At 71.3% G+C, this 55,617-nt stretch carries 50 protein-coding genes (2 of these 50 cut by a window edge); 24 read left to right on the top strand and 26 right to left on the bottom strand.

Translation table 11 applies throughout. The features are described 5' to 3' along the window. The 4 genes from AB0C28_RS16580 to AB0C28_RS16565 all read left to right on the top strand — a co-directional run. Positions 1-604, top strand: partial view of an SDR family oxidoreductase gene (locus AB0C28_RS16580; RefSeq protein WP_358075183.1) — the 3' portion only. Its footprint begins 143 nt before the window's first position; the window shows 604 of its 747 coding nt (coding positions 144-747); its start codon lies off the left edge, out of view; the stop codon is at positions 602-604. Between the two features lie 185 nt (positions 605-789). After that, a complete protein-coding gene (locus AB0C28_RS16575; RefSeq protein WP_358075180.1) occupies positions 790-1,788 on the top strand; it encodes a polysaccharide deacetylase family protein in 999 nt (332 codons plus the stop codon). A 132-nt stretch (positions 1,789-1,920) separates the two neighbouring features. Then, positions 1,921-2,577 (top strand): hypothetical protein, encoded by a 657-nt coding sequence (locus tag AB0C28_RS16570; RefSeq protein WP_357836590.1) that lies wholly within the window; start codon positions 1,921-1,923, stop codon positions 2,575-2,577. Between the two features lie 324 nt (positions 2,578-2,901). Then, a complete protein-coding gene (locus AB0C28_RS16565; protein WP_358075177.1) occupies positions 2,902-4,368 on the top strand; it encodes a PepSY domain-containing protein in 1,467 nt (488 codons plus the stop codon). A 92-nt stretch (positions 4,369-4,460) separates the two neighbouring features. On the opposite strand, the gene AB0C28_RS16560 is transcribed toward AB0C28_RS16565, so the two are convergent. Genes AB0C28_RS16560 through AB0C28_RS16540 form a run of 5 tightly spaced genes read right to left on the bottom strand, consistent with a single transcriptional unit; the run spans position 4,461 to position 11,550 of the window. Then, positions 4,461-7,238 (bottom strand): DUF5682 family protein, encoded by a 2,778-nt coding sequence (locus tag AB0C28_RS16560; protein WP_357836595.1) that lies wholly within the window; start codon positions 7,236-7,238, stop codon positions 4,461-4,463. Then, positions 7,235-8,350 (bottom strand): AAA family ATPase, encoded by a 1,116-nt coding sequence (locus AB0C28_RS16555; RefSeq protein ID WP_357836598.1) that lies wholly within the window; start codon positions 8,348-8,350, stop codon positions 7,235-7,237. Before AB0C28_RS16555 ends, AB0C28_RS16560 begins: the two co-directional genes overlap by 4 nt. A 10-nt stretch (positions 8,351-8,360) precedes the next feature. After that, the gene (locus AB0C28_RS16550; RefSeq protein WP_357836601.1) at positions 8,361-9,677 is read right to left on the bottom strand and encodes a VWA domain-containing protein; all 1,317 of its coding nucleotides are present in this window, start codon (positions 9,675-9,677) and stop codon (positions 8,361-8,363) included. Continuing rightward, on the bottom strand, positions 9,674-11,059 hold the full coding sequence (locus AB0C28_RS16545) for a hypothetical protein (protein ID WP_357836604.1): 1,386 nt from the start codon (positions 11,057-11,059) through the stop codon (positions 9,674-9,676). The genes AB0C28_RS16550 and AB0C28_RS16545 overlap by 4 nt, the downstream gene beginning before the upstream one ends. Then, the gene (locus AB0C28_RS16540) at positions 11,059-11,550 is read right to left on the bottom strand and encodes a hypothetical protein (protein ID WP_346103759.1); all 492 of its coding nucleotides are present in this window, start codon (positions 11,548-11,550) and stop codon (positions 11,059-11,061) included. Before AB0C28_RS16540 ends, AB0C28_RS16545 begins: the two co-directional genes overlap by 1 nt. Before the next feature lie 278 nt (positions 11,551-11,828). Here AB0C28_RS16540 and AB0C28_RS16535 point away from each other — a divergent pair, with 278 nt between their 5' ends. Next, positions 11,829-12,470, top strand: a complete 642-nt coding sequence (locus AB0C28_RS16535) for a GntR family transcriptional regulator (RefSeq protein ID WP_357836607.1) — start codon at positions 11,829-11,831, stop codon at positions 12,468-12,470. Positions 12,471-12,559: 89 nt separating this feature from the next. On the opposite strand, the gene AB0C28_RS16530 is transcribed toward AB0C28_RS16535, so the two are convergent. Next, on the bottom strand, positions 12,560-13,363 hold the full coding sequence (locus AB0C28_RS16530; protein WP_358075174.1) for a DUF1932 domain-containing protein: 804 nt from the start codon (positions 13,361-13,363) through the stop codon (positions 12,560-12,562). A 144-nt stretch (positions 13,364-13,507) separates the two neighbouring features. Between AB0C28_RS16530 and AB0C28_RS16525 the strand changes: the two genes are divergently transcribed. Genes AB0C28_RS16525 through AB0C28_RS16515 form a run of 3 tightly spaced genes read left to right on the top strand, consistent with a single transcriptional unit; the run spans position 13,508 to position 16,019 of the window. Then, on the top strand, positions 13,508-14,251 hold the full coding sequence (locus tag AB0C28_RS16525; protein ID WP_357836613.1) for a PIG-L deacetylase family protein: 744 nt from the start codon (positions 13,508-13,510) through the stop codon (positions 14,249-14,251). Then, positions 14,248-14,946, top strand: a complete 699-nt coding sequence (locus AB0C28_RS16520; protein ID WP_358075171.1) for a 4-carboxy-4-hydroxy-2-oxoadipate aldolase/oxaloacetate decarboxylase — start codon at positions 14,248-14,250, stop codon at positions 14,944-14,946. The genes AB0C28_RS16525 and AB0C28_RS16520 overlap by 4 nt, the downstream gene beginning before the upstream one ends. After that, complete coding sequence (locus AB0C28_RS16515; RefSeq protein ID WP_358075168.1) at positions 14,946-16,019, top strand: 4-oxalomesaconate tautomerase; 1,074 nt, start codon at positions 14,946-14,948, stop codon at positions 16,017-16,019. The genes AB0C28_RS16520 and AB0C28_RS16515 overlap by 1 nt, the downstream gene beginning before the upstream one ends. A 24-nt stretch (positions 16,020-16,043) precedes the next feature. Here the strand turns inward: AB0C28_RS16515 and AB0C28_RS16510 are convergent, their stop codons facing one another. The 5 genes from AB0C28_RS16510 to AB0C28_RS16490 all read right to left on the bottom strand — a co-directional run bounded on the left by AB0C28_RS16510 (position 16,044) and on the right by AB0C28_RS16490 (position 19,380). Then, positions 16,044-16,460 (bottom strand): cupin domain-containing protein, encoded by a 417-nt coding sequence (locus tag AB0C28_RS16510; RefSeq protein WP_357836623.1) that lies wholly within the window; start codon positions 16,458-16,460, stop codon positions 16,044-16,046. A gap of 60 nt (positions 16,461-16,520) precedes the next feature. Further along, positions 16,521-17,027: a phosphoenolpyruvate hydrolase family protein gene (locus AB0C28_RS16505; RefSeq protein WP_358075165.1), complete on the bottom strand. Its 507-nt coding sequence runs from the start codon at positions 17,025-17,027 to the stop codon at positions 16,521-16,523. Positions 17,028-17,174: 147 nt separating this feature from the next. Beyond that, positions 17,175-18,290, bottom strand: coding sequence for an RNA-guided endonuclease TnpB family protein (locus AB0C28_RS16500; RefSeq protein WP_358075162.1), 1,116 nt, complete (start codon positions 18,288-18,290; stop codon positions 17,175-17,177). A 1-nt stretch (position 18,291) separates the two neighbouring features. After that, positions 18,292-18,567 carry a hypothetical protein gene (locus AB0C28_RS16495; RefSeq protein WP_358075159.1) on the bottom strand — a complete coding sequence of 92 codons (276 nt, stop codon included), beginning with the start codon at positions 18,565-18,567 and terminating at the stop codon, positions 18,292-18,294. A 162-nt stretch (positions 18,568-18,729) separates the two neighbouring features. After that, positions 18,730-19,380 (bottom strand): XRE family transcriptional regulator, encoded by a 651-nt coding sequence (locus AB0C28_RS16490; protein WP_357836635.1) that lies wholly within the window; start codon positions 19,378-19,380, stop codon positions 18,730-18,732. A 124-nt stretch (positions 19,381-19,504) separates the two neighbouring features. Here AB0C28_RS16490 and AB0C28_RS16485 point away from each other — a divergent pair, with 124 nt between their 5' ends. From AB0C28_RS16485 to AB0C28_RS16475, 3 genes are all read left to right on the top strand, one after another. Beyond that, positions 19,505-20,968: an NCS1 family nucleobase:cation symporter-1 gene (locus tag AB0C28_RS16485; protein ID WP_357836638.1), complete on the top strand. Its 1,464-nt coding sequence runs from the start codon at positions 19,505-19,507 to the stop codon at positions 20,966-20,968. Next, a complete protein-coding gene (locus AB0C28_RS16480) occupies positions 20,965-21,693 on the top strand; it encodes an aspartate/glutamate racemase family protein (RefSeq protein WP_358075156.1) in 729 nt (242 codons plus the stop codon). The genes AB0C28_RS16485 and AB0C28_RS16480 overlap by 4 nt, the downstream gene beginning before the upstream one ends. 106 nt (positions 21,694-21,799) lie before the next feature. Further along, positions 21,800-23,755 carry a glycosyl hydrolase family 18 protein gene (locus tag AB0C28_RS16475; protein ID WP_358075153.1) on the top strand — a complete coding sequence of 652 codons (1,956 nt, stop codon included), beginning with the start codon at positions 21,800-21,802 and terminating at the stop codon, positions 23,753-23,755. Positions 23,756-23,982: 227 nt separating this feature from the next. On the opposite strand, the gene AB0C28_RS16470 is transcribed toward AB0C28_RS16475, so the two are convergent. Continuing rightward, positions 23,983-24,828, bottom strand: coding sequence for an aldo/keto reductase (locus AB0C28_RS16470; RefSeq protein WP_357836647.1), 846 nt, complete (start codon positions 24,826-24,828; stop codon positions 23,983-23,985). Between the two features lie 145 nt (positions 24,829-24,973). Here AB0C28_RS16470 and AB0C28_RS16465 point away from each other — a divergent pair, with 145 nt between their 5' ends. Next, a complete protein-coding gene (locus AB0C28_RS16465) occupies positions 24,974-26,545 on the top strand; it encodes a M28 family metallopeptidase (protein ID WP_358075149.1) in 1,572 nt (523 codons plus the stop codon). Between the two features lie 65 nt (positions 26,546-26,610). On the opposite strand, the gene AB0C28_RS16460 is transcribed toward AB0C28_RS16465, so the two are convergent. Genes AB0C28_RS16460 through AB0C28_RS16440 form a run of 5 tightly spaced genes read right to left on the bottom strand, consistent with a single transcriptional unit; the run spans position 26,611 to position 31,988 of the window. Beyond that, positions 26,611-27,981: a sulfatase-like hydrolase/transferase gene (locus AB0C28_RS16460; RefSeq protein ID WP_358075146.1), complete on the bottom strand. Its 1,371-nt coding sequence runs from the start codon at positions 27,979-27,981 to the stop codon at positions 26,611-26,613. A 22-nt stretch (positions 27,982-28,003) separates the two neighbouring features. Then, a complete protein-coding gene (locus tag AB0C28_RS16455; protein WP_357836655.1) occupies positions 28,004-28,810 on the bottom strand; it encodes a carbohydrate ABC transporter permease in 807 nt (268 codons plus the stop codon). Further along, on the bottom strand, positions 28,810-29,709 hold the full coding sequence (locus tag AB0C28_RS16450; protein WP_358075143.1) for a sugar ABC transporter permease: 900 nt from the start codon (positions 29,707-29,709) through the stop codon (positions 28,810-28,812). The genes AB0C28_RS16455 and AB0C28_RS16450 overlap by 1 nt, the downstream gene beginning before the upstream one ends. Then, positions 29,706-30,971: an extracellular solute-binding protein gene (locus AB0C28_RS16445; RefSeq protein ID WP_357836661.1), complete on the bottom strand. Its 1,266-nt coding sequence runs from the start codon at positions 30,969-30,971 to the stop codon at positions 29,706-29,708. The genes AB0C28_RS16450 and AB0C28_RS16445 overlap by 4 nt, the downstream gene beginning before the upstream one ends. Before the next feature lie 15 nt (positions 30,972-30,986). Continuing rightward, complete coding sequence (locus AB0C28_RS16440) at positions 30,987-31,988, bottom strand: LacI family DNA-binding transcriptional regulator (RefSeq protein WP_358075140.1); 1,002 nt, start codon at positions 31,986-31,988, stop codon at positions 30,987-30,989. 335 nt (positions 31,989-32,323) lie between these two features. Here AB0C28_RS16440 and AB0C28_RS16435 point away from each other — a divergent pair, with 335 nt between their 5' ends. The 4 genes from AB0C28_RS16435 (at position 32,324) to AB0C28_RS16420 (ending at position 37,372) form a co-directional block, all read left to right on the top strand. Further along, the gene (locus AB0C28_RS16435) at positions 32,324-34,069 is read left to right on the top strand and encodes a multicopper oxidase family protein (RefSeq protein ID WP_358075137.1); all 1,746 of its coding nucleotides are present in this window, start codon (positions 32,324-32,326) and stop codon (positions 34,067-34,069) included. 132 nt (positions 34,070-34,201) lie between these two features. Beyond that, positions 34,202-35,140, top strand: coding sequence for a hypothetical protein (locus AB0C28_RS16430; RefSeq protein WP_358075134.1), 939 nt, complete (start codon positions 34,202-34,204; stop codon positions 35,138-35,140). 151 nt (positions 35,141-35,291) lie between these two features. Then, a complete protein-coding gene (locus AB0C28_RS16425) occupies positions 35,292-35,894 on the top strand; it encodes a hypothetical protein (protein ID WP_358075131.1) in 603 nt (200 codons plus the stop codon). A 146-nt stretch (positions 35,895-36,040) separates the two neighbouring features. Then, entirely contained in the window at positions 36,041-37,372 is a 1,332-nt protein-coding gene (locus AB0C28_RS16420; RefSeq protein ID WP_358075128.1) for a glycoside hydrolase, read from the top strand. A 30-nt stretch (positions 37,373-37,402) separates the two neighbouring features. Here AB0C28_RS16420 and AB0C28_RS16415 read toward each other — a convergent pair whose 3' ends face one another. The 4 genes from AB0C28_RS16415 to AB0C28_RS16400 all read right to left on the bottom strand — a co-directional run bounded on the left by AB0C28_RS16415 (position 37,403) and on the right by AB0C28_RS16400 (position 41,627). Further along, entirely contained in the window at positions 37,403-38,218 is an 816-nt protein-coding gene (locus AB0C28_RS16415; RefSeq protein WP_357836679.1) for a carbohydrate ABC transporter permease, read from the bottom strand. After that, complete coding sequence (locus tag AB0C28_RS16410) at positions 38,211-39,170, bottom strand: sugar ABC transporter permease (protein WP_358075125.1); 960 nt, start codon at positions 39,168-39,170, stop codon at positions 38,211-38,213. The genes AB0C28_RS16415 and AB0C28_RS16410 overlap by 8 nt, the downstream gene beginning before the upstream one ends. Position 39,171: 1 nt before the next feature. Next, a complete protein-coding gene (locus tag AB0C28_RS16405) occupies positions 39,172-40,428 on the bottom strand; it encodes a sugar ABC transporter substrate-binding protein (RefSeq protein ID WP_358075122.1) in 1,257 nt (418 codons plus the stop codon). 71 nt (positions 40,429-40,499) lie between these two features. After that, positions 40,500-41,627, bottom strand: coding sequence for an ROK family protein (locus tag AB0C28_RS16400; RefSeq protein WP_357836688.1), 1,128 nt, complete (start codon positions 41,625-41,627; stop codon positions 40,500-40,502). Positions 41,628-41,703: 76 nt separating this feature from the next. On the opposite strand from AB0C28_RS16400, the gene AB0C28_RS16395 reads away from it, so the two are divergent. Further along, a complete protein-coding gene (locus AB0C28_RS16395) occupies positions 41,704-42,951 on the top strand; it encodes a Gfo/Idh/MocA family oxidoreductase (RefSeq protein ID WP_357836691.1) in 1,248 nt (415 codons plus the stop codon). On the opposite strand, the gene AB0C28_RS16390 is transcribed toward AB0C28_RS16395, so the two are convergent. Genes AB0C28_RS16390 through AB0C28_RS16380 form a run of 3 tightly spaced genes read right to left on the bottom strand, consistent with a single transcriptional unit; the run spans position 42,948 to position 46,388 of the window. Then, complete coding sequence (locus AB0C28_RS16390; RefSeq protein WP_358075119.1) at positions 42,948-44,057, bottom strand: 5-methyltetrahydropteroyltriglutamate--homocysteine S-methyltransferase; 1,110 nt, start codon at positions 44,055-44,057, stop codon at positions 42,948-42,950. The genes AB0C28_RS16395 and AB0C28_RS16390 overlap by 4 nt on opposite strands. Before the next feature lie 6 nt (positions 44,058-44,063). Next, positions 44,064-45,545, bottom strand: a complete 1,482-nt coding sequence (locus AB0C28_RS16385; protein WP_357836697.1) for a long-chain fatty acid--CoA ligase — start codon at positions 45,543-45,545, stop codon at positions 44,064-44,066. 51 nt (positions 45,546-45,596) lie between these two features. Beyond that, positions 45,597-46,388 carry a PaaX family transcriptional regulator C-terminal domain-containing protein gene (locus AB0C28_RS16380; RefSeq protein WP_357836700.1) on the bottom strand — a complete coding sequence of 264 codons (792 nt, stop codon included), beginning with the start codon at positions 46,386-46,388 and terminating at the stop codon, positions 45,597-45,599. 107 nt (positions 46,389-46,495) lie between these two features. On the opposite strand from AB0C28_RS16380, the gene AB0C28_RS16375 reads away from it, so the two are divergent. Genes AB0C28_RS16375 through AB0C28_RS16355 form a run of 5 tightly spaced genes read left to right on the top strand, consistent with a single transcriptional unit; the run spans position 46,496 to position 50,941 of the window. Further along, the gene (locus AB0C28_RS16375) at positions 46,496-47,689 is read left to right on the top strand and encodes an ABC transporter substrate-binding protein (protein ID WP_357836703.1); all 1,194 of its coding nucleotides are present in this window, start codon (positions 46,496-46,498) and stop codon (positions 47,687-47,689) included. Positions 47,690-47,692: 3 nt separating this feature from the next. Continuing rightward, a complete protein-coding gene (locus tag AB0C28_RS16370) occupies positions 47,693-48,463 on the top strand; it encodes an ABC transporter ATP-binding protein (protein WP_357836706.1) in 771 nt (256 codons plus the stop codon). Then, positions 48,460-49,119 (top strand): ABC transporter ATP-binding protein, encoded by a 660-nt coding sequence (locus tag AB0C28_RS16365; protein WP_357836708.1) that lies wholly within the window; start codon positions 48,460-48,462, stop codon positions 49,117-49,119. Before AB0C28_RS16370 ends, AB0C28_RS16365 begins: the two co-directional genes overlap by 4 nt. Continuing rightward, on the top strand, positions 49,116-49,976 hold the full coding sequence (locus tag AB0C28_RS16360; protein ID WP_357836710.1) for a branched-chain amino acid ABC transporter permease: 861 nt from the start codon (positions 49,116-49,118) through the stop codon (positions 49,974-49,976). Before AB0C28_RS16365 ends, AB0C28_RS16360 begins: the two co-directional genes overlap by 4 nt. Next, positions 49,973-50,941: a branched-chain amino acid ABC transporter permease gene (locus AB0C28_RS16355; protein WP_358075116.1), complete on the top strand. Its 969-nt coding sequence runs from the start codon at positions 49,973-49,975 to the stop codon at positions 50,939-50,941. The genes AB0C28_RS16360 and AB0C28_RS16355 overlap by 4 nt, the downstream gene beginning before the upstream one ends. On the opposite strand, the gene AB0C28_RS16350 is transcribed toward AB0C28_RS16355, so the two are convergent. Then, positions 50,880-51,641: a class I SAM-dependent methyltransferase gene (locus AB0C28_RS16350; protein WP_358075114.1), complete on the bottom strand. Its 762-nt coding sequence runs from the start codon at positions 51,639-51,641 to the stop codon at positions 50,880-50,882. The genes AB0C28_RS16355 and AB0C28_RS16350 overlap by 62 nt on opposite strands. 178 nt (positions 51,642-51,819) lie before the next feature. On the opposite strand from AB0C28_RS16350, the gene AB0C28_RS16345 reads away from it, so the two are divergent. After that, complete coding sequence (locus AB0C28_RS16345; RefSeq protein ID WP_358075111.1) at positions 51,820-53,172, top strand: hypothetical protein; 1,353 nt, start codon at positions 51,820-51,822, stop codon at positions 53,170-53,172. A 26-nt stretch (positions 53,173-53,198) separates the two neighbouring features. Here the strand turns inward: AB0C28_RS16345 and AB0C28_RS16340 are convergent, their stop codons facing one another. Beyond that, positions 53,199-53,648, bottom strand: coding sequence for an Lrp/AsnC family transcriptional regulator (locus AB0C28_RS16340; RefSeq protein ID WP_106236084.1), 450 nt, complete (start codon positions 53,646-53,648; stop codon positions 53,199-53,201). 172 nt (positions 53,649-53,820) lie between these two features. Between AB0C28_RS16340 and AB0C28_RS16335 the strand changes: the two genes are divergently transcribed. Continuing rightward, on the top strand, positions 53,821-55,617 hold the 5' portion of the coding sequence (locus tag AB0C28_RS16335) for an indolepyruvate ferredoxin oxidoreductase family protein (RefSeq protein WP_358075108.1). 1,554 nt of this gene lie beyond the right edge of the window; only the first 1,797 of its 3,351 coding nucleotides appear in the window; its start codon is at positions 53,821-53,823; its stop codon lies off the right edge, out of view.

The raw sequence follows: 55,617 nt of genomic DNA, 5'->3' as shown, positions 1-55,617 counted from the left end.
CGCCGAGTTGGAGGCGAAGGGCGTGCGCGCGGCGGCCTTCCAGGCGGACCAGTCGGACGCGGCCCAGGCGGCCGGCCTGGTCCACAGCGTGGTCAAGCAGTTCGGCAGGCTGGACATTCTGGTCAACAACGCGGGCGTCACCGTGGGCGTCCCGATCGACAGCGAACTCGCCGACGAGTCCGCCTTCGACCGCCAGCTCGCCGTCAACTACACCAGTGTGGTGGCGGCGATCCGGGCGGCGTTCCCGCTGCTGCCCGACGGCGGGCGGATCATCAGCATCAGCTCGGGCGTGGGAACGCGGGTGGGCTTTTCCGGGATGACCGACTACGCCGGCACCAAGTCGGCCCTTGAGGGCTACAGCCGGGGCGCGGCGCGCGACCTGGCCCACCGGGGCATCACGGTCAACGTCATCCAGTCCGGGTTCGTCGACACCGCGATGAACCCCGCCGACGGCCCGGCCGCGCCCGTCTTCCTGCCGACGACGGCGATGGGGCGGTACGGCAGGCCGGAGGAGATCGCCGCGGGCGTCGTCTTCCTCGCCAGCCCGCAGGCCAGCTACATCACCGGGGCGGTGCTGCGGATCGACGGCGGTTACGGCGCCTAGCCCGGCCGCGACGCCGACGGCTTCCCTGGTCGAGATGTCGTCCCCTCCCCGACCGCTTCATCCGGAAAGCGGCCTTCCGCGAACCAGGTGCGAACGGCGACAGTCCAACACCTTGGAACGATCCTGGCGCTCGCCGGGGTCGTCGCTCAGGGGGCGCACCGGGGGCGGTGCGCGAGGGGGCAAAAATGAACATCGGCACAAACCCGCGCCCGCCCGCAGGGGCCGGGGCGCGACGGGGGACGGCGGGGTTGTTCGCCACGACCGCCTTGCTGACGGCGGCCTGTGGTTACCTGACCGCCACTCCGGACCCGGCACAGGCCACGTCCGGAACGGCACAGGCAGGGCGGCGCGTGGTGGGCGCGACACCGGATTCCGCCCAGCCCGAGACCCGGGAGGCCGGAACCGAGGCCAAAGCTGGGACCTGGACTGAGGCCAAAGCGGGGGCCGGGGTGTCGCCTGCGGCCTTATCGGTGGCTGTGCGGGAGGCGTGGGCGAAGGCGGCGGGGGCGGTGGAGGTCGCGGGGGCGGCCTCGCTGGCGCCGGTGCTGGCCGCGATCAACGGCGCCACCGCCGAGCAGGCCAGGCCGGTCGACTGCCGCCGGGCCAAGTGCGTGGCGCTCACGTTCGACGACGGGCCGGGCAAGTACACGGACGCGCTGCTGCGCCACCTGGCCGCCTACCGGGCGCGGGCCACGTTCTTCGTCGTCGGCCAGAACGTCGCCGCTAGCCCGGGCGTCGTGCGCAGGACATACGCGGCGGGGCACGAGATCGGCAGCCACACCTGGTCGCACCCGGACCTGACGAAGCTGTCCGCCGTCCGGGTGCGGTCGCAGCTCGCCCGTACCGACCAGGCGATCAAGGCGGCCATCGGGGTCCGGCCGAAGCTCGTCCGGCCGCCGTACGGCGCGTTCAACGCGACCGTCCGCCACCAGACCAGGCGGCCCATGGTGATGTGGAGCCTGGACACTCTGGACTGGCGGTCGCGCGACAGCGCCAAGGTGGCCCGCAAGGCGCTGCGGTCGGTGCGGCCGGGCAGCGTCATCCTGTTCCACGACATCCACCCGTCGACGGTCCGCGCGATGCCACGGGTGCTGCGTGGCCTGTCCAAGCGCGGCTACCGCTTCGTCACCGTCAGTCAGCTTTACGGAGGTCACCCGCCCAGGTTGGTGTACGGCGCCCAGTGAGCATACGGGCTCCCACCTGCGGCTTCGATCCACCGGCCGCGCCGTGGGCGGGCGTTGACCCGAAAGTTCGTCGCGTTCGGTGAACCGCACCCGCGAACCCGCCGTATCTGTCGGTGTGAGCGGTGAACGCGCATGAGCCCCGACCAGAAAGGACGCGGCACCGGCAGCAGGGACACCGCGCAGGCTGGCCGGCCCGGTCTGCGCGGGCTGCGGGCGGCGGTGTTCGCGGCCGTCTGTGTGCTCGCGGCCCTGGGCATGCATGTGCTGGCCGGCGGCCCGATCGCCGGTCTCGGAACCGTGCTGGCGGCCACGGCGGTGACGGCGGCGGGCGCGTACGTGCTGGCCCGTCGCAGACGCTCCCCCGGCACGCTGCTCACCGCCTCCTTCGCCGCCCAGTACGGGATGCACCAGCTGTTCACGGCGGGCGAAGCCTCCCTTTCCTCCGTGCTCTCCTCCGGCGGCGCCGAGCACGACTCGCACCTGTTCACCGGCCATCATGAGGACGGCTTGTTCGCCTGGGCGGGCATGCTGCTGGCTCACGCCCTGGTAGCGGCGGTGTCGGCGTGGTGGCTCGATCGCGGTGAGACGGCGCTGGCCGCGCTGCTGCTGTTGCTCGGCTGCTCGTTGCGCGAGCTGCTGTGGGCGCTGCTGATCGCCCGCGACGCCGCGCCCCCGGCGTACTCCCGCATCGCCCGCCCGATCACGGCGGACCGCGCGAACGTCCGCGATTCCCAGGTGCTGGCCTGGGCTCTGTGCCGCAGGGGACCGCCCTGCCCGGGACTGGACTGACCCGACCTCTCATCGGTGCCCGGCCGCACATTCTCGCCGGGTACGTCCGTCGGCGGCGCAGGCACGGGCCTGTACGCGCGCCGCACGGTTCCCCTGCCTGGATTCGGCGCATATGCCGGCTCCGCGCGACTCCCTGTCGCCCGGTTCTGGCGTGCCCGCCAGTTCTGCGCGACCCCTTGTCGCCCGGTTCCGGCGCGCACGCCGGTTCCGTGCGGCCCCTTGTCGCCCGGTTCCCGGGCATACGCCCCTTCCACGCGGTCCCCCCTTGCCCGATCTCGGCGCGCCCTCGTTCAGCTACGCGCGCCGGACGGAACGGAGCCCTTCATGACCTCGGTCGAAACCCGTACGGAAGCCACCGCCCCCATCCCCTCACCCCCGCCCACGTCGTCCGCCTCCCAGCGCTACCGGGTCGTCTGGCGCTGGCACTTCTACGCTGGCATCTTCGTCGCCCCCGTCCTGCTCGTGCTGGCGATCACCGGCTCGATCTACCTGTTCAAGGAGCCCTTCGAGGAGTGGCGCTACCAGGACGTACGCACGCTGGCCGAACCCGCCGCCACCGCGCGTCCCCTGTCGGAGCAGATCGCCGCCGCCCAGCAGGTACGTCCGGGCACGCCCGTCATGTCCGTCATCCCGCCCACCTCCCCCGACCGCACCACCCGCGTCATCCTCCAGGGCTCCGACACCGGCCCGTTCGCGCAGGGCGTCTCGGTGTACGTGAATCCGGGCACGGCGCAGGTGGTCGGGGAGATCGACGACGCGGCCACGTTCATGCGCGTCGTACGCACGATCCACGGCGAGCTGATGTCAGGGACGATCGGTGACCGGGTGGTGGAGATCGCCGCCTGCTGGGCCCTGATCCTGGCCGCGACCGGCACGTACCTGTGGTGGGGCGGCCGGCGCAAGCGGGTCAAGGCGGCGCCGGTCAGGAAGGTGCGGACCGGTCGGGCGAAGCTGCGCCGGCTGCACGTCACGGCCGGGATCGGCGGGGGCGCGGTGGTCGTGTTCCTCGTGCTCTCCGGCCTGCCGTGGTCGGGCGTGTGGGGCGACGGGCTCCAGCGCATCCAGGACAGCACCGGCTCGACGACCCCGAGCGCCGACGACTACCCCCACACCTCCACGCCCCTGTCCGGCGACCTGTCGGCCAACCCCGACGCCAAGGTGCCGTGGGCGGCCGAACGGCTGCCCGTGCCCCCCTCCGATGACGCGCACGCCGGGCACGGCGCGACGCACGGCGGGCTGCAGCCGGGAGCGCTGCCCGTCGAGAACGCCCTGGCCGCCGCCAGGCCGGCGATCCGGAGGTGCCCGCCGAGCGAATGTGACGTCAAGGTCCTGCTGCCGGACGGTCCCAAGGGCGTCTACACGATCGTGACCGACCCGCGCCGCGACCCCGCCGACGCGCAGACCCTCCACGTCGACCAGTACAGCGGGAAGGTGCTGACCTCGTACGGCTGGAACGAGTACGGCGTGCTGGCCAAGGCCGTCGAGCAGGGCGTCGCGCTGCACGAGGGCCGCCGGTACGGCGTGGTGAACCTGCTGGTGATGCTGGGAGCCTGCCTGACGATCATCACGCTCGTGGTCACCGGGACGTGGATGTGGTGGAAGCGCCGCCCGCGCGGCCGCGCCGGCGCCCCCGCCCGCGCCACGGACCGGCGCACGGCCTACGGGGTGATGGTCATCATGGCGGTGCTGGGACTGCTGTTCCCGCTGGCCGGGATGACGATGATCGTGGTGCTGCTGGTGGACTGGCTCCTGGTACGCCGGATCCCCAGGCTGTCCCGCGTCTTCGGCTGACGCCCCTCCTGAGCGCGTACCGGCTCATGACAGTGCTGGGCGCGACCCCGTTCTGAACGGGATCGCGCCCAGCGCTCGTGCGCTACGGCAGGTCAGGACAGCAGACCGGCCACCGCCAGCGCCGCCTCCGGATGCCCGGTCAGCAACGCGCCCACCTCGGGATTCCCGACCGGGCCGCCGTCGGCGCCGGGTGCAGACCACTCACCCGCACACCCGAGCACCCCGGCCACCGCGTCGCACGCGGCCGGATGCGCCAGGAGCAGCTCCGCCACCGGCCCCGACGCCACCGGAGCGGCGCCGGCAGTGGCGGCGGGCTTGGGACGGGCCTCCCAGGGCGGCGTCCAGGTGTCGGCGGCGGTCAGCGAGCCGGGGAACGTGCGCCCGGCCTCGCGGACCAGCACCGGCACCAGCTCCGCCGCCCCGTCGCGCAGCGTGGTGATCAGCTTGGGCAGCCAGGGCAGCAGCACGCCGTCGGGCAGCCGTCCGAACGCCTTGGAGATCACCTCCACCACGAACCCCGACAACTGCGGCACCGGCTCCATGGCCTGCACGAACCCGATGATGTACTGCGGGAACGACGGGATGACCAGCGGGTTGGCCAGCAGGTCGTCCGCGCGGGAGCGCAGCTCGGCCAGCGGCAGCAGCCCGAGCTGGTGCCGGGCCGCCCACAGCAGCGCCACCTTGGCCGGCGCCTCCGGGTGCGACTGCTGCACGGCCAGCTCCAGCTGGGCCCGGTCGCAGCCGAGCGCCAGCGCGAGGCTCTCCATCGAGAACAGGAACCCGAGCATGGCCGACACCTGCCGCACCCCGGTGTCGTCGTCCACGAAGGCCGTCGGCAGCAGCGTGCAGTAATGTGCGTATCCGCTGGTCGCGAACGCCTCGCACCAGGCGGGCAGCTCCGGCTCGGCCGTCCGGTAGTAGGCCATCAGCCGCCGGATCCGGCGCAGCACCTCCGGCGCGTCGTCCACCGTGCGCTCGGCCGCGAGCAGCTCCACCGCCCGCGCGCCGAGCTCGTCGGCGAAACGCCGGCTGCCGAGGAACAGGATCGCGTCCTCGACCGCCGCCAGCGCGACGGCCGCGGTGGCCTTCTGGTCCCACACCGAGCGCCGCAGCCGCTGCTCCAGCACCTGCTCGATGGTGACGCCCTCGTAGCCGAGCTCGATGATCGAGCGCTGGTGCTTGCCGAACGACAGGTCCCAGCTCTCCTGGATCGAGCGTTCGCCCAGCTTGCGCTCGCCCATGATGGGCCGTACGGCGTCGTCGGGCAGCAGGTGACGCAGCATCCACAGCAGGTCGGAGCAGGGCACCAGGTCGGGCTCGGCCTGCAGGTTGAGCAGCGCCCGCTGGATCGTGCGCTTCTCCAGGTCGAGCCCGAGCGGCGCGAGCCGGTCGTAGACGTTCCTGGCTAGCGGCGGCAGCGCGTCGTAGCCGACCTCGCCGACGCGGTCGCCGCCGAGCAGGATCTCGCACAGCCGCCGCACGTCGCGCCGACCCGGCACGGAGTCCTTCTCGATGCAGGTGACGGCGGCGTCCTGGAAGTCGTACGGGGTCGGCCTGGCCCGGTTGCGCATGCCCGCCAGCAGGATCGAGGTCTCGTAGACCGCGATGGCGTCGGCGGTGCTGGCCAGGTAGCCGTTGCGCCGGGCCAGCCGGACGATGTCCACCGACCAGCCGAGCAGCTCGGCCTCGTCGAGCGCGTCGAGCGCCGGCGGGCTGGACAGGAACCCGGTCAGCTTGTCGGCCACGTCACCCTGCGGGACGGGCGCGGGCAGCTTGGCCGGGCGCTTGCGCGCGCTCTTCTGGCCCTGGAGCTGGAACGGGGTCAGCTTGCCCCGGGTGAGCGCCTTGGCCCAGGTCGCCGCCGCGATCGACACCGAGCCGGGGGCCAGCCCGAACTGCGCCTCGATGGCCGAGTGGCTGGACGGGATGAGGCCGTACAGCCATTTGGTCTCGGTGCGCGGGCTGATCTCGAACGGCGCCTCGGACCTGACGCCGAACTGCTCGACGTGGCTGGCGGCGTGGAAGGCGCCGCACACGTACAGGCAGTCGGCGGGGTCGGCGCCCGAGGCGGACAGGTGCTCGCGCATCCTGGTCCACATGTAGCGCTCGCGGTCCTCGTCCACGGCCAGCCGGTCGCCGCCGGGGCCGAGCCGGCGGAACAGGCTGCCGATCAGCACCATGACCTGGCGGTAGGTGTCGTAGTCCGCCCCGGACAGGGGCTGCTCGACGTACTGGTCCCACCACTCCGACCAGTGGCGCACCTTGCCGTGGTGCAGCAGGTGCTCCTCCAGCTCGGCGAAGCGGGGGCGCAGGTCGCCGATCTCGACGCCGACCGCGTCGCCGTGCAGGCCCGCCTCCTCCTCCTTCTTGCCGGCGGCCTGCGGCTCCTCCCCGGGAGCCCACTGGAAGACGTGGTCGGTCGAGCGGTCCACCAGCACCAGCTCGACGCCCGGGGTCTCCAGCGCGTACGAGATGGCCTGGTATTCGGCGGACGCCTCCGTGATGGGCGCCACCACGCTGAGCGGCGCCCACGACTTCGGGAAGCCGTCGATGTCGGTCGCGAACGCCTGCAGCGCCACCGGCAGCCGGCAGTTGCGCAGCTCGGTCAGCAGCGGCTGCAGGTCCTCGCAGAGCTCCAGATAGATGACCTTCGGCTGCTTCTCCCTGAGCCTGCGCACCATCGCCAGCGCCGAGGCCGGCGAATGGTGGCAGACCGGGAAGATCTCCAGCTCCTCGCGCAGCGCCCGGTCCACGTCGTCCACCAGGCCCGACAGGATGCCGGGCACGGCGACGGGACCCTCGGCGAACTGCTCGGCCGCGCCGAGCAGCTGCTCGCGGAGCGAGCCGAAGGGGCTCGGCTGGCCGATCATGAGAGCGTGGCGATGGCCTCGCGGCCGCCCTCGAGGAACTCCGGCCACTCGCCGCCGTCCTTCTTGCTGCGCGGCTCGACCACCCCGTGCCAGTACTTGTTGAGGATCGCCAGGTCCTCGGGGCTGCGCCGGGCCAGCGAGCCGACCAGCGACCCGGCCAGCGTCTGCGCGCGCAGCACGCGGTCGCCGAAGAAGTGGCTGTGCAGGATGGCGTCCTCCAGCACGCCGATCTGCTCGGCCGTGGACAGCGCCGACTCCAGCTTGTCGTCGTCGCTGGTGGCCGAGGACGCCGCCGAGCGCAGGTCGGCGAAGCTCTGCAGCAGGATGTCCAGCAGCGTGGGCGGCAGGTCCAGCTCGATCCGGTGCCTGCGCAGCAGCTCCTCGGTACGGAAGCGGACGATCTCCGCCTCGCTCTTCTTGTTCGTCACGACCGGGATGCGGACGAAGTTGAAGCGGCGCTTGAGCGCGGAGGACAGGTCGTTGACACCCCGGTCGCGGCTGTTGGCGGTGGCGATGATGGAGAAGCCGGGCTGGGCGAAGACGATGTTGTCGTCGTCGAGCTCGGGGATGGAGACGTACTTCTCCGACAGGATCGAGATGAGCGCGTCCTGGACGTCGCTGGTGGAGCGGGTCAGCTCCTCGAAGCGGCCGATCACGCCGCCCTCCATCGCCGTCATGATCGGCGAGGGGATCATCGACTCGCGCGACTGCCCCTTGGCGATGACCATGGAGACGTTCCACGAGTATTTGATGTGGTCTTCGGTGGTGCCGGCGGTGCCCTGGACGACGAGCGTGGAGTTGCGGCAGATGGCCGCGGACAGCAGCTCGGCCAGCCAGCTCTTGCCGGTGCCCGGATCGCCGATCAGCAGCAGGCCCCGGTCGGAGGCCAGGGTCACGATGCTGCGCTCGACGAAGCTGCGGTCACCGAACCACTTCTGCGGGATCTCCCTGTCGATCCCGTCGGCGCGCTCGGAGCCGAGGACGAACATCCGGATCATGCGGGGGCTGAGCCGCCACGTGAACGGCTTGGGGCCGTCGTCGATCGACTCCAGGTAGTCGAGCTCCTCGGCGTACTTCACCTCTGCGGGGGCACGCAGCATATCGTCACTCATTCGCGGTCTCCTAGGCGAGGAAGTTCTTGAGCTCGAACACGAGCTTGCGGACATGGCCGGAGAGCACAGGCGTGCCCATGGCCTTGAGTTTCTGGCGGTACCACGGGTCGACGCTCTGACTGCCTGAGCTGTTGACCGAGCCGACGGGGATGAACTTGACCCCCGACCGGTGGATCGCCTCGAAGTCGGTGATCAGTGAGCGGTTGTCGTAGAAGTCGGAGATCCACACCATCGCGGTGTTGCGCGGATCGGCGATCTTCGGTCTGGCCAGCGCCATCGCGACCGTGCCGTTGGTGCCGCCGCCCAGCGTGGTGCGCAGCAGCACCTCGAACGGGTCGCTCACCCACGGGGTCAGGTCGAGTGCCCTGGTGTCGTAGGCGATCAGGTGCACGTCGACCTTCGGCAGGCCGGCGAAGATCGAGGCCAGGATCGTGCAGTTGACCATGGCGTCCACCATCGAGCCCGACTGGTCGACGACCACGATCACGCGGGCCGGGGTGGTGCGGCGGGCGGTCTGCTTGTAGAAGAGCCGGTCCACGTAGAGCCGCTGGTCGTCGGGGCTCCAGTTGGTGAGGTTCTTCCAGATCGTCCGTTCGATGTCGAGGTTGCGGTAGACCCGCTTCGGCGGCACCGACCGGTCGATGACGCCCGCGCTGGCCTTCTCCACCTGGGTGCGCAGCACCTCGGCGACCTCGTCCACGAACCTGCGGATCAGCGCCTTGGCGTTGGCCAGCGCGACGCCCGACAGGTTGGACTTGTCGTGCAGGAGCTGCTCGATGAGCGACATGCTCGGCGTCAGCTGCTTGGCCAGGGCCGGATCGGCCAGCACCTCGCGCAGGCGCATGCGCTTGACCAGGTCGCCCTCCAGGCCGGCGAGGACCTTGGCCAGCTCTTCGTCGCCGACGCGATGGCGCAGCCCGCCAGGCTCGCAGCCCATGCCGCGCTCGAACCAGCCCGCGTCCTGCTTCCAGCTCTGCAACTGGCTCGCGCTGACGTTGCCCGAGCCGGTCGCGAACACGTTGAGCAGCAGCTTGGAGACCAGGGCCGCGCGGCGGACCTCGTCGCCCTCCTCGTGCTCCCGCTCGGTCATCAGGCCGTCGAACTGAGCGGCCAGCTCGGGGAAGCGCTGCACCAGGTTGTCCACCGACACCCCTGGGTCGAGCAGCGCGGGCGGCAGGCCCAGCTCGCCGACGATGCCGACGCTGGCGTTCTCCAGCGAGGGCTGCTCGTCGGGGCTGAACAGCCGCGACAGCAGCCGCCAGTAGAGCACCTGACGCTTGGTCTGGTCGGCGCTCTGCGTGACGGGGGTTGCGGGGGTCTCGGTCATTTGCGCAACAGCCGTCCCGCTCGTTCCCGCAGTACGGCGACCACGTCACCGTTCTTGGTCTCGGCCTTGGCCGCCTTCGGGTCGGTCGGGCCCTTGGCCCAGTCGCCGTTGTGCGCCGCGACCGGCTCCTTCTTGACCACCGACTGCACCGCGAGCGGCTGGAGCGACCACTGCCCGCCGTCCCAGCGCAGCAGGCCCACGCAGGCCGTCGAGGCCTTGAGCAGCGCGGGGGTGAGCGGGCCGCAGGACGGCAGCCGGTCGAGGTCGAACGCGAGCTTGCCGCCGCCCAGGGTCAGCGTGCGCCCGTCGGTCTTGTAGCCCTCGACGAAGACGGGCTCGGCGATGCGCACCGGATGGCGGTCGAGCGGCGTCACCGGCGCCGCCGTGGCCCCGCCGAGCTGGAGCCGGGCCGTGGCGAACGGGTCGGCCTCCGCGCCGGGACGGGCACGGTCGTCGTGCCACACCAGGTCGCCGCCGGGCAGCAGCGGCATGTCGGTGATCTCCACGCTGCGGTGCTCGGCCAGCGCGGCCAGCAGCGCGGGGTGGCCGCCGAGCAGCCGCCACACGGTTGGGCCGACGATCGTGTCGACCTTGGCGGCGGCCACGCTCGTACGGACGAGCCTGGCGGGCGCGCCTCCTGACGGCTCCAGCACGGCGTGCACCTGGACGCGGACGACGGTCGCGTGCTCGTGCACGTCGGCGCCCAGGATCAGCAGCCGGCCCGACACCTGCTCGGCGCCGCCCGGCCACGGGCCCTGCTGCGACAGCAGCATGGCGCGCGTCCACAGGTCGGCCCAGCGGCGGGCGGGCAGCCGCTCCATCGTGGCGATCGGGCTGGAGGCCCGCAGCTCTGTCGCCAGGCCGTCGAGCAGCACCGCCAGTCCGCGCAGCCCCGGCACGGCCAGCAGCGCCTCGATGGTCTGGTCGGCGGAGGCGACCAGGTCGTGATCGACGCCGCGCCAGCCCACGATGGCCAGCTCGCGCAGCCAGATGCGGCATCCGGCGAGCAGGTTGGCCGGCGCCTCGCTCTCGCCCGCGACCGGCTCCCAGGCGGCGCGGGTGCGGCCCAGCGCCGTGTCCAGGCGGGCGAGCAGCGCGTCGTGCACCGCGCCGAACAGCGCGGCCCGGGCGCCGGCCAGCGCCGCCAGATGCTCGTCCGCGACGGAGCCCGCGCTCACCTTCTCCACGGCCTCGCTCACGCGCCCGGCCAGCGGGGTGCCCGCCAGCGCGCCCGCCAGGGCGGCCAGCGCCGCCGCCGGCTCCTCGCCGATCCTGGCGAACCCGTGGGTGAGCGCCGCGTCGAACCCGGCCACCACGTCCAGCGCCGCGCCGGCCCCTGCGGGACCGTCCGCGATCAGCTCACTCAGCTGTACGTCGAGCATCAGCGCACCGCCCCCGTCGCCGGGAACCAGTGCAGCTCGGTCAGCGGGTCGGTGCTGTCGGGCACCTCCAGGTAGGCCAGGTGGCGCAGGAACCGGCTGAACACGACGGCCGCCGGCGTGCGCTCGACATGACCGTTGATGTGCTCCATCAGCCGCTCCCCCTCAGGGACCTCGACCCGCAGGTAACGGGCCACCCGGTCGAGCCCGTACTGCACGACCGCCTCGTCGGCCAGCGACCTGATGTGCTTGCACGCGTAGCCGTGCAGCGCGCCGCACGGCCGGTTGTTGTTGGTGCTGCAGCTCAGCGCGTGATCACCGGCGCTGATCGACGAGACGTAGACCCGCTCGATGTCGGATCCGCTCGACACGACGCCCTGCAGCCGGCCGTCGGCCAGCTCGACGAAGGGCACTTTCGCGAGCTTGCGCGGCTCCACGGGTGGCACCACCCGGAGCACACTGCGCTCTTCCCACGCGGCATTGTCCGCGTCCACGGCCTCAGAACCTCCCGCCCCTGCCGGCTCGCGGGACGGGCGGACATGCCCGTGCTCTCCGCGACCGGCTGATCGAATGATCCGGGAACTTACTAGAGGGCACCGACAGATCGGGGCCAAACGATCAAAGCGCCAGGCCCGCGCGGCCGGGGGCTGTCGCGCCGCGTCCGGAGCCGGCGATCGCGCGATCCGGCGGCCGTCCTGGCCAGCACGACCACGGGTGGATTGTTCATAATATTGTCGAACCAGATCTGTCCGTACGGCACCGGGAGAACGTCGTGACCGCAGGGTCCCCGCAGGAGGAGACACTGACCGACCGGGTCAGGTCGGCCATACTCGAGGGGGACTTCGTGCCCAACCAGCGGCTGGTCGAGGCCGACGTGTGCGAGCAGTTCGGCGCCGCGCGGGCGGCGGTGCGCGAGACGTTCAAGGAGCTCGCGGGGGAAGGTCTCGTCGAGATCCTGCGCAACAAGGGAGCCCGCGTCCGGGCGATCTCGCGCGAGGAGGCCGTCGAGATCACCGAGGTGCGGATGGTGCTGGAGGGCCTGTCCGCGGCCAAGGCCGCCGAACGGGTCACGCCCGAGCAGGCCGCGCGGCTGCGCGAGATCGTGGGCGACATGCGAGAGGCCGTGACGGTCAACGACCTCGACCGCTATTCGGAGCTGAACGCCGCCCTGCACGCCGAGATCCGCGCCATCGCCGGGCACCGCACCTCGGCGGCGATCATCGAACGGCTGGGGGCGCAGGTGGTGCGGCACAAGTTCCGCCTGGCCAGACAGCCGGGGCGGGCGGCGATCTCGCTGCCGCAGCACGAGCTGATCGTGGCGGCCATCGTGGCCCGCGACCCCGAGGCCGCGCAGACGGCCATGCAGCAGCACCTGCGCAGCGTCACCAAGGCTTTGGAAGCCGGGCCCACCTGACTACGGCCCCGCAGCCACTCCCGCTGAGCGCCCCTTCGGGGAAGGCGCACCACCTCGGAGACGCCGCCCGGCGGGGCCGCCGGCAGCCGTTACGGCGTTTTGTCCGGGGTGGGTGGGACGCCGGTGCGGGTTGCGTGGTCGAGGGTGGCGGTGGTGGCCTCGGTCATGGTGGCGGACACCCCGAGCTCCGTCAGCATCCGCGTGGCCGCCTCCATCTCGTGCACCCGCCGCACCCCGTGCTGCCCCGCGCCCTGAAGCAGCCGGACCACGAAGGCCTCGTCGGCGTTCTCGACGGTCTCCAGCAGATGCCCCCAGAACCACTCCCCCAGCCCGGCCGCCTCCGCCGCCCGCCGGGACTCGATGAGCAGGGCGCTGAGCCCTTTCACCAGCACGCTGCGCAGCAGTTTGCGGGCCGCGGCGTCGCCGGGCACGCCGCCGATCGGCGTCACGACCATGCCGTACGCGCCGGCGAACGCGGCGAACCGCTCCGCCTGCTCCCCGCTGGCCAGGACCGGCGTGGCCAGGCCGCGCAGCGGGATGGGCGCCATGATCGCCCCGTCCACGACGGCCGCGCCGCCCGGCTCCAGCACCTCGGCCAGGCGGCGCTTGTCGCCGGGCGCACCGGTGGACAGGTCGGCGTACAGGGCGCCGGGCTTGAGGTGGGGCAGCGACTCGGTGCCCGCCGTGAGACTGTCGGCCCCGGTGGTGACCGCGATGACGACGTCGGCCCCGCGTACGGCGGCGGCATTGGACGCGACCAGTTCACCGGACGCCGGTCCGCCGGGCGGGCAGGCCGGGTCGTACACGCGCAGCCGGACACGTCCGGCGAGTCCGCCGGCCAGGATGCGGCCGACCTCACCGTAGCCGAGCAGCGCGACCTGAGGGTCCTGCATGGACGTCCTTCCTGATCCGACACTCCTTGTTGTTGACAATATTGTCCATATTCAGCCAAGGCTAGCGGGCGGAGTCGGCGACCGTGCGTGGATTGCGAGCGAAAGTGTTGACAATCTTGCCGATCGGCTTTTAGCGTCGGCTGGGTGACCTCGGCAAAGACCTCATCCCGCACCCTTCTGGTGATCAGTGCCCACGCGGGCGACTTCGTCTGGCGCGCGGGCGGCGCGATAGCCCTCGCCACCAGCCGTGGCGAGCGCGCCAAGGTGGTCTGCCTCAGCTTCGGCGAACGCGGCGAGTCCGCGAAGGCGTGGCGGGCCGGCCGTACGCTCGACGAGATCAAGGCGATCCGCCGCGAGGAGGCGCAGAACGCCGCCGCGGCGCTGGGCGCGGAGATCGAGTTCTTCGACGCCGGCGACTACCCGCTGATCGAGAGCACCGAACTCGTCGACCGGCTCGTCCGCGTCTACCGGGAGCTCGAACCCGACGTGGTGCTGACCCATCCGCTGGCGGACCCGTACAACGGCGACCATCCGGCGGCGGCCCGCATGGCGCTGCAGGCGCGCGTGCTGGCGCAGGCGGCCGGCTACGACGCGCCCGGCGCGCCCCTCGGCGCGCCACCGGTGTTCTTCTTCGAGCCGCACCAGCCCGAGCAGTGCGACTTCAAGCCGGACCTGCTGCTCGACATCACCCCGGCCTTCGACAGGAAGCGCAAGGCCATGGAGTGCCTGCCGGCCCAGCAGCACATGTGGGACTACTACACCGACCTGGCCAAGCGGCGCGGCGTGCAGCTCAAGCGCAACGCGGGGCCCAACCTGGGGCTGGCGCACGACACCATGGGCGAGGCGTACATGCGGCTCTACCCGCAGGTCACGGACGTGCTCGCATGAGGAACGTGGTCGTCACCGGCATCTCGCGGGCGCCCGTCGACCGCATCGCCACCCTGGCCGCGTACGGCGTCGCGACCGTGCACGAAGCCCTCGGCCGCACCGGCTACCTCGGCCCCGGGCTGCGTCCCGCCTGGCCGGGCGCGCGGACCGGCGGCAACGCGGTCACCGTGGTGTGCTGGCCGGGCGACAACCTGATGATCCACGTCGCGGTCGAGCAGTGCCAGGAGGGCGATCTCCTGGTCGTCACCACGACGTCGCCGTGCACGGACGGCATGTTCGGCGAGCTGTTCGCGACCGCGCTGCGTCACCGCGGCGTGCGCGGCGTGGTGATCGACGCGGGCGTACGCGACGTGGCGGAGCTGCGGGCGATGGGCTTTCCCGCGTGGAGCTCGGCGGTCAGCGCGCAGGGCACGGTGAAGGCGACGCCGGGCGCGGTCAACGTGCCGGTCACGATCGGCGGGCAGGTCGTCCGGCCCGGCGACGCGATCATCGCCGACGACGACGGGGTGCTCGTGTGTCCCCGGCAGGACCTGGAGCGGGGCATCGAAGCCTCCGCCGCGCGGGCCGCAAAGGAGGCGGCGACGCGGGAGGCGTTCGAGAAGGGCGAACTCGGCCTCGACCGCTACGGGTTGCGCGAACGCCTGCCCGGACTCGGCATCACGTACGTGAGCGCGAAGGAGTACGACGGTGACTGATGACGGCGGTCAATGAGGGTGTGCCCTGCATGTTGATGCGGGGCGGCACCTCGAAGGGCGCCTACTTCCTGGCCTCCGACCTGCCCGCCGACCCGGCCGAGCGCGACGACCTGCTGCTGCGTGCCCTGGGCAGCCCCGACCCGCGCCAGATCGACGGCATCGGCGGCGCGCACCCGCTGACCAGCAAGGTCGCCGTGGTGTCACCGAGCGCCGACCCGTCGGCCGACCTCGACTACCTCTTCCTTCAGGTGGCCGTGGACGAGCCGGTGGTCTCGGCGGCGCAGAACTGCGGCAACCTGCTGGCCGGCGTCGGCCCGTTCGCCGTCGAGCGCGGGCTGGTCACGCCGGGCCGCGAGCACACCGAGGTGCGCATCCGCCTGCTGAACTCCGGCGGCGCGGCCACCGCGAGCTTCCCCACGCCCGGCGGGCGCGTCGACTACCGGGGCGGCACCGCCATCTCCGGCGTGCCGGGGACGGCCGCCGCCGTCGTGCTCGGGTTCGAGGACACGGCCGGCTCGGCCACCGGCGGCCTGCTGCCGACCGGCCGCGAGGTGGACGTGATCGACGGCGTCGAGGTGACGTGCGTCGACAACGGCATGCCGGTCGTGGTCGCGGCGGCTTCGGACCTGGGCATCACCGGGTATGAGCCGCACGAGGAACTGGCCGCCGACGAGGGGCTGCGCGAGCGGGTGCAGTCGCTGCGCCTGCAGGCCGGGAAACTCATGGGGCTCGGTGACGTGACGCGCCGGCCGGTGCCGAAGACCACGCTGGTGGCGCCGCCCAGGGACGGTGGGGCGCTGTGCACCCGTACGTTCATCCCGCTCAGGCCGCACGCGGCGATCGGGGTGCTGGGCGCCATCAGCGTCGTGACGGCGGCGCTGCTTGAGCACGGGGTGGCGCGCCGCCACGCCCGGCTGCCGGCGGGCAGCCGGGTGGACGTCGAGCATCCCACCGGCCATCTGCAGGTGGAGGTGGAGCTCGACCTGTCCACGAGCCCGCCCACGGCGGTGCGGGCCGCGAACGTCCGCACCGCGCGCAAGCTCTTCGACGGCACTCTCTTCCCCCGTTCCTGACCCGGCTCCCGCGCGCGCCGGGGCTTACTTCGCCGGGCCGACCGTCCAGGTGGGGTGCTCGCCGGGGGCCAGTTCGACGAAGTCGGGCAGGTCGCGCAGCGCCTCCTCCTCACCGCCCGGCGTGTACGTGGCGATGATCCGCAGCGGCCGCCAGCCGGTGTTGAACGTCGAGTGCAGCGTCCCCATGGGGATCCAGACGGCGTCACCGGCCTTGACCGGGAACTCCGGGTCGTCTCCGACCGTCTGGCACCCCTCCCCTTCGATGATGTAGAGGATCTCGTCGGAGTGGGGGTGCAGGTGGCGGTCGTGCCCCTTGTTCGGGTTGATCACCACCTCACCCAGCGTGGACGAGGCGCCGGGCACGCTGCCGGGCGTCACGTGCCATTTGATGGAGCCCCAGTCGAAGAGCATCGTGGGGACGGAGTCCGGTTCGCGGTGCATGTGACCCTTTCCTAGGCGGGCAGGCCCTTGAAGGCCCTGAGCTGGTCGGCGATGGCCCGTTCAGCGGGCAGGCGTTTCCATCGAGGAGGCGCCGAAGAAGCCGGCGACGCCGGAGGTGCGCTCCTGGATGTAGCGGACGTCGTCGGGCTCGGCGATGGGGCCGCCGTGGCACAGGACGATGACGTCGGGGTTCACCGCGACGGCGGCGTCACGCATCTCCTGGACGCGGACGGCCGACTCGTCGAGGGTCAGCGCGGTCTTGGCGCCGATGCTGCCCTTGGTGGTCAGGCCCATGTGCGGCACCAGGATGTCGGCGCCCGCCCGTGCCATGGCCTCCGCCTGCTCGGCGGTGAACACGTACGGGGCGGTGAGCAGGCCGCGCTCGGCGGCCAGCCGGATCATCTCGATCTCCAGGCCGAACCCCATGCCGGTCTCCTCCAGGTTCGCCCGGAAGACGCCGTCGATGAGGCCGACTGTGGGGAAGTTCTGCACGCCGGCGAAGCCCATGGCGGCCAGCTGGTCGAGGAACTGCGGCATCAGCCCCGCCAGCGAACCGCGCCCGGCCATCCTGAACCGGCCGGAGTTGTAGATGTTGACACCTCCCCCTCTGAAGGAAGGGGATTCCCACGGTCGCCCATGGGCCTTCCTGCTTCACGGCCAGTCGCCCGCCCGAGAGGGGTCTCGTTGAGGTCTTACACCGGCTCCACAGGCGTTTCAGCTCTCCGCCAGCCCGGCGGCGAGCACGTTCCTGGCCGCGTTCACATCCCGGTCATGGGCCGTGCCGCAGGCGCACTGCCACAGCCGGACGTTCAGCGGCATCGTCTCTTGCACGGTGCCGCAGGCCGGGCACAGCTTGCTGGAGGGGAACCAGCGGTCCACCACCACCAGCGTGCGCCCGTACCAAGCGGCCTTGTACTCCAGCATCGACCGCATCTCGCGCCAGCTCGCGTCCGAGACGGCGCGGGCCAGCGACTGATTGCGAAGCATGTTCCGAACAGCCAGGTCTTCCACGGCGATCACTTGATTCTCGCGAACGAGCCGTGTCGTGACCTTGTGCAGATGATCCCTTCTCCGGTCGGTGATCCGCGCGTGAGCGCGGGCCACCTTCAGGCGAGCCTTGGCCCGGTTGGCGCTGCCTTTCTCCTTGCGGGACAGCGCCCGCTGGGCTTTGGCGAGCTTGCGCCGGTCGCGGCGCTCGTGCCGGGGGTTGACGATCTTCTCGCCGGTGGAGAGTGTGGCCAGGGCGGTGATGCCCGCATCCACACCGACGTTCCGCGCGGTAGGAGGCAACGGACTGACGTTCTCCTCCACCAGGATGGACACGAACCAGCGCCCCGCAGCGTCCCGGCTCACGGTCACCGTGGACGGCTCGGCGCCCTCCGGCAGCGGACGCGACCACACGATCGCCAGCGGAGCGTCCATCTTCGCCAGCGTCAATTCGCCCTCGCGCCAGCGGAACGCCGAGCGGGTGTACTCCGCCGACGCCCGCGACTTCTTGCGGGACTTGAACGTCGGGTACTTGGCGCGTTTGGCGAAGAAGTTCGCGAACCCCGCCTGCAGATGCCGCAACGCCTGCTGAAGAGGGACCGACGACACCTCGCACAGAAAGGCGAACTCGCCACTGCGCTTCCACTCGGTGAGCATCGCCGACGACTCGGCGTAGGAGACCCGCTTGCCTTCCAGGTTGTAGGCGCGGGTGCGCTCTTCGAGGGCTTTGTTGTAGACGAGACGGACGCAGCCGAACGTCCGGGCAAGCTGCGAGGCCTGCTCGGAGGTCGGGTAGAAGCGGTATTTGTAGGCCCGCTTCACGATCTGCGCCACGCCCTGCATCCTACCAAACGATCAAGGACAATTCGCGCGCTTGTTCGATACGACGGTTCGGCTGGTGGCGAATCATCTGTTCCTGCGCTGCTCCGCAGGGATCCGGTTTCTCCTCCGCCTGAAGGCGGGGGTTTCCTCGGAGGTTTCTGATGATCAGGTCCACGCCGCCGGCCTCGGCCGCCTTGGCCGACAGGCCGGTGGTCTGTCCGGCCGCCATGATCAGGTCACGGACGTGGGCATACTCGGCGCCCTGGGTGTCGAAGGTCCCCAGCAGCAGCACGGCCATGTCCGGCCTCCTCGCGGTCTCGGGTTCTCCGCCCCCTGTGGCCTCCCCCGGCCACACGCGCGGTCACGCCTCCAAAGACGCGCGCGCCCGTGCGCGCGCTCCCCGGCCGCGCCCGTGCGCGGCTCTCGTCCGCCGCACCCACGGGCCGGCCGTCCCGAGCGGTCAGCGGGCGTGGACGATGAGCCAGGTCGCGACCGCCGTGACGGTGGCGGAGCGGTTGCCGATGCTGTGCGGCCGGTCGCACGGGAACGTGATCGAGTCGCCCACCCCCAGGGTGACCACCTCCGACTCGAACTCGATCGTCAGCTCCCCCGCCGTGACCGTCCCGACCTCGTAGCCCTCGTGCCGCAGGAAGCTCCCGTGGGCGGTGGAGACCGCGTGCGGCGGGTACGTGGACTCGAAGAACTCGACATCCGGCGTCGCCCCGGGCGACAGCCGGCGGAACGTCACCCCGCCGCCGAGCACGATCGGCGCCACCTCCCCGGCCCGCCGCACGGCCAGACCGGGCACGGACCCGGACCCCGAAACAGCGGCACCCGAAAAAGCGGACCCCGATACAGCGGCACCCGAGCCAGCGGACCCCAAGGCGGGCTCGTGCTCGTCGAAGACAGCCGACAGCGGCACGCCGATGGCGGCCGTGTAGGCGATCAGCCGGCTGACGGACGGCCGCATCGTCCCGCGCTCGATCTGCGACACCGCGCTGGCCGAGATGCCCAGCTCACGGGCCACCGCCCGCAGCGACTTGCCCGACCCGGCGCGCAGCTCGCGCAGCCGCCGGCCGAGATGTTCGCCGCCGAGCGCTTCCAGGTCCATGGGCCCCCATCGCCAACTGTTAACACGGACGCAATCAGCGCCCGGGTGTCCGGGCATACATTCGACCTAAGTGTTAAGCCATCACTTAACACTCCGGCGAACCCACCCCCCAAGGATGCCGCAGATGACACAACCCGCCACCACCACGTCCCCGCCGTCCTACGACCCCCGGCTCACCAACGAGGACCTGGCCCCGCTGAAGAAGCAGAGCTGGTCGTCGTACAACATCTTCGCCTTCTGGATGTCCGACGTGCACAGTGTCGGCGGCTACGTGACCGCGGGCAGCCTGTTCGCGCTCGGCCTGGCCAGCTGGCAGGTGCTGTTCGCGCTGCTCGCGGGCATCGTCATCGTCAACGTCTTCTGCAACCTGGTGGCCAAGCCGAGCCAGGTGACCGGGGTGCCGTACCCGGTGATCAACCGCGCCGTCTTCGGCGTGCTGGGCGCGAACATCCCGGCCATCGTGCGCGGCGCCATCGCGATCGCCTGGTACGGCGTGCAGACGTACCTGGCCTCGCAGTCGCTCATCATCATCTTCCTGAAGTTCTGGCCCGCCACCGCGGCGCTGAACGAGCCGACCTTCCTCGGCCTGTCCGTGCTCGGCTACATCTGCTACGCCATCCTGTGGGTGGCGCAGGCGGCGGTGTTCTGGCGCGGCATGGACGCGATCAGGCGCTTCGTGGACTGGGCCGGACCCGCCGTGTACGTGGTCATGCTCGTGCTGGCCGGCTACCTGGTCAGCCAGGCGGGCTGGGAGAACATCAGCCTGGACCTGTCGCAGGGCGACAGCCTCGGCTTCGCCGAGTCGATCCCCGTGATGCTGAGCGCCATCGCCCTGGTGGTGTCGTACTTCTCGGGGCCGATGCTCAACTTCGGCGACTTCTCCCGGTACGGGCGCAGCTTCGAGGCCGTCAAGCGGGGCAACTTCCTCGGCCTGCCGATCAACTTCCTGTTCTTCTCCCTGCTCACGGTGATCACGGCGTCGGCCACGGTGCCGGTCTTCGGTGAGCTGATCACCGACCCGATCCACACCGTGCAGCGCATCGACACGCCGTTCGCGATCCTGCTCGGCGGCCTGACGTTCGTCGTCGCGACCGTGGGCATCAACATCGTGGCGAACTTCATCTCACCGGCCTTCGACTTCTCCAACGTCAGCCCGCAGCGGATCAGCTGGCGTACCGGCGGGATGATCGCGGCGGTCGGCTCGGTGCTGCTCACGCCGTGGAACTGGTACGGCAACCCCGACGCCATCCACTACACGCTCGGCCTGCTGGGCGCGCTGATCGGGCCGCTGTTCGGCATCCTGATCGCCGGCTACTACGTCTGCGCCCGGCAGCGGGTGTCGGTGGACGAGCTGTTCACGATGGACCCGGGCGGGCGCTACTGGTTCAGCCGCGGCTACAACCCCAACGCGATCTGGGCCACGGTCGCGAGCGGCGGGCCCGCCATCGCGTCGGTGCTGGTGCCGAAGCTGATCACGGCGGTGGACGTGACCTGGATCGCCGACTACAGCTGGTTCATCGGCTGCGGGCTGGGCTTCGCGGCCATGATCGTCCTGGAGCGCCGCAACCCCAGGATCACCGCCGCATGACGCACCTCAAAGTGATCAACCCGAACACCGCCCTGGCCATGACCGACGCGATCGGTCGTTGCGCCAGGGCGGTGGCGTCCCCGGGGACCACCGTGACGGCCGTCAGTCCCTCCATGGGCCCGGAGTCGATCGAGAGTCACTACGACGAGGCGCTGGCGGTGCCGGGAGTGCTGGCGGAGGTGGCGGCGGGCGAGCGGGAGGGCGTGGACGCGTACGTCATCGCCTGCTTCGGCGACCCCGGCCTCGACGCCGCCAGGGAGCTGGCCACCGGGCCTGTGCTCGGGATCGCCGAGGCCGCCATGCACGCCGCCACCATGCTCGGCCGCGGCTTCAGCGTGGTGACGACCCTGTCCAGGACCGTGGGCCGGGCCTGGGACCTGGCCCACCACTATGGCTTCGCCACCGCCTGCAAGGGCGTGCACGCCTGCGACATCCCGGTCCTCGACCTGGAGCATCCCGACGCCCGCGCGGCGGTGATCCGGCTCTGCGCCGAGGCGGTCGAGCGGGACGGCAGCGATGCGGTGGTGCTGGGGTGCGCGGGCATGGCCGACTTCTGCGCCGAGGTGTCGCGGGCGACGTCGGTGCCGGTGATCGACGGCGTGAGCGCGGCCACCCGGTTCGCCGAGTCGCTGGTGGCGCTCGGCCTGCGGACCAGCACGCGCGGCGAGTACGCGCCCCCGCCTCCGAAGCGATACTCCGGCTTACTACGCGACTTCACATATTGACGGCATCCCAGACAGGAACTACGGTCGGTCTCATAACTTAAAGGAAACTTTCCTAATAGTTGGCATCCTTCACCCCTCACACCCCCCAACCGGATGTCGGAGCGTCATGAGACACAAGATCCTGAGCAAGCTCCTCGCGGTGCTGGCGGCGCTGGCACTTCCCCTCACGGCCCTGGCCGCCGCGCCGCCGCAGGCGCTGGCCTCCGCCCAGGCCGTCTTCGCCGACTGGGCGGCGTGGACGGCCTACTCGGCGGGCACGCGCGTCACGTACAACGGCGTCGAGTACGAGTGCGTCCAGAGCCACACCTCCCAGCCCGGCTGGGAGCCCCCGAACGTCCCGGCCCTGTGGCGGCCCACAGGCGGCGGAGGCGGCGACACCACGGCGCCGTCCGTGCCCGGCAACCTGCGCTCGACGGGCGTCACCAACAACAGCGTGGCCCTGGCCTGGAACGCCTCCACCGACAACGTCGCCGTCACCGGCTACGAGGTCTACCGAGGCGGCACCCTCGTCACCACCGTCACCGGCACCACCTACACCAACACCGGCCTGAACGCCGGCACCGCCTACACCTTCACCGTCCGCGCCCGCGACGCCGCCGGCAACCGCTCCGGCGAAAGCAACAGCGTCAACGCCACCACCACAGGCGGCGGAGGCGGCGACACCACCGCGCCCTCCGTGCCCGGCAACCTGCGCTCGACCGGCGTCACCAACAACAGCGTCGCCCTCGCCTGGAACGCCTCCACCGACAACGTCGCCGTCACCGGCTACGAGGTCTACCGAGGCGGCACCCTCGTCACCACCGTCACCGGCACCACCTACACCAACACCGGCCTGAACGCCGGCACCGCCTACACCTTCACCGTCCGCGCCCGCGACGCCGCCGGCAACCGCTCCGGCGAAAGCAACAGCGTCAGCGCCACCACCACGGGCGGCGGAGGCGGCGGGGGCAACAAGGTCCTCGGCTACTTCGTGCAGTGGGGCGTCTACCAGCGCGGCTACCACGTCAAGAACATCGACACCAGCGGCTCGGCGGCCAAGCTCACCCACATCAACTACGCCTTCGGCAACGTGCAGAACGGCCAGTGCACGATCGGCGACAGCTACGCCGACTACGACCGCTTCTACCAGGCGAACGAGAGCGTGGACGGCGTCGCCGACACCTGGGACGCGGGCGCGCTGCGCGGCAGCTTCAACCAGCTGCGCAAGCTCAAGCAGAAGTACCCCCACCTGAAGGTGCTGTTCTCCTTCGGCGGCTGGACCTGGTCCGGCGGCTTCGGCCAGGCGGCCCAGAACCCGGCGGCCTTCGCCAACTCCTGCTACAACCTGCTGGAGGACCCGCGCTGGGCGGACGTGTTCGACGGCATCGACATCGACTGGGAGTACCCGAACGCCTGCGGCCTGACCTGCGACAGCAGCGGCCCGGCCGCGTTCAGGAACGTCATGTCGGCGCTGCGCTCGCGCTTCGGCTCCAACTACCTGGTCACCGCCGCGATCACCGCCGACGGCACGAACGGCGGCAAGATCGACGCGGCCGACTACGGCGGCGCGGCGCAGTACCTCGACTGGTACAACGTCATGACTTATGACTACTTCGGGGCTTTCGCCCCGCAGGGCCCGACGGCTCCGCACTCGCCGCTGACCTCCTACAACGGCATCCCGACCCCGAACTTCCACTCCGACGCCGCGATCCAGAAGCTCAAGAGCAAGGGCGTGCCGGCCAGCAAGCTGCTGCTCGGGATCGGCTTCTACGGCCGCGGCTGGGCCGGGGTCTCACAGGCTGCGCCGGGCGGCTCGGCCTCCGGGCCGGCACCGGGTACGTGGGAGCAGGGCATCGAGGACTACAAGGTGCTCAAGACGCGCTGCCCGGCCACCGGCACGGTCGGCGGGACGGCGTACGCGTACTGCGGCAACCAGTGGTGGAGCTACGACACGCCGGCCACCATCGGCGGCAAGATGAGCTACTCGAAGAACCAGGGCCTCGGCGGCGCGTTCTTCTGGGAGCTCAGCGGCGACACCACGAACGCCGAACTGCTCACGGCCATGAAGAACGGCCTGGGCTGACCGGATGTACCGTTCGGCCGGCCACGAGCCGGCCGAACGGCGGCACCGGCTGACCCGGCCGACCAGCCCACCGGCTGATCGGCCGGCCGGCCGGTCGCGGGATCGGCCGACCAAGCGATCGGCCGATCCCTATACGGGCCGGCCCTCCGTCCGGGGAGGGCCGGCCCGCCCAGCCGAGCCCGCCCGAGCCCGCCCGACCGAGCCCGCCCGAGCCCGCCCGAGCCCGCTCAGCCCAGCTCGCGCAGGTGCTCGTCCGTCAGGGTCACGGTCGAGGCGCCCAGGTTCTCCTCCAGGTGCGCGATCGACGAGGTGCCGGGGATCGGCGCGACCACCGGCGACCGGGCCAGCAGCCAGGCCAGCGCGACCTGCGAAGGCGTCGCCCCCACGGCCTTGGCGACATGCTCGACGGGGCTGCCGGACCCGGCCAGCGCCCCCTTGGCGACGGGGCTGTAGGGGATGAACACGAGCCCCTCCCGCTCGCAGTGCTCCAGCACGTCCTCGGAGTCGCGCAGGGTGAGGTTGTAGCGGTTCTGGACGCTGGCGATGCCGACGACGCGCCGCGCCCGTTCCAGCACCTCGACGGTCACCTCCGACAGCCCGATGTCGGCGATCTTGCCTTCGTCGCGCAGCGCCTTCAGCTCGCCCACCTGGTCCTCCAGCGGCACTTGCGGGTCCACGCGGTGCAGCTGCAGCAGGCCGAGCCGCTCGGCGCCGAGCCGGCGCAGGCTCATCTCGACCTCCTGCCGCAGGTACTCGGGCCGCCCCACCGGATGCCACTGGCCCGGCCCCGTGCGCACGAACCCGGCCTTCGTCGCGATCAGCAGGTCCTCCGGGTACGGGTGCAGCGCCTCGCGGATGAGCTCCTCGTTGACGTAGGGCCCGTACGAGTCGGCGGTGTCGATGAAGTTCACGCCCAGCTCGACCACCCGGCGCAGCACCCTGACGGCCTCGTCGTGATCACGCGGCGGCCCCCAGACGCCGGGCCCGGTGAGACTCATGGCCCCGTAGCCGAGGCGGTGCACGGTCTTGCCGCCGAGGGCGACAGTGCCGGTGGACGAGAGGGAGATGGACATGCGGTTCCCCGTTTCGAGTGCGACGTTCCAGGTCCGTGATGCAACGGATACGCGGTCAATCTTCCCTATCACCCCGCGGATGAATACGTTTCGGGAGCACGTGCGCATTTTGACCCGATTCACCGTCCACGTTCGAGGAGCAAGCATGCGTTCCCGCTTACGCAAGGGCGTGCTCGGCGCCGTCACCGCCGCCGCCGTGGCCCTGTCGCCCCTGGCCATCGCCTCCCCCGCCGACGCCCGCGTGCCTGGGCATGGGCCCGGACACGGACACGGGCCCAAGGACGCCGTGGACAAGCTGGTCAAGGCGGTCTCCGGCAAGAACGTCAAGAAGCACCTGAAGGCGTTCCAGGCCATCGCCTCCGCGAACGACAACACCCGTGTCTCCGGGACGCGCGGCTTCGACCGGTCCCGCGACTATGTGGCCGGCAAACTGCGCCACGCCGGGTACGACGTGACGATCCAGCCCTTCGAGTTCACCTTCGAGGGCTACATCACGCCGCCCGTGCTGCAGAAGACGAACGGGACGCCCAAGTCGTACACGTACGGGTTCTTCAGCGACTACGTCGCGATGGTGGACTCGCCCGCCGGTGGCGTCACCGGCACCGTCCAGGGCGTGGACCTCGTGCTGCCGCCTGGGGCGCCGAACTCCTCGACCTCGGGGTGCGAGGCGAGCGACTTCGCCGGGTTCACCGCCGGCAACGTCGCGCTCATGCAGCGCGGCACCTGCAACTTCCGCGTCAAGGTGGACAACGCCATGGCCGCCGGCGCCTCCGCCGCCATCGTCTTCAACGAGGGGCAGGAGGGCCGTACGGAGGTCGACCTCAACCCGACGCTGGGCGGGCCCGGCGTGACGATCCCGTCGTTCTTCACCAGCTTCGCCGTCGGCCAGGAACTGGCCGCGGCCGGCAGCACGGTCAAGATGAACTGGGACCCGATCGTGGAGACCAGGACCACCTACAACGTGATCGCGCAGAGCAGGAAGGGCGACCCTAACAACGTCGTCATGCTCGGCGCGCACCTGGACAGCGTCCAGGAGGGGCCCGGCATCAACGACAACGGCTCGGGCAGCGCCGGCACCCTGGAGGTCGCGCTGCAGATGGCCAAGATCAAGCCGAAGAACCAGCTGCGCTTCGCCTTCTGGGGCGCCGAGGAGTTCGGCCTGCTCGGCTCGCAGCACTACGTGGACTCGCTGACGCAGGAGCAGCGGGACAAGATCACGTTGTACCTGAACTTCGACATGATCGGCTCGCCCAACTACACGTTCGGCATCTACGACGGCGACGGTGACGCCTTCGGCACCGCCGGGCCGCCCGGATCCGACGTGATCGAGGAGGACTTCGAGAAGTTCTTCGCCAGGCGCGGGCAGCCCTTCACGGCGACGGCGTTCACCGGGCGCTCCGACTACGGGCCGTTCATCGCGGTCGGCATCCCGTCGGGCGGCCTGTTCACCGGGGCCGAGGTGCGCAAGACCGAAGAGGAGGCGGCGATCTTCGGCGGCACGGCCGGCATCCCGCTCGACCCCTGCTACCACAGCTCCTGCGACACGATCAAGAACATCAACGACAAGGCGCTGGACGTGAACTCCGACGCCATCGCGACCCTCGCGGGCCGCTACGCCTTCGACACCGGCACGATCGGCATCACCCCGCCGGCGCCGACGGCACGCAGCGGCGACGCCCGGGCCCACACCCACGGGCCCGCGATCTCCGCGAGCTGACCCCCGGCCGCCCCGCGCCTCCCCCATCCGGAGGCGCGGGGCGGCTCCCCCCAGCGGTGCGGCTGTCAGGGGCGGGGCTGGTGGCCGTAGCGGACCGGTTTCGGGCCGCGCAGCCGTACCTCGGGATCGGGCATCGCCTGCTCCCGCCCCGCCCGCACCACGGCCGGCTCGACGACCGGCTCGGCCTCCCCCGCCGCCACGATCCGCCGCACCAGCCGCTCGCGCAGCCCGGCCGCGACCTCGGCGTGCGAGCCGTACCCCGCCAGGTTGACCAGCTCGTACGGATCATGCTCCAGGTCGTAGAGCGCCTGCTCGCGATACCGATCGGCGGCAGGGACGTCCCACGGGTCGGCGCCCTCGGCCACGGCGTAGTACTTCCACCGCGACGTACGGATGCCGCGCCCCACCTCCGACTCGCTCACCTGGAAGAAGACCTCCTCGGGCCAGCCCGCGCGGGAGTCGCGCACCAGCGGCAGGAACGAGCGGCCCTGCATCTCCTCGGGCACGTCAAGCCCGGCGGCGTCCAGCAGCGTCGGCGGTAGGTCGAGCGTGCTGACCGGCCGGCCGATCGCGCCGCCGCCGTCGAAGCCGGGCCCGCGCAGCGCCAGCGGCACCCGCAGGGAGGCGTCGTGGCAGGAGCGCTTGTACTCGCCGTTGCGGGTCTTGAAGTGGTTGCCGTGGTCGGAGGTGTAGGCCACGATCGTGTCGTCCAGCAGGTCCATGCTGCGCAGCGCGTCGAGCAGCCGGCCGAGCCCTTCGTCCAGGCGTTTGACCTGACCCAGGTAGCCGCCCATGTGCCGGTGCGCGGTGCCGCCGAGCGCGGCCAGGTCCGGCGGCATCCAGCGGCCCTGGTAGCGCTCCTCGTAGCCGTCGGGGGCCGGGTAGTCGTCCGTCTCGTTCTGGTGGTGCGGCTCCAACAGCGACAGGAAGAGGAAGAACGGCTCGGCGGCATGATCAGCGTGGTCGGCGACGAACCGCACGGCCGCGTCGAACAGCGCGTCGGAGCGGTAGCCGGGCAGCAGGACGGGCTCGTTCGCCTCGTCGTAGACGATCGTCCGGTAGGCGTCGGAGGTGTGCTCGAGCGCGTTGGCCCCGAGCCACGACCGGTAGCCGCCGCGCCGCTCCTCGGGCACCGGCTCGGTGCCGGCCAGGTGCCACTTGCCGATGTAGCCGGTGGCGTAGCCGGCCGCGCCGAAGTGGTGCGCCAGCGTGCGCTCCTCCGGCGGCAGGACGCGGCCGTTGCGGTGCACGCCGGTCGTGGTCGGGTAGCGGCCGGTCTGCAGGGCCGCGCGGGCGGGCGCGCACACCGGCTGCGGGGTGATCGCCACCGTGGCCTGGGTGCCGTGCCTGGCCATCCGGTCGAGGTTCGGGGTGAAGGGACCGACGGTGTCCCACCGCTGCTGGTCGGTGAAGACGACGATCACGTTCGGACGCAAGAGTGAAAGCTCCTTGTGTGGGTTACTTGAGGCCGGTCAGGGCGATGCCGCGGACGAAGTACCGCTGGGTCAGGACGAACAGGACGGCCGTGGGAACGAAGAGGATCACCGAGCCGGCCGCCGTGAGGTGCCACAACGTGAAGTACTCCTGGTTGAACAGGGTGAGCCCGACCGGGATGGTGCGCATCTCGGGCGTGCTGGTGGCGACCAGCGGCCAGAGGAACTCGTTCCACTGGAAGACGAACGTGAACAGCCCGAGCACGGCGAGGGCCGGCCGCGTCTGCGGCAGGATGACACTGCGGTAGATCCGCAGCTCGGAGGCGCCGTCGATGCGGGCCGCGCTGATCAGGTCGTCGGGGATGGGCTGGATGAACTGCCGCATCAGGAAGATGCCGAACGCGTCCATGAGGAACGGGGTGATGAGCCCCTGGTACGTGTCGAGCCACCCCAGGTTGGCCATCAGCACGTACAGCGGGATCATCCGCACGAAGAACGGCACCATCAGCGTGGCCAGCAGCGCCACGAACAACGTGTTGCGCAGCGGGAAGCGGAACTTGGCGAAGACGTACCCGACGAGCGGGTCGAACAGCAGGTGCGCCAGCGTGATGCAGCCGGCCACGACGAGGCTGTTGACGATGAAGTTCCCGAACGGCGCGCGGACGAACAGCTCGGCGTAGTTGCCCCACTGCGGCGAGTCCGGCCACAGGACGGCGTCGGCCGACAGCGTCTCGGCCTCCGTCTGGAGCGACAGCGAGACCATGTAGAGCAGCGGCAGCACCGTGGCCAGGCAGGCCAGGCCGAGCAGGGTGTAGAGCAGCGGCCTGCGCATCAGTACGTGACCTCCCCGCGCCGCCCCGCCCTGAGCTGGATCAGGGTGAACGCCACGATCACGATCAGCAGCAGCACCGACTGCGCCGAGGAGTAGCCGAAGTCCCTGGTACGGAAGGCGACGTTGAAGATGTGGAAGACCGACAGGTCGGTGGCGTCGCCCGGCCCGCCGCCGGTGATGATGTACGCCTGCCCGAACGCCTGCAGCCCCGAGATGACCGCCATCACCGACACGAACAGCGTGGTCGGGGCGAGCAGCGGCAGCGTGATCCGCCAGAAGCGGCGCCAGGCGTCGGCCCCGTCGATCTTGGCGGCCTCGTGGTAGGTCTCGGGGATGCCCTGCAGCCCGGCCAGGAACAGCACCATCGTGTAGCCGACGCTCTGCCAGAGGGTGACGGCGGCGATCGTGAGCAGCGGCGCTGTGTTGAGCCAGGCCTGTCCCGGCAGCCCCATCGCGCCCAGCACCCGGTTCAGCACGCCGAGGTCGGGGTCGAGGATGTTACGCCACAGCAGGCCGACGATGGCCACCGAGGTCAGGTACGGCACCAGCAGCAGCACCCGGAACACCACCCGGCCCCTGAGCGGCTGGTCGATCGCCATGGCCAGGGCCAGCCCGAGCACGATCGACCCGATCACCACCATCACCGCGAAACCGGCCGTGATCAGGAACGAGTGCCGGACGGCCGGATCGGACAGGGCCTGACCGTAGTTGCCCAGGCCCGCCCACTGGTCGGCCATCGGGCCCGTGCGGAAGCCGGTGGCCACCACGTTGCCGATCGGCAGGTAGAAGAAGGCGGCGAAGAACAGGATCGCGGGCAGCAGGAACAGGTAGGCGGTCCTGGCGTACCGGCCCTGCAACGTGCGGGGCGTTGCAAGGCTTCGCAGGGTGCGGGGGCTCACTTCAGGAAGCCCTCGGCGTTCGCGGCGAACCTGCGCAGCGTCTCGTCCGCCGGCCGGTTCTGGATGAGCACCTGCTGGTACATGACCTTCAGCTCCTCCTCCCATTTGCCCAGCTTACCGGTCAGGCGTACCTGCTGGGAGGAGTCCTTGGCGCCCGGGAGCGCGTCGGCGAAGACCTTGAGCGCCGCGTCCGAGCGCACCTCGGGCAGCTCGGCCCAGGAGACGCGCGGCATGAGCATGCCGGTCTCCTTGGTGGCGGCCCGTTCGACGTCGAGGGTGGTGATGCGCTTGATGAAGTCCCACGACAGGTCGGGCCTGGTCGCCTTGGCCGGCACGAACATGCTGACCCCGGCCGCCTGCGTGGCCGCCACCTTGTGCTTGAGCGGCGGCGCGACGCCCAGGTCGATGTCCGGGCTGGTCTTCCTGATCGGCTCCAGGTCCCAGGGGCCGGTGAGGATCATGGCGGCGCGCCCGGCGGAGAACAGCTTCTGCGGGCCCGAGTAGTCGGTGCCCGACACCGGCACGGGGGCGACCTTGTGCTTGTGCACCAGGTCGGCCTGGAACTGCAGGGCGGCGACCGCGTCCTCGATCGGGGTCATCACCTTGCCGGTCTGCGGGTCGTACGGGGTGACGCCGGCCTGCACCATCCACGGCCACAGGTAGGTGTAGTCCTGGTTGAGCGCGACGCCGTGGACGCCGTCCTTGGTCAGTTTCTTGGCCGCGTCGAGGAACTCCTCCCAGGTGGCGGGCACCTCCACGCCCGCGTCGCGGAGCATCGCCTTGTTGTAGAGCAGCGTGTTGCAGGTCAGGTGCAGCTGCACCCCGTACACCTTGCCCTGGTAGGAGTTGCGCTCGACCGTCACCGGCTGCCAGTCCGAGGGGAAGCCCATCGCCGCGCCGTCGCGGTCGACGTAGTCCTGCAGCGAGCGGGCGTTGCCGGAGACGGCGAACTCCTGCACCCACCCGCCGGGCTCCTCCACCAGGTCGGGAACGGTCCCGGAGGCGAAGTCGGCCAGCAGCCTGGTCCGCAGGTCGGGCCACTGGTACTTCTGCAGGTTGACCTTGACCTTGTTGGCCTGCTCGAACTCAGCGATCATCTTGCGGTAGGCCTGGTAGTCGTGGCCGGCGTTCCAGTAGACGGTGAAGGTGCCGGGGGCGGCGCTCTGCGTGGTGGGCGCTCCCGCGCAGGACGCCAGCACCGGCACGGCGGCGGCCGCCCCGGCGAGACGGAACAGGTCACGGCGTGAGGGGTGGGAATGCATCTCGGGGTTTCCCTTCTAGGACGAGCCCCGCCGGATGAAGGTCCACGAACGGACGATCTCGCGGGCGGGTGGCGGCTCCTCGGCCTGGAGGCGGTCGAAGAGCAGGCGTACGACGTCGGTGTAGTCGTGCCGGAGCGGGCCGACGGTGCTGAGCGGCGGATTGCTGATGAGACCCTCGTCGATGTTGCCCGCGCCGACGATCGCGACGTCCTGCGGCACGCTCAGCCCCAGGTCCCTGGCCGCCCAGATGGCGCTGATCGCCGCCCGGTCGGAGGCGGCGAAGATCGCGTCGGGCCGGTCGGGCGAGCTCAGCAGCTCAGTCGCCGTCTGGTACGCCGAGACGCGGTCGTCCGCGCCCCCGGTGACGATCCGCTCCTCGACGCCGTGCCGGTCGAGGGCCGTGGTGTAGCCGAGCAGCCGCCCGGCGGGCTTGTCGCGGTAGACCTCGTGCCGGTGCGCCATGAACGCGACGCGCCGGCGCCCGCCCGCCAGCAGGTGCTCGACCGCCTCCGCGGTCGCCTCGGCCTCGGGGGTACGGACGACGTCGCAGCCTTCGAGCCCGCTCTCGTTGCTCATCACCACCATCGGCAGCCCGGTGGCGGCCAGGCCGGAGAGCAGGTCGCGGGTGAGGTGGTCGCCGACGAGGTTGATCAGGACGCCGTCGGCGATGCCGCCGCGCAGCACCTCGACCGCGGCCTTCGCGCGGGCCTCTGAGTAGACGGACAGCGACACCACGGAGTAGCCCCGCGCGTCGGCCATCTCGTGCAGGTCCGTGGCGAGGCGCTCGTCGCTCGGCACGCCGCCGAACGAGCTGAGCACCAGGCAGACCCGCTGGGTGCGGCGCTTGCGCAGGCTCCTGGCGGCCTGGTTGGGGGTGTAGCCGAGCTGTCTGGCGGCGTCGAGCACCCGCTGCCTGGTCTCGGCGGCGACCGGACGGTCTTTGCCGCTGAGCACGTAGGAGACGGTCGCCACTGACACGTTCGCCAGTTCGGCCACTTGTCGCGCTGTTGGTCTCATGTTAGTCGAATAACCTAGCATTCCCTACAGGAGATTAGGGTAATTTCGGAGGCTGGATCTCGGCAGGCAGGTCGGCGCGTGGAGGGATGTCACGCCTCGGCTCGCGACCGATGTGAATCGATTAACACCGTATGCCGCACCCTCCACCCGGATCAAGAGCCGATTCCGGATGAGCGTCACCGGCCGGGGGCGGAGGCGGCCCGCGTGCCGCTGAAGCGTGGCGCGCGGATTTCTTGATCACTCTCGGTTACCTTGCCAGGTGGATGGGGGGATCTGTTGTGAATGGTTCGGCACGCGCGCGGGGTCCGGTTTCTCGCAGGTTGTTCGTCACCGGCATGTTCGCCGCCCTGGGCGCCACACCGGCCGCCGCAGGGGCGGCCACCGGGGGCGTCGGGGGCGTCCAGGGCGTCCAGGGCGCCGGCGGCATCGGCAGCAGGGTGGCGCGGCCGTCGCGCGGGGTGACGTTGCGGGCGCGTCCCGCGTCGGTCTCGCTGGGGCGGCGTACCGTCTCCACCTGGGCGTACGGCGAGTCGCTGCCCGGGCCGCGCATCGATGCCACCGCCGGCGGCGTCGTCAGGGCCAGGCTCGTCAACGACCTGCCCGCGCCGACCACCGTGCACTGGCACGGCATCAGGATCGACCCCCGGATGGACGGCGCCCCCGGCTACACCCAGCAGCCGACCCGGCCTGGCGGCACATTCGACTACGTCTTCGAGGTGCCCGACCCGGGCACGTACTTCTACCACTCGCACGTCGGCATGCAGAACGACCGCGGCCTGTACGGGCCGCTGATCGTCGAGGACCCGCGCGAGCCGCTCGGGTACGACGAGGAGTTCACGGTCCTGCTCGACGACTGGCTCGACGGCGTCTCGGGCACGCCCGACGACGCGCTGCGCCGGCTCAACGCCAGTACCGAGCACGACGACACGCTGCGCAGCGACCTGCTGGGCGGGGTGGTGGGCGAGTTGCGCCATCCGTACCATCTGGTCAACGGCCGCACGCCGGACGCGCCCGCGGTCTTCACCAGCCGTCCGGGGCGGCTCGTCCGGTTCCGGGTGATCAACGCGGCGGCCGACACCCCGTTCCGGGTGGCGCTCGGCGGTCACCGCATCGCCATCACCCACACCGACGGCTTCCCGTGCCGGCCGGTCACGGTGGACACGTTCCTCATCGGCATGGGCGAGCGGTACGACTTCCTCGTCCGGCTGGGGCCGGGGGCGTTCCCGCTGGTGGCGGAGGCGGAGGGCAAACAGGCGCGGGCGTTCGCCGTCGTCCGTACGACGAAGCTCGCCTCCACCCCGAACAGGAACGTCCGGCTGCCCGAGCTGAACGGCCGCATCCTCACCTACGCCGACCTGGAGGCCCGCGACTCCGACGAGCTCCCGCGCCCGGCCAGGAGGGTGACCGTCACGCTCGGCATGCGGCCGTCGGGCAACGAGTGGACGATGAACGACCGGCTCGCGAACGACCCGATGCGGCTGCGCGTGGAGCGGGGCGAGACGATCAGGATCGTCCTGGACAACCAGTCGCCGATGTGGCACCCGATGCACCTGCACGGCCACACCTTCCAGCTGCGCGGCACGGGGTGGGGCGGGCCGCGCAAGGACACGGTGAACATCAAGCCGCGCGAGCGCCTGAACATCGACGTCCAGGCCGACAACCCCGGCGAATGGATGTTCCACTGCCACAACCTGTACCACCAGGAACAGGGCATGATGGGCACCTTCGGCTACGGCCCCCAACCCCCCGGCCTCGGCCACAGCACCCACGGCAGCCAAGGCAGTCGAAGCGACCGCGGCGGCAATGGCTCCCCTGCCGGTCACGGTGGCAAGGACGCTCACGGCGGCCGATCCGGTCGCGGTGGCAACGGCGGTCGCGGCGGCGACGATGGCCGCGACGGTCGAGGTCGCAGCGGCCAGGGCGCTCGCGGCGATCGCGGCGGCGATGGCGGCGGCGATGGGGGTCGCGGCGATGACGCGCGGGGCGGTCAAGGCGGTGCCGGCAGTCGTGGCGCGAGCCGGCCCGACCAGCCGGCCGAGCGTCCCGCATCCCGCCGTCACCGGGGCGAAGGCGGCAGCTGAGCCGCCGGCATCTCCCGCCGTCCCCCCGCACTGCGGCGATACACCGCTCTGTCCATGGACCGCCGCGTCCCGGCGGGTTACGCTCCGCTGGCGACCTGTCGGGGGACGAACCGATACCGATGGGGGGCCATCATGACTTACACCCTGATCCGCGGCAGCTTCGTGATCCGGTATCCGGACCGGCCGCGTCAGGGCCCCGAGCCCGACGGCGACACCGTCAAGTTCCTGCCCGACACGCCCGCCCTGGTCGAGGCGCTGCCACGGCGCTCCGGCCGGCCGGCGGCGCTCACCGCGCGCGGTGTCTCCGCGCGGCTGGAGGCGATCGACGCCCTGGAGACGCACTTCGCGGAGAGCCATCAGGAGGAGGACGGCGCCTACGCGGCCCGCGACGAGCTGCTGCGGCTGCTCGGCTTCACGAACGTGACCTTCTGGGAGGACCTGCCCAACCGGGTGCGCTCGGCCGACCAGGACTCCCTGCGCGGCCACGTGCTCTCCAACGGCATCGACGCCAACGGCCGCATGATCGCGTTCTGCTACGCCGGGGACCATCCGGACCCGGACGGGACCAGCGTGTTCGTGGACGTCCCGCTGGCCGATCGTTCCGTGAACGCGCAACTGCTGGCCGCCGGGCACGCCTACCCGGCGTTCTACGCGACGTTGCCCGCGGACCTGCGCACGCACCTCGCGGAGGTGTCACGGACGGCCAGGCGCAAGGGCTCAGGGCTGTGGCCGCGCTCGGACGCCGACCCGGAGGGCGCGGCCACCGTGCGGGACCTGGCGGAGCTGGAACGGCTGGTGATGTGGCCGAAGCTGTTCCGGCGCATCGTGCCGTACCTGGCGGCGGGGTTCGCGACCTTCGACGGCTTCGACGGCTGGCTGCGCGCGGACCCGGTCAACCGGGACGACGAGCTGTTCCTGATCCCGAAGCTGGAGCGGGGCAACCTGCACGACGTCGTCATCGGGGCCGGGGCCGGGATCCAGCTCACGATGTGGCCGGAGGACTTCATCATCAGCCCCGACCCGCCCGCACCAGGCACGCCCGTCACCCCGCCACCGGACGCACTCCCCTGACCAGCACGTCTGTGGCGCCACCGGGCACGCCGCCGCGGCCCGGTCCACTCGTGGCGCCGACGCCGTGGTGCGCCGGTCGCGGGTGCCGGGTTGATCCGGCGCGGGACCCGTCGGAGACTGGGCGTTCCGACAGCCGACCGAAGGAGTCCGTATGTTCTCGCTCGTGCCGCGCTCGGTGTTCAGGCTCGCCGCCGGAGCGGCTGCAGGCTACCTGTTCGCACTCCGGCCCTGGCAGCTGCGCTGGGGCGCCGACGAACGCGAGGTCCACGCGGAGATGCCCGGCGACGACCTGGCCGCCCGCGCGCAGTACCAGGCCACCCGCGCGATCACGGTGGCGGCTCCGCCGGCCGGCGTCTGGCCCTGGCTGATCGAGCTCGGCGGCCATCGCCCCGGCGCCGCACCCGACCGGCCCGCCGCCTCGGCCGGCGCCGCCGGGGAGGAGGCCGCCGGTCAAGGGCTCAAGGTCGGTGACGTGCTGCTCGGCCGGAACGACGGCAGCGCGTTCATCGTGGAGCAGCTCGACCCCCCGCACACGCTCGTCCTGGCCATGCGCGGCGCCGACGCCACCACCACCTGCTCCATCTCCCTGCGCGAGGTGGACGGCGCGACCCGGATGATCTTCCGCACCCGCGTCCGCGCCGAGCCGGGCGTGCGCGGCACCACCTACCTGGCGACGACGGACCTCGGCGACTTCCTCACCACGCGCCGCCAGATGCTGGCCATCAAGGAACGCGCCGAGTCCACGCACCACTAGACGGCGAGTCAGGAAAAGGCCCTCGGGGCGGCCCGGCCGCCAATCCGCACTTGACGGCACTCATTGACGGGGGCGCCTTCGCGAGTTTACGGTTCCGGCGATCGACGAAATCTATCGGTCACGACCCCGAAACTTTCGGAGGCGCCATGTTACGAGGACTCGTCGCCATCTCGCTGCTCGGCCTGCCCGCCGTGCACCCCACACCCCCCGCCGGCCCGCCGGCCATCACCGTGAACGACCGCGTCCGGCACCAGGAGATCGACGGCTTCGGCATCTCCCAGGCCTTCCGCCGCAACGAACTGCTCGCCGCCCTGTCGCCCGCCCAGCAGCGGGAGGTCCTCGACCTGTGGTTCGACCGCACCAAGGGAGCGGGGCTGAGCATCCTGCGGCTCGGCATCGGCTCCTCCCCCGCCGGCAGCCCGTACGACCACATGGTGTCGATCCAGCCCGAGAACCCCGGCGGCCCCGACGCCCCGCCGGAATACGTGTGGGACGGCGACGACAACAGCCAGGTCTGGGTGGCCAAGGAGGCCAAGCGGTACGGCGTCGAACGGTTCTTCGCCGACGCCTGGAGCGCCCCCGGCTACATGAAGGACAACGGCGACGACAAGAACGGCGGCACCCTCCTGCCCGAGTGGCGCCGCGCGTACGCGAACTACCTGGTCGCCTACACGAAGTTCTACCGCCGCGAGGGCATCAAGATCACCGACCTGGGGTTCACGAACGAGCCCGACTGGACGGCCACGTACGCCTCCATGCGCTTCACCCCCGAGCAGGCCGCCGAATTCGTGAAAGTCCTCGGCCCGATCGCCAAGGACGTCAAGCTGACCTGCTGCGACTCCTTCGGCTGGACCGAGTCGAAGGCGTACACGGCGGCGATCGAGGCCGACCCCGAGGCCCGCCGCTGGGTGAAGACGCACACGGGCCACACCTACGCCAGTCCGGTGGACGGCCCGCTGCCGACCACCAGGAAGACCTGGATGTCGGAGTGGAACCCCAACGGCGACACCTGGAACGAGAACTGGGACGACGGCAGCGGCTACGACGGCCTGACCATCGCCCGGGCCGTGCACGACGCGCTCACGCTCGGCCAGGTCAGCGCGTACGTCTACTGGCTGGGCGGCTCGCGCGGCGCGACCAGGGCGCTGCTGCAGCTCGACGACGAGGCCAAGCAGTACCACGTGTCGAAGCGGCTGTGGGCGCTGGCCGGTTACAGCAGGTTCATCCGTCCCGGCGCGGTGCGGCTGGAGGCGTCGGCGGCCGATCCGGCGGTGAAAGTTTCAGCGTTCCGCAACCGTGACGGCTCGCGGGTGGTCGTGGCGCTCAACACCGGCACCGCTCCCGTCACCTGGCAGGGCGTGCGCGGCCGGGCGGCGGCGTACGTGACCGACGAGACCCGCTCGCTCACGCCCGCCCCGGTCAAGGGCCGCACGGTGACGCTGCCACCGCGGGCCCTGACCACGATCGTCACCAGGTGAGGCGCGCGCCCACACCGAGCGGAGCCCGGCTCAGCCCTTGCTGCCGGTGTGGGCGACGCCCTGGATGAACTGCCGTTGCAGGAACACGAAGACGGCGATCACGGGCAGCGAGGCGATCAGCGAGCCGGCCATCAGCACGGGATAGTCGGTCTGGTACTGCCCCTGGAGCGCCGCCAGCCCCGCCGACAGCGTCATCTTCTCCGGATCGGTGTTGACCACCAGCGGCCAGAACAGGTCGTTCCACGCCCACAGCAGGGTCAGAATCCCCAGCGCGATCAGCCCTGGCCGGGCCAGCGGCAGCATGACCGACCAGTAGATGCGCACGGGGCCGGCCCCGTCGAGCCGGGCCGCCTCCTCGATCTCGCGCGGCAGGCCGAGGAAGAACTGCCGCAGCAGGAACACCCCGAACGCGCTGAACAGGCCGGGCACGATGATCGCCTGGAGGCTGTTGAGCCAGCCGAGCGAGGACATGATCTGATATTGCGGGATCACGAACAGCTGCGGCGGCACCATGAGCACCGACAGAAAGACGCCGAACAGCAGGTTCCGGCCGGGAAAGCGCAGCCGGGCGAAGGCGTAGGCGGCCATCGAGCAGAACAGCACCTGCCCGGTCACCCGGCCCGCGGCCATGATCACGGTGTTGAGGAACTGCTCGCCGAACGGCAGCAGATCGAAGACCTTGCCGTAGTTGTCCCAGCGCCCCTCGGGCAGGAACGTCGGCGGCACCGCGGTGGCGCTGCTGAGCGTCTTGAGCGAGGTGATGATCTGCCAGGCGAACGGCGCCACCATCAGTAGCGACGAGATGGTGAGGACGGCGTGCACGCCCAGCGGGCGGCGCTCAGACATAGTGCACCCACTTGCGCTGGAGGCGGAACTGCGCGACCGTCAGCGCCGCGATGAGCACGAGCAGCGCGATCACGATGGCGGCGGCGTAACCGCGGTCGTTCGTGACGAAGGCCCGCTCGTAGAAGAGCTGCACGACGGTCTGCAACCGCGAGTACGCCGGGTTGGCCCGCGCCGACTGGCCTGACCCGGTCATCACGAAGACCAGGTCGAAGAGCTGCAGCGAGCCGATCACGGACACGATCGAGATGAAGAACGCGGTCGGCGACAACATCGGCAGCGTGATCTTGAAGAACTGGCGGACGCGGCCGGCGCCGTCCATGGAGGCGGCCTCGTACAGCTCCTTGGGGATGCCCTGCATGCCGGCCAGGAAGATGATCAGGTTGTAGCCGACGCTGCTCCAGATGCCGACCACGACCAGGGCGTACATGGCGGTGGCCGGGTCGGCGATCCAGTTGGGCCCGTCGATGCCGGCCACCGAGAGCACCTGGTTGACCAGGCCGTAGTCGCCGTTGTAGAGCCAGCGCCAGAGCATCGCGACCGCGACCGGCATGGTGACCACCGGCAGGAAGAACGCCGTGCGGTAGACGCTCACCCCGCGCAGCCCCGGCCGGTTGATCAGCGCGGCGAACACGATGGCGACGGGGATGCCGAGCAGGCCGAGCACGGTGTACATGAGGGTGTTGAGCACCGCCCGGCCGACCTCGGGGTCGGCGAACAGCCGCGTGTAGTTCTCCAGGCCGACCCAGGTGTGCCCGCCGAACGCGCCCCACTCGGTGAAGGAGAAGTAGACGGTCTGCAGGACGGGCCACAGGTAGAAGACGGCCAGGCCGAGGCCGGTGGGGGCGATGAACGCGTACCCCCACAGGGCCTCGGTGCGCGGCCCGCGCCGCTTCGCCGCGTGGGCGGCTCCCGCGGACGAGCGCGGGGGCCGCGTTCCGGCGGTGGTGGTCACGTCACTCCTTGGCCAGCAGGTCGTTCATGCCGGCCGCGAGGTCCGCGGCGGCCTTCTCGACCGGCACCTCGCCGGTCCACGCCTTGGTGAGGTGGGTGAGCTCGGCCTCCTGCCAGGCGGCGGTGTTCTTGGAGACGGGGTACGGCACCGCGTACGAGACCGCGTCGAGGAACGTCTGCAGCTTCCACTCGGGATGGGCGGCCACCCAGTCGTTCTGGGTGTCGTTGTAGGCCGGGATCGGGCCCTTCTTGCCGAGGATGTCGGCGGCCGGCTTGGAGCCGAGGAACTTGACGAACTCCAGCGCCTCGGCCGGGTGCTCGGTCTTGGCCGACACCACGTTGGCGACGCCGTGGATGATCGTGGCCTGCTTCTCGCCCTTGGGCAGCGGGGCGACGTCGACTTTGTCCTTGGTGTAGTCGTTCTTGCCGAACTCGGCCACGTTCCAGGACCCGCCCCAGTACATCGCCAGCTTGCCGGCCTCGAAGAGCTGCAGCGGGGCGGTGTCGGTCATGGTCTTGAGGTCGGGCGACTGCTTGGCGGCGATGAGGTCGGTCCAGAACTTCAGGCCCGCGATCGTCTTGGGGTCGTCGTAGCCGGACTTCTTGCCGTCGGGCGAGATCACGTGGCCGCCGGCCTGGTAGATGGTGTTGTACTGGTATTCCTGGAAGCTGGTCAGCTCGGCCCCGACGGCGTAGACGCCCTTGGCGGGGTCGGTGACCTTGGCCGCGGTCTCCTTGAAGTCGGCCCAGGTCCAGTCGTCGGCCGGATATTTCACCTTGGCCTGGTCGAAGAGCGTCTTGTTGTACCAGACGCCGACGGTGTCCATGTCCTTGGGCAGGCCGTACAGCTTGCCCTCGTAGGTGTAGAGGTCCACCAGCGCCTTGGGGTAGACGGAGGTGTCGACCTGCTCCTCGATCGGCTTGATCACGCCGTTGGAGGCGTAGAGCTGGAAGTTGGGGCCGTTCATCCAGAAGACGTCGGGCGCGGCGCCGCCGGTGACGGCGGCCTTCATCTTCGTCCAGTAGTCGGCCCACGGCGTGAGCTGGACGTTGACGGTGACGTTCGGGTGCGTCTTGGTGAACTCCGCGGTCAGTTCCTGCATGACCGCCTGCTGGGTGGCGTCCCAGACGCCGTAGGACAGCGTCACCTTTTCTCCGGGCTGCGCGTCCGTGCCGCCGGCCTGCTCACCGCCGCCGCAGGCGGAGGCGAGCAGTGCCGCGCAGAGGAGGGCCGCACCGCTCCGTGCCGACTTCCACATCTCCCAGTCCTCTCCTAGAACGTGGGAGTAATGATGGAGTCCAGTGAAATAGTTGGCAAGAGCTGGGCGTGTTACAGATGGCTCACGAGCGGGCTGCGGCCGTCGAGCACCCGGTCCTCGACGTCGTCGAGCGCCAGCCGGACGGCGCCGAGCACCACGGCCTCGTCGCCCAGCGCCGACATGCGCACCTCTGGGGTGCGGATGCACCAGCGGTCGAGCTCCCGCTTGAGCGGCTCGATGAGCACGTCGGCCGAGCGCGAGTAGCCGCCGCCGACCACGACCATCTGCGGATCCAGCGTCAGGACCAGCGCCGACGCCCCGAGCGCGAGGTCCTTGACGTAGCGGCGCACGGCCGCGACCGCCGCCTTGTCGCCCTCCCGCGCGGCGGCGAACACGTCGCCCGCCTCGCCGCTGGCGGCCACCAGGTGCTCCTGGGCGCGGATCCAGCCCAGCACCGGCAGCGCCCCGATCTCGCCGGAGGCGTTGGCGAAGCCCCTGTGCAGCTTGCCGTCGATGATCAGGCCGGCTCCCGTACGCAGCCCGGCCAGCAGGAACACCAGGTCCTTGGCGTAGCGGGCCACGCCGCGCCAGCACTCGGCCAGGGCGGCGAGCTTGCCGTCGTTCTCGACCAGCACCGGGGCGGGGCACATCCGGCGTACGTGGGCGGCCAGGTCGACGCCGGTCCACTCGGGCAGCGCGTCCGACAGCAGCACCCGGCCGGCGCCGTCCACCAGGCCGGTGGTGCCGACGCCCGAGGCCCACACGTCGCCGCCGGTCAGCCCGGCGCCCTCCAGGCACTCGGCGACCGCCCGGTCCACCGCCGCCAGGCGTTCGAGCCGGCCCATCTCGGGCGGCACCGCGACCCGCGCGCTGTGCAGCACCTCGCCGTCGAGGTCGGCGACCACCGCGCGGATCTTGTGCCCGCCGATGTCCACGCCGAGCACCCGGCCCGCCTCGGACCTGAACCGATAGCGCCTGGCCGGGCGGCCGACCCCGCCCGCCGTGGCGCCCGCCTCGGCGACCCAGCCCTTCTGCAGCAGCTCGCGCACCACGTCCTCGGTCGACGCGCGTGACAGCCCCGTGCTCCTGGCCACCTCGGTCAGCGTGAGCGACGAGCTGCCCTGCAACACCTTGATCACGGCCTGCGCGTTGAGCTGCCGCAGCCTGGACAGGTCGCCGCCGGTCACATCCCCGGCCATCGCCCCCCCTTGCTGTCAGCTATCCAGAACCGAATAATGATGGTCTCCATGATATTTGTTCGGGGGGAAGGTTCCAATGACTGAGGTGACTCTAGCCGTCGTCGGCGGCGGCCTGCGAGGGCTGACGTACGCGCGCCGCGCGCACGCGACGGGAGCCGGGCGGGTGGTCGCCGTGGCGGAGCCCGATCCCGTGCGGCGGGCGGCGTTCGCGGCCGAGTTCGGGATAGCGCCCGAGCGGGTGCACGAGGACTGGAAGGACCTGGCGGCGGCCGGCCGGCTGGCGGACGCGGCCGTCATCGCCACCCAGGACCGGATGCACACCGACCCCGCCGTGACGCTGGCCGGCCTCGGTTACCACATCCTCCTGGAGAAGCCGATGGCCACGGAGGAGCCGGAGGCGGCCGCCATCGCCGCGGCGGCCGTGCGCAACGGCATCATGCTGGCGGTCTGCCACGTGCTGCGCTACACGCCGTACACGCGGGTGGTGAAGGACCTGCTGGACGAGGGCCGGATCGGCCGGCTGGTCAGCGTGCAGCACCTGGAGCCGGTCGGCTGGTGGCACCAGGCGCACTCGTTCGTCCGCGGCCACTGGCGGCGCGCGGACACCTCGGCGCCGATGCTGCTGGCCAAGGCCTGCCACGACGTGGACTGGCTGGTGCACCTGTTCGGCCGGCCGCCGGTCCGGGTGTCGTCGTTCGGCTCCCTGTCGCACTTCCGCGCCGAGGAGCGGCCCACCGCCGCGGCCGACCGGTGCCTGGACTGCCCGCTGGAGCCGTCCTGCCCGTACTCGGCGCCGCGGCTCTACCTGGGCTGTCTCGGTGACCCCGAGAGCGAGTTCTGGCCGCTCGGGGCCGTCACGCCGGGGCGCACCGAGGCCGACGTGCTGGAGGCGCTGCGCACCGGCCCGTACGGACGCTGCGTGTACGCCTGCGACAACGACGTGGTCGACCACCAGGAGGTGGTGATGGAGTTCGACGACGGCGGCACGTGCTCGTTCACGATGAGCGCGTTCACCCCGATGGAGCACCGCCGCACCCGCCTGTTCGGCACCCACGGCTACATCGAGGGCGACGGCGGCACCCTGCGGGTCGTGGACTTCCGCACCGGCGAGGAGGAGACCGTCACCGTCGCCGAGGCCGGCGGCCCGTCGGCGGCCGACGGCCACGGGGGCGGCGACGAGGGGCTCACCGACGCCTTCCTCGCCGCCGTCGCCTCGGGCGACGCCACGCTCCTGCGCTCGGACGCGGAGCAGAGCCTGATGACGCACCGCGTCGTCTGGGCCGCCGAACGCGCCCGCCTCAGCGGCACGGTGGTGACGCTCTAAGCGCTGCCCCACACCTCCTGGGCGGTCTCGACGATGAGGCGGAGCTTGGCGAACTGCTCGTCGGCGGTGAGCTCGTTGCCCTCCAGCGTCGAGGAGAACCCGCACTGCGGCGACAGGCAGAGCTGGTCGAGATCGACGAACTTGGCCGCCTCGTCGATCCGCCGCTTGAGCGTGTCCTTCGACTCCAGCTCGCCGCGCTTGGTCGTGACCAGGCCGAGCACGACCATCTTGCCGGGCGGCACGTACCGCAGCGGCTCGAAGCCGCCCGAGCGCTCGTCGTCGAACTCCAGGAAGAACCCGTCCACGTTCAGCTCGCCGAACAGCGCCTCGGCCACGAAGTCGTAGCCGCCGGCGGCGGCCCACGAGGAGCGGAAGTTGCCCCGGCACATGTGCGTGGTGATCGTCATGCCGGCCGGCTTGGCGGCGAGTGCCGCGTTGATCTGCTTGATGTAACGCAGGTGCATGTGCTCGGCGTCGTCGCCGCGCTCGCTCAGCTCCGCGCGCTGCGCCGGGTCGTTCAGATAGGCCAGGCTCGTGTCGTCGAACTGCAGGTACGTGCAGCCCAGCGCGCCGATCCTGCGTACCTGCTCGGCGTAGGCGGCGCTCAGGTCCCGCCAGAACTCCTCCACGTCGGGGTAGACGCCGGGGTCGATGGAGGCGGGGCCGCCGCGGTAGTGCACCATGCTCGGCGACGGGATGGTCAGCTTGGGCGTCACCCCCGGTTCCACCGTGTCGCGCAGGAACGCGAAGTCGTCGGCGAAGATCGGCTCGTTCAGCCGGATCCGGTCGTGCACCCGCAGGGCGGCCGGGGTGAACTCGATGTCGCCCTGCTCGTTGTGGAAGCGCACCGTGATCTGCTCGTCGGCGGCCTGGCCGATGCCGCCGAGCTGGTAGATGAAGTCCATGTGCCAGGAGGCCCGGCGGAACTCCCCGTCGGTGGCGCTCTGCAGGCCCGCCTCACGCTGGCCGCGGACGACCGCCCTGATCGCCTCGTCCTCCACCTCGCGCAGCGCCTCGCCGGTGAGGGTCTGCCGGGCACGCAGCAACTCCGGCGGGCGGAGCAGGCTTCCGACGTGGTCGGCACGGAAGGGCGGTGAGGTACGCATGGGCGATCATCCTCCGTAGAGCTCTCTCAGCGGGGCCTTGAGCAGCTTGCCCGCCGCGTTCTTAGGCAGTTCAGCCACGAATTCAACATATTTCGGGATCTTGTAGCGGGCCAGGCGGCCGTCCAGGTGCTTCAGCAGTTCCTCCGGCGCGGCCGTGGCGCCGGGGCGCGGCACCACGAGCGCCTTGCCCACCTCGCCCCACTTCTGGTCGGGCACCCCGATCACCGCGCACTCGGCCACCGCGGCGTGCTCGTACAGGGCGCCCTCCACCTCGGCGGGGTAGACGTTCTCGCCGCCGGAGATGATCACGTCCTTGATCCGGTCGGAGATACGCACGTAGCCGTCCTCGTCGGCGACGCCGACGTCGCCGGAGCGGAACCAGCCGTCGGCCGACAGCACCTCGGCGCTCGCCTCGGGCCGCCGCCAGTAGCCGGGCATGACGTTGGGGCCCTGCACGTAGAGCTCGCCCGGCTCACCGGGCCTCGCGGGCGAGCCGTCGGGGGCGACCAGCCGCACGTCGGAGAAGAAGTGCGGCACGCCGGCCGTGCCGGCCTTCTCGACGGAACGCTCGGCGCCCAGGAAGAGCGCGCCCGGCGCGGCCTCCGTCATGCCGTAGCCCTGGAGGAACAGCAGCCCGCGCTCCTGGTAGGTCCTGATCAGCGGCTCGGGCACGGGCGCGCCTCCGCACAGCAGGTGCCGCAGGCTCGACAGGTCGGCCTTGTCCCAGCGCGGAGAGCCGGCGAGGAAGCCGAACATCGACGGCACCCCGAACATCACCGTCACCCGTTCGGACTCGATCAGGTCGAACGTGCGCTCCACGTCGAACGACGGCTCCAGGACGACCCGCCCGCCCTTGAGCACGCTCGGCACCAGCGTCTGGGCCAGCGCCGCGATGTGGAACAGCGGCGCGCTGATCAGCACCACCTCGTCGTGCGCCAGCGGCACGTCCACGAGCAGGTTGAAGGTGTTCCAGGTGAGGTTGCCGTGGGTGAGCACGGCGCCCTTGGGATGACCCGTGGTGCCCGAGGTGTACATGATCAGGCACACGTCGTCGTGGCCCACGGGCTCGTCGACGGGCTCGGGCGACCCCGACGCCAGCAGCGCCTCGTAGTCGCCGGCGGTCAGGTGCCGGCCCGGCAGTCCGTCGCCGTCGCGTTCCTCGCCCAGCACGAGGACCGACGGCTCGGCGTCCTGGAGGACGTAGCGCAGCTCGGGCGGGGCCAGCCGGGTGTTGAGCGGCACGAACACGGCCCCCAGCAGCCCCGCCGCGAAGAACGTCTCCACCGCCGAGGGCTGGTTGACGCCGAGGAAGGCGACCCGGTCGCCGCGCCGCACCCCGAAGCTCGCGGCCAGCGCGGAGGCCAGCCGGTTCACGCGTTCGCACAGCTCGCGGTAGGTGTGATCGCGCCCCCGGTACGACAGCGCGACCCGCTCCGGCGTCATACGTGCCCTGCGCGCGGGCCACGACCCCATCCCCTGATTCCGCATCGGCACTCCTCCGCGCTCAAGCCCTCAAGTTAGGCCACTATGCGATCGCTGTCACCGTTCTGCCCAAGTTTCATCGGGCACGGTGTCGAGGAGCCCCGCCACCACCCGCGCCGCCTCCGGCCGGAACCGCTCGTGCAGCGTGTGGCACACCCGCTGCGCCTTCTCGGCCGGCCAGTCGTGCGGCAGGTGCCGCAGCGGCAGCCGCGGATCGGTCCTGATGATCTCCAGCCAGTCGGTGAGCAGCGTCAGCGACCTGGCCAGGTCGTCGGGGGCGTCAGACGCCGGATCGGCCTGGTCCCAGCGGCGCAGGAAGTCGCGGTAGCGGGCGCCCAGCCCGGCCAGGTCGTAGGCGTCGGCGACCAGGGCCTGCATGTCCGTCGGCGAGCGCGGCTCGGCGGAGAAGACCCGGACGTTCGCGCCCAGGTCGTCGATCACGCCGGCCGCGTCCACCTCGCCGGGAGCGATCCACAGCCCGTTCCGCAACGGGCCGAACCCGGCCCAGACCAGCCGGGAGCGCAACTCGTGCCGCTGCCGCTGCCAGGACTCGGGCAGCGAGAAGCCGATCAGCGTCCACCGGTCCTCGTCGGCGTCGTTGACCACACCGCTGTGCCAGATCCGCCGCTCACCGTCCTTGAGCACCTCGGTGCTGGTCGGGGTGAGACCGAAGTACATGCGCCGGCCCGAGCGCTGCCGGCGCAGCAGGCCGCGCCGCACCATCCGGGTCAGCGTCGAGCGGGTGGCCTCCTCCGAGATCCCGACCCTGGCGAACGCCTCGATGAAGCTGCCCGACGAGACACAGACCCCGCGGCCGTATACGTGGTCCCCGAGGAAGGTCAGAATCACCGATTGGGGCCTCATAACAGCTTGTCTCCCGAAATTCGGCACTCTATTGACAGCCGTAATGTACCTGCCTACATTCGGGGCCACATCGCCCGGTCCAGGAGGTCCAGATGCGCAGGCTTCTACCGTCCCTGGCCTGCTTGCTGCTGGCCGTGACCGCGTGTGGCGGAGGCGGAGGCGAGCAGAGCTCCGGCGGCGCCGACCCGATCAAGGTCGGTCTCATCGTCTCCCTGACCGGCAACTACACCCCGCTCGGCAGCGAGGACAAGAAGGCCGTCGAGCTGGCGGTCGAGCAGGTCAACGCCCAAGGCGGGCTGCTGGGCCGCAAGGTCGAACTGGTGACGCGCGACGACAAAACCGCTCCCGACCAGGGCATCGTGGCCTACAACCAGATCAAGGGCGAGATCGACGCGGTGATCGGCCCGGTGTTCTCCAACTCGGCGCTGGCGGTCGAGCCGCTCGCGCAGCGCGACAAGATGCCGTACCTGTCGCTGGCGCCGGCACAGGAGCAGGTCGAGCCGATCAAGTCCTACATCTTCGTCACCCCGGCCCTGTCCAGCATGTACGCCGAGCGCTACCTGCAGTACATCCAGGCCGAGGGCATCAAGACGATCGCGGTCGGCTGGGACTCCAAGAGCGCCTACTCGGTCTCAGGACACAAGGCGATGGTGGCCCTGGCACCCAAGTACGGCGTGACCATCGCCGTGGACGAGCCGTACGAGACCACCACCTCCGACTTCAGCCCCATGTTCACCCACGTGCGCGACTCCAAGGCCGAGGCCCTGGTGTTCTGGGGCTCGGGCGCGCCCGGCGTGACGGCGGCCAAGCAGTACGTGGCCTCGGGGCTGAAGACGCCGCTGTTCCTGACCGCGTCGCAGGCGAGCAAGCTGTGGCTGGAGCCGATGGGCGCCGCGGCCGAGGGCATGACCGTGCAGAGCGCCATCGGCGTGGTGGGCGACCACCTGCCGGAGGGCAAGCAGAAGCAGGTCATCGACCAGATGGCCAAGCCGTACCAGGAGAAACACGGCTATCCGCCCCCGCAGTTCGCCCAGGACGGCTACAGCGCCTCGCTGCTGCTGTTCGAGGCCATCAGGAAGGCGAACAGCACCGACAAGACCAAGATCCAGCAGGCGCTGGAGAGCATGGACCTGATCACGCCCAACGGCCGCTTCCGCTACTCCGCCACCGACCACTCCGGCCTGTCGCCCGAGTACATCTCGGTCAACACGGTGAAGAACGGCCAGTTCGTCCCGACGGAGTGGGCCAAGGAGCAGCTCACCAAGACCGTCAACGCGGCGGGGTGAGGCGTGCCGGACGAAAGCGCGCTCTCGGTCAGTGGGGTCTCCCGGAGCTTCGGGGGCGTCTACGCCGTCCGCGACGTCTCACTGAGCGTCGCGGACGGCGAAGTCTGCGGGGTGATCGGCCCGAACGGGGCCGGGAAGTCCACCCTGTTCAACCTGATCACCGGGCATCTGGCGGCCGACCACGGCCGGATCACGTTCCTCGGGCACCGGGTGGAACGGCTCGCGCCGCACCGGCGGGCCCGCCTCGGCATGTCGATCGTCTTCCAGGCGGCCCGCGTGTTCCGCGGCATGACGGTCAGGGAGAACGTCATGGTGGGCTCGCACGGGCGCACCACGGCCGGGTTCGTCTCCGCCGCGCTGCGGCTGCCGCGCCACCGGCGCGACGAGCGCGAGATCGCCGCCGAGGCCGACGTCGCGCTCGAACGCGTGGGGCTGGCCGAATGGGCGGACCGGCCCGCCGACCGGCTCCCGATCGGCCAGCAGCGGGCCCTGCAACTGGCCCGCGCCCTGTGCGCGCGGCCCCGCCTGCTGCTGCTCGACGAGCCCGCCTCCGGGCTGCGCGGCGAGGAACGCGAACGGCTGGCGACGCTGGTGGAGGAGCTGCGGGCGAGCGGGCTGACGATCCTGCTGGTCGAGCACGACGTGGCGTTCGTGACCCGGCTCGCCGACCGCGTCGTGGTGCTCGACCTGGGCCAGGTGATCGCCGACGGCCCGCCCGCCGAGATCCGCGCCGATCCGCTGGTGCTGGCCGCCTACCTCGGACAGGCCTCATGATCGAGGTCCAGGACCTGGTGGTCTCGTACGGCACCGCGACCGCGCTCGACCACCTCACGCTCACGGTCGGCGACGGCGAGATGGTGGCCCTGCTCGGCCCGAACGGCGCCGGCAAGTCCACCCTGGCCAACACGCTGGCCGGCCTGATCGCCCCCGCGTCGGGCATGGTGCGGATCGGCGGGCGGCTCGCGCTCATCCCCGAGGGCCGCCAGCTCTTCCCCGACCTGTCCGTCGCCGACAACCTCGCCCTCGGCGGCTGGCGTTCGGGCCTGCGCGACCCCTCCCACGTCTACGAGCTGCTGCCCCGGCTGGCCGAGCTGGCGGGGCGGCGGGCGGGCGTGCTGTCCGGCGGCGAGCAGCAGATGGTGGCGTTCGGGCGGGCGATGATGTCGCGCCCGGAGGCGCTGGTGGTGGACGAGCTGTCGCTCGGGCTCGCCCCCAACGTCACCGCCGACCTGGCCGCGCACCTGGCCGAGCTGAACCGGACGCAGGGGCTGACGGTGCTGCTCATCGAGCAGAACGCGCGGCTGGCGTTCGAGCTGTGCTCGCGGGCGTACGTGCTGGAGTCCGGGCGGCTGGTGACCGAGGGGGCCTGCGCCGAACTGGCCGGGGACCCGCGGGTGGCGGCCGCCTACCTGGGCGGTGCCGTCACATGAGCGCGTTCCTGAGCTATCTGCTGAACGGTCTGGCGGTCGGCTGCGCCATCGCCCTCATCGCCAGCGGCCTGGTCACCATCCACCGCGTCACGGGCGTGGTGAACTTCGCCCAGGGCACGTTCGCCGTCGTCGCGGGCCTGTGCACCTCCTCCCTGCTCGGGCTCGGCTTCCCGCACGGGCTGAGCGAGCTGGCCGCCGTGCTCGCGGCGGCGGTGGCGGGCCTGCTGACCGGGCTGGCCGCCATCGGCAAGCCCGGCACCACGCCGCTCGCCTCACTGATCGTCACGCTCGGGGTGGGCGTGCTCGCGTACGCCGTGGAGATCGTCCTGTGGGGCGACCAGCCGCGCTCGGCCCCCGGGCTGGCCGGCTCGGTGACCGTCGCGGGGGCCCACATCCAGACCCAGCACCTGCTCGTCATCGGCGTCACGGCGGCCACGTTCGTGCTGCTCGCGCTCTTCTTCGGCCGCACCTACCTGGGCAAGGCGCTGACCGCCTGCGCCTCCAACCCCTACGCCGCCCGCGTCGTCGGCATCGACGTCCGCAAGATGGGGCTGCTGGCGTTCGCGCTCGGCGGGCTGCTCGGCGGCATCGCCGGGGTGCTGGTGACGCCGCTGCGGCCGATCTCGTTCGACACGGACGTGACGCTCATCGTCAACGGCTTCGCCGCCGCCGTCTTCGGCGCGCTCACCCGGCCGGTGATCGCGCTCTTCGGCGCACTGCTGCTCGGCGTGGCCGAGACCATGGCCGCCGGGTACGGCTACGGCTCCCACCAGCTGGAGGTGGCCCTCGGCTTGATGATCATCGTCATGATCGTGCAGGCCGGTCGCCGCTCCGCCATCTCGGAGGAGACGGTATGACCAGGTATGTCAGACCGGCCGCCGTCGTCCTGGTCGCCGCCGTGACCCTCGTGCTCCCCGCGACGCTCGACGACAGCGCGCTGGCCGTCTACATCCTGCTCGGCCTGGCCGCCATCGTCACGGCCGGGGTCTCCCTGCTCATGGGGTACGCCGGCCAGGTCTCCCTCGGGCAGGGCGCCTTCTACGCCATCGGCGCCTACACCGCCGCGCTGCTGTCGCTGGGCGGCGTGCCCCCACTCGTCGGTCTGCTCGCCGCCCCCGTGGCCGCGGCCGTCTTCGCCCTCGTCATCGGCACGCCGCTGCTCCGCCTGCGCGGCCACCACCTGGCCTTCGCCACGCTCGCCATGCAGCTCATCCTGCTGTCGCTGGCCGGGCAGCTGGAGTTCACCGGCGGGGACATCGGGCTGCAGGCGATCCCGCAGTTCGGCGTGGGCTCGTTCGAGGCCGACGGGGCGGCGGCGTACGCGTACCTGACCTGGGGCGGGCTGGCGCTGGTCATGCTGATCACGCACAACGTGATCTCCTCCCGCCCCGGCCGCGCGCTGCGCGCGCTGGCCACCAGCGAGACGGCCGCCGCCTCCTCGGGCATCCCGGTGGGCCGCTACAAGCTGGTGGTCTTCGCCCTGTCGGCCACCTTCGCCGGACTCGCCGGGGGCATCTACTGCTTCTACACCGGGTACGTCGCGCCCGGGTCCTTCCCCGTGCTCATCTCCATCCAGTACATCGTGATGGCGGTGGTCGGCGGGCTGGGGACGATCTGGGGCGCCGTCGTCGGGGCCACCGCGATCACGCTGCTGGTGCAGGGGCTGGACCGGCTGGCCTCGCTGCCGGGGATGCCGACGTACGCGCCGAGCGTGCTGTCGTACGCGGTGTATGCGCTGGTGCTCATCGTGGTGGTGCTCTTCATGCCACGCGGCCTGGTGCCGGCCCTGTCACGCCGTCCGGACCGGAAACCGCGCCGCTGACGCATCTCATGACAAGGAAGACGGGGTGCCTGGCCGCCTCCGGCCGGCGCGCCGCCCAGACCGGGTCCGGCTCGGGCTCGGCCAGCTCGTCCAGCCACAGCTCGTGACGGCGGAACGTGTTGACGTACGTCGCCAGCGTCCGGTGGTTGGCGCCCACCTGGCGGCGCAGCGACGAAAGCTCGCCGTCGGCCCGCCACCAGCCCTCGGCCCGGTAGCTCGCGTGGGCGGGCCAGGAGCCCGAGACGCCGGGGCCGCCCGGGAAGCACGGGTGCAGGATCGAGCAGACGAAGAGCCCTCCCGGGCGCAGCGCGGCAGCGGCGGTGGCGACCGCGCCGTCCAGGTCGTCGATGTCGGACAGGCCGAAAGCGCACACCACCGCGTCGAACGTGCCCAGCTCGCGCAGCCTCCCCTCGGCTGTGACGTCGGCGTGCAGGTAACGCACGCCCAGCGGGGCCGCGTGCTCGGCGGCCTCGGCCTTGCCGATCAGGGCGGCCGAGATGTCGGCCCCCACGACCTCGGCGCCCCTGCGGGCCAGCTCGCGGCTGATCCGGCCGTGCCCGCAGGCGAGCTCCAGCACGCGGCGGCCCGCGATCGGCTCCAGGAGGGCGAGCAGGCGCAGTGAGGCCGGGTCGTCGATGGTGTCGCTCCAGCCGGACGCGTAGAAGTCGGCGATCTCGTCGTAGCGCGCGACACCCTCCATGGCTCTCACGGTACGCGTGCCGTGCCCGGCCGGAGGAGAGCTGTTCGTCCAGCGCTGAACCCGGCGGGCAAAGATCACGTCATGGAGGCGCATGATTGCGGTCTGACCGGCCTTTTCGCCCGTCCAGAGGGAGGAGGATCGGCCCCGGGCCGAGCACGTACGACGTCGGGGGTAGGACATGGGCACGCCCAGATTCGGGGCGATCACCGCACTGGCCGCGCTGGCCGCCACTTTCTGGCCGGCCCCGGTCACAGCGGTGGCCCCACGGCCACCCGCCCCCGTCGCCGACGACTCCCGGCTGCTCTGGCCCTCCGTCCGCGATCCGCGCGAGCCTGGGCCGCCCTCCATCCGCGAGCCGCGCCAACCTGGGCCGCCCTCAGCCCGTGACTCGCGGCGTCCCGGGCGGCCGGGCGGTGAGGCGGGGAACTCCGGGCGTTCGGCCGCCGACCTGGCCGTGCCCCCGCCGCCGCCGGACAGGAACGCCATCCTGCGCGTCACCGACGTCCTCACCCCCGACCCCCTGATCGCCGGCGCGAGCGCCGTCTACGCCGTGACCGTGGCGAACAGCGGTGACCGGGACGCCGACGACGTCCTCGTCACCGGTCTGCTCGACCAGGACCTCGCCCTCGGCCTGCTCCCCGCCGACTGCTCCGCGACCGGGCACACCGTCGTCTGCGGCGGCTCCGGCCTGACGATCGCGCCGAGCCGCGAGATCACGTACGAGATCCCGGTCACGACCGGCCCCGAGCTCCCCGACGGCACGAACCTCACCAACCGCGCCTACGTCACCTCCCCGAACGCGACCGCCGACGAGGCGCAGCTCATCGTCCGGGCCCGGTCCGTGGCCGACGTCGAGATCGTCAAGCACGCCCCGGCCACGGCCCCCGCCGGCAACCATGTCGCCTACCGGCTGACGGTCGTCAACCACGGCCCTTCGCAGGCGGTGGACGTCACCGTGCAGGATCATCCCGGCGGCGACGGCTCCACGATCGCGGAGCGGCCCGCCGAATGCCCCGCCACGGGGCCGGCCCTCATCTGTCCTCTCGGCGAGCTGGCCCCGAACGAGCGCAGGACGTTCACGTACACCGTCATTCCGGGTGTCTCCGGACTGATCGAGAGCTGCGCCACCGTGCACACCGGCGGGCGCGAGGAGAACACGGCGGACAACCGTTCCTGCGCCGGCACCACCGTCATCAGCACCGCGCCGTCACCGGACCCCACACCCACCACCGACGGGGTCGCGGAGGAGGAGACGGGTGACGGGGCGGCGCGCAGCCGCGAGCACCATGATCGCGAGGAGCACAAGCAGGCCGGGCCGATCGGGTCCGAGATCGCCGACGGCCAGGGCGAGCCGATGGCCCCCGCCGCCGGTGCCGAGGTGCCGGCCCCCGCGCACCACCGGACCCAGTCCCTCCCCCTGACCGGCGCGTCGCTCTGGATGCTCGGCCTGGGCGTCGCCGTGCTGCTCGCGATCGGCCTGCTCGTACGCTCGTTCTCCCGCCGCGACCCACGCCCCGGGCGAACCCGCTGACCTGCTCAGGGCACCTCCCGGAGCCCTCAGGGGACCGGCGCGTCCCTGGTCCACGAACCGAGCACCAGCAGCGTCTTCGTCCCCGTGACGTCCCCCGCCCGGCGCAGCCGGTCGATGACCTTCTGCAGGTGCCCCAGGTCCCGCACCCGTACGTGGATCAGCGCGTCCGGATCACCGGCGATGGTGAAGACGGCCTGCACCTCGGCCACGTCCGCCGCGGTGCGGATGATCTCGCTGACCGGCGTCGTGCCCGGATAGCGCAGCTCGGTGAACGCCTCGATCCCCCACCCGAGCTTGGCGTAGTCGATCTGCACCGAGAAGCCGGTGATCACCCCGAGCTCGCGCAGCCGGTCCACCCGCCGCTTGACCGCCGCCACCGACAGCCCGATCCGCTCGGCCATCTCGGAGAACGTCCTGCGCCCGTCCTCCCGCAGCAGCCGCAGCACATGGTGATCGATCTCGTCGATCTCAGGCACGGAGAACGCCTCCTTCGGGCGCAAACAAATCGAGCCGGACACCCCGTCAACTCATATTGTTTGCGTCTTCGACCCACTTTCCCATCTAATACTTGCGCACATCCTGCCCGGGTTGCTGTGCTGAGAATCTCACGTAAGCGCCCAGCACGTACGACAGCCAGGAGGTTCGAGCGTGAGCGAGACTCCCGCCCCCGTATCGCTCGACGACAAGTACACCTCGTCCGACGGCCGGGTGCTCATTTCCGGCATCCAGGCCCTGGTCCGCCTGACGCTGGAGCAGCGCCGCCTCGACGAGGCCCGCGGGCTGGACACCCGGGCGTTCGTCTCCGGCTACCAGGGCTCGCCGCTGGCGGGCGTCGACCTGGAGATGGGCCGGGCGAAGCCGTACCTGGACGAGGCGGGCGTGGTGTTCCAGGCCGGGCTGAACGAGGAGCTGGCCGCCACGGCGGTGGCCGGCACCCAGCTGCTCGGCCAGGTCCCCGGCCGCAGGCACCAGGGCGTCACCGGCTTCTGGTACGGCAAGAACCCCGGCCTCGACCGCGCCGCCGACGCGATCAGGCACGCCAACGTGGCCGGCACCGCACCGCTCGGCGGCGCGGTGGCCTGGATCGGCGACGACCCCGGCTGCAAGTCCTCCACGCTGCCCAGCTCGTGCGAGCCGATGTGCCAGAGCCTGTCGCTGCCGCTGCTGGCGCCCTCATCGGTGGCCGAGATCATCGAGTACGGGCTGCACGCGGTGGCCATGTCGCGGGCCACCGGCCTGTGGGTGGGCCTGAAGATCGTCGCGGACATCGCCGACGCCTCGGCCACCGTCGACCTCGGCCCGCTGCGCGCGGGCGTCCCCGTCCCCGGGCAGGAGTCCAGGGGTCCCTCCCCCATCCTGCTCGGCGCCGCCGCCCTGGACGCCGAGCACGACCTGCTCACCCGCCGCCTCGACCTGGCCCGCGCCTACGCCCGTGCGCACGGCCTCAACCGGATCATGTCCGGCGCCGGCAACACCACCCTCGGTGTCCTGGCCTCGGGCGCCACGTACGCGATCGTCGAGCGGGCGCTGTCCGACCTCGGCCTCGACGAGGCGGCCCGCGACGAGCTGGGCCTGCGCCTGATCAGGCTGGCGATGCCGTTCCCGGTCGACGCCGGCGAGCTGGCCGCCATGACCTCCGGCCTGGACAAGGTGCTGGTGGTCGAGGACAAGGTGCCGTTCCTGGAAGGGCACCTGAAGCAGGCCCTTTACGGCGGCGAGCGCGTCCCCGCCGTCGTGGGCCGCGAGCTGCTGACCGCCAGAGGCACGCTCAGCGCCGAGGACGTGGCCAAGGCCATCGCCACCTGCCTCGGTCTCACCCCGCCGCGCCGGGAACGCCGGCGCGGCCTGCTGCCGGTGGTCGCCGCCCGCACCCCGTACTTCTGCTCCGGCTGCCCGCACAACACCTCCACCCGCACCGCGGACGACACGCTGGTCGGCGTCGGCATCGGCTGCCACGCGATGATCGCGCTGGACGGGCACGGGCGCGGCACCCAGGTCGGCATCACCCAGATGGGCGGCGAGGGAGCCCAGTGGATCGGGCTGGCGCCGTTCACCGAGGACCGGCATTTCGTGCAGAACATCGGCGACGGCACCTACCACCACTCCGGCTCCCTGGCGATCAGGGCCGCCGTCGCGGCGGGGGTGACGATGACGTACAAACTGCTCTACAACGACGCCGTGGCCATGACGGGCGGGCAGCGCGCCGAGGGGCGGCTGGACGTGCCCGCGCTCGCCGAGGAGCTGGCCGTCGAGGGCGTCCGCAAGATCGTGATCACCACGCCTGAGCCGGAGACGTACCGCGGGGTGCGGCTGGCGCCGATCGCCTCCGTACGGCACCGCGACGACCTGCCCGAGGTCGAGAAGGAGCTGGCCGCGGCCGGCGGCGTGACCGTGCTCATCCACGACGATCGCTGCGCCGCGGAGGAGCGGCGGCTGCGCAAGCGC

Source organism: Nonomuraea sp. NPDC048892, from assembly GCF_040649735.1.
Classification (GTDB): domain Bacteria; phylum Actinomycetota; class Actinomycetes; order Streptosporangiales; family Streptosporangiaceae; genus Nonomuraea; species Nonomuraea maheshkhaliensis.
This window is presented reverse-complemented; position numbering and strand designations above follow the sequence as displayed.

Excerpts from the sequence above, each read along its gene's own strand:
- AB0C28_RS16575 (WP_358075180.1), top strand. The coding sequence starts at position 790 with ATGAACATCGGCACAAACCCGCGCCCGCCCGCAGGGGCCGGGGCGCGA.
- AB0C28_RS16570 (WP_357836590.1), top strand. The coding sequence starts at position 1,921 with ATGAGCCCCGACCAGAAAGGACGCGGCACCGGCAGCAGGGACACCGCG.
- AB0C28_RS16565 (WP_358075177.1), top strand. The coding sequence starts at position 2,902 with ATGACCTCGGTCGAAACCCGTACGGAAGCCACCGCCCCCATCCCCTCA.
- AB0C28_RS16560 (WP_357836595.1), bottom strand. The coding sequence starts at position 7,238 with ATGATCGGCCAGCCGAGCCCCTTCGGCTCGCTCCGCGAGCAGCTGCTC.
- AB0C28_RS16555 (WP_357836598.1), bottom strand. The coding sequence starts at position 8,350 with ATGAGTGACGATATGCTGCGTGCCCCCGCAGAGGTGAAGTACGCCGAG.
- AB0C28_RS16550 (WP_357836601.1), bottom strand. The coding sequence starts at position 9,677 with ATGACCGAGACCCCCGCAACCCCCGTCACGCAGAGCGCCGACCAGACC.
- AB0C28_RS16545 (WP_357836604.1), bottom strand. The coding sequence starts at position 11,059 with ATGCTCGACGTACAGCTGAGTGAGCTGATCGCGGACGGTCCCGCAGGG.
- AB0C28_RS16530 (WP_358075174.1), bottom strand. The coding sequence starts at position 13,363 with ATGCAGGACCCTCAGGTCGCGCTGCTCGGCTACGGTGAGGTCGGCCGC.
- AB0C28_RS16520 (WP_358075171.1), top strand. The coding sequence starts at position 14,248 with ATGAGGAACGTGGTCGTCACCGGCATCTCGCGGGCGCCCGTCGACCGC.
- AB0C28_RS16515 (WP_358075168.1), top strand. The coding sequence starts at position 14,946 with ATGACGGCGGTCAATGAGGGTGTGCCCTGCATGTTGATGCGGGGCGGC.
- AB0C28_RS16510 (WP_357836623.1), bottom strand. The coding sequence starts at position 16,460 with ATGCACCGCGAACCGGACTCCGTCCCCACGATGCTCTTCGACTGGGGC.
- AB0C28_RS16505 (WP_358075165.1), bottom strand. The coding sequence starts at position 17,027 with ATGGCCGGGCGCGGTTCGCTGGCGGGGCTGATGCCGCAGTTCCTCGAC.
- AB0C28_RS16500 (WP_358075162.1), bottom strand. The coding sequence starts at position 18,290 with ATGCAGGGCGTGGCGCAGATCGTGAAGCGGGCCTACAAATACCGCTTC.
- AB0C28_RS16495 (WP_358075159.1), bottom strand. The coding sequence starts at position 18,567 with ATGGCCGTGCTGCTGCTGGGGACCTTCGACACCCAGGGCGCCGAGTAT.
- AB0C28_RS16490 (WP_357836635.1), bottom strand. The coding sequence starts at position 19,380 with ATGGACCTGGAAGCGCTCGGCGGCGAACATCTCGGCCGGCGGCTGCGC.
- AB0C28_RS16485 (WP_357836638.1), top strand. The coding sequence starts at position 19,505 with ATGACACAACCCGCCACCACCACGTCCCCGCCGTCCTACGACCCCCGG.
- AB0C28_RS16480 (WP_358075156.1), top strand. The coding sequence starts at position 20,965 with ATGACGCACCTCAAAGTGATCAACCCGAACACCGCCCTGGCCATGACC.
- AB0C28_RS16475 (WP_358075153.1), top strand. The coding sequence starts at position 21,800 with ATGAGACACAAGATCCTGAGCAAGCTCCTCGCGGTGCTGGCGGCGCTG.
- AB0C28_RS16470 (WP_357836647.1), bottom strand. The coding sequence starts at position 24,828 with ATGTCCATCTCCCTCTCGTCCACCGGCACTGTCGCCCTCGGCGGCAAG.
- AB0C28_RS16465 (WP_358075149.1), top strand. The coding sequence starts at position 24,974 with ATGCGTTCCCGCTTACGCAAGGGCGTGCTCGGCGCCGTCACCGCCGCC.
- AB0C28_RS16455 (WP_357836655.1), bottom strand. The coding sequence starts at position 28,810 with ATGCGCAGGCCGCTGCTCTACACCCTGCTCGGCCTGGCCTGCCTGGCC.
- AB0C28_RS16445 (WP_357836661.1), bottom strand. The coding sequence starts at position 30,971 with ATGCATTCCCACCCCTCACGCCGTGACCTGTTCCGTCTCGCCGGGGCG.
- AB0C28_RS16440 (WP_358075140.1), bottom strand. The coding sequence starts at position 31,988 with ATGAGACCAACAGCGCGACAAGTGGCCGAACTGGCGAACGTGTCAGTG.
- AB0C28_RS16435 (WP_358075137.1), top strand. The coding sequence starts at position 32,324 with ATGTTCGCCGCCCTGGGCGCCACACCGGCCGCCGCAGGGGCGGCCACC.
- AB0C28_RS16430 (WP_358075134.1), top strand. The coding sequence starts at position 34,202 with ATGACTTACACCCTGATCCGCGGCAGCTTCGTGATCCGGTATCCGGAC.
- AB0C28_RS16425 (WP_358075131.1), top strand. The coding sequence starts at position 35,292 with ATGTTCTCGCTCGTGCCGCGCTCGGTGTTCAGGCTCGCCGCCGGAGCG.
- AB0C28_RS16420 (WP_358075128.1), top strand. The coding sequence starts at position 36,041 with ATGTTACGAGGACTCGTCGCCATCTCGCTGCTCGGCCTGCCCGCCGTG.
- AB0C28_RS16415 (WP_357836679.1), bottom strand. The coding sequence starts at position 38,218 with ATGTCTGAGCGCCGCCCGCTGGGCGTGCACGCCGTCCTCACCATCTCG.
- AB0C28_RS16405 (WP_358075122.1), bottom strand. The coding sequence starts at position 40,428 with ATGTGGAAGTCGGCACGGAGCGGTGCGGCCCTCCTCTGCGCGGCACTG.
- AB0C28_RS16400 (WP_357836688.1), bottom strand. The coding sequence starts at position 41,627 with ATGGCCGGGGATGTGACCGGCGGCGACCTGTCCAGGCTGCGGCAGCTC.
- AB0C28_RS16395 (WP_357836691.1), top strand. The coding sequence starts at position 41,704 with ATGACTGAGGTGACTCTAGCCGTCGTCGGCGGCGGCCTGCGAGGGCTG.
- AB0C28_RS16390 (WP_358075119.1), bottom strand. The coding sequence starts at position 44,057 with ATGCGTACCTCACCGCCCTTCCGTGCCGACCACGTCGGAAGCCTGCTC.
- AB0C28_RS16385 (WP_357836697.1), bottom strand. The coding sequence starts at position 45,545 with ATGCGGAATCAGGGGATGGGGTCGTGGCCCGCGCGCAGGGCACGTATG.
- AB0C28_RS16375 (WP_357836703.1), top strand. The coding sequence starts at position 46,496 with ATGCGCAGGCTTCTACCGTCCCTGGCCTGCTTGCTGCTGGCCGTGACC.
- AB0C28_RS16365 (WP_357836708.1), top strand. The coding sequence starts at position 48,460 with ATGATCGAGGTCCAGGACCTGGTGGTCTCGTACGGCACCGCGACCGCG.
- AB0C28_RS16360 (WP_357836710.1), top strand. The coding sequence starts at position 49,116 with ATGAGCGCGTTCCTGAGCTATCTGCTGAACGGTCTGGCGGTCGGCTGC.
- AB0C28_RS16355 (WP_358075116.1), top strand. The coding sequence starts at position 49,973 with ATGACCAGGTATGTCAGACCGGCCGCCGTCGTCCTGGTCGCCGCCGTG.
- AB0C28_RS16350 (WP_358075114.1), bottom strand. The coding sequence starts at position 51,641 with ATGGAGGGTGTCGCGCGCTACGACGAGATCGCCGACTTCTACGCGTCC.
- AB0C28_RS16345 (WP_358075111.1), top strand. The coding sequence starts at position 51,820 with ATGGGCACGCCCAGATTCGGGGCGATCACCGCACTGGCCGCGCTGGCC.